General features: G+C 65.0%; 54 protein-coding genes and 1 pseudogene (2 of these 55 only partly in view). 51 read left to right on the top strand and 4 right to left on the bottom strand.

Annotated features, from left to right (window positions below; translation table 11 throughout):
* The 16 genes and pseudogenes from spoVE to ACYQ0Z_RS09325 all read left to right on the top strand — a co-directional run.
* A protein-coding gene (gene spoVE, locus ACYQ0Z_RS09400) for a stage V sporulation protein E (protein WP_459867203.1) crosses the window boundary here: on the top strand, nt 1–904 show its 3' portion. Its footprint begins 191 nt before the window's first position; 904 of the gene's 1,095 nt are visible here — the last part of the coding sequence; the start codon falls outside the window, past its left edge; the stop codon is at nt 902–904.
* A gap of 40 nt (nt 905–944) precedes the next feature.
* Entirely contained in the window at nt 945–2,057 is a 1,113-nt protein-coding gene (gene murG, locus ACYQ0Z_RS09395) for an undecaprenyldiphospho-muramoylpentapeptide beta-N-acetylglucosaminyltransferase (RefSeq protein WP_459867200.1), read from the top strand.
* 98 nt (nt 2,058–2,155) lie between these two features.
* On the top strand, nt 2,156–3,055 hold the full coding sequence (murB, locus tag ACYQ0Z_RS09390; RefSeq protein ID WP_459868852.1) for a UDP-N-acetylmuramate dehydrogenase: 900 nt from the start codon (nt 2,156–2,158) through the stop codon (nt 3,053–3,055).
* A gap of 116 nt (nt 3,056–3,171) precedes the next feature.
* Nucleotides 3,172–3,915: a cell division protein FtsQ/DivIB gene (locus ACYQ0Z_RS09385; RefSeq protein WP_459867197.1), complete on the top strand. Its 744-nt coding sequence runs from the start codon at nt 3,172–3,174 to the stop codon at nt 3,913–3,915.
* Between the two features lie 142 nt (nt 3,916–4,057).
* Nucleotides 4,058–5,293, top strand: coding sequence for a cell division protein FtsA (ftsA, locus tag ACYQ0Z_RS09380; RefSeq protein ID WP_459867194.1), 1,236 nt, complete (start codon nt 4,058–4,060; stop codon nt 5,291–5,293).
* Nucleotides 5,294–5,305: 12 nt separating this feature from the next.
* Complete coding sequence (ftsZ, locus tag ACYQ0Z_RS09375; RefSeq protein ID WP_459867191.1) at nt 5,306–6,388, top strand: cell division protein FtsZ; 1,083 nt, start codon at nt 5,306–5,308, stop codon at nt 6,386–6,388.
* Nucleotides 6,389–6,546: 158 nt separating this feature from the next.
* Nucleotides 6,547–7,467, top strand: a pseudogene (gene spoIIGA, locus ACYQ0Z_RS09370) (sigma-E processing peptidase SpoIIGA); the annotation flags it as partial.
* The gene (gene sigE / locus ACYQ0Z_RS09365; RefSeq protein WP_459867188.1) at nt 7,446–8,168 is read left to right on the top strand and encodes an RNA polymerase sporulation sigma factor SigE; all 723 of its coding nucleotides are present in this window, start codon (nt 7,446–7,448) and stop codon (nt 8,166–8,168) included. The pseudogene spoIIGA and the gene sigE, both read left to right, overlap by 22 nt.
* A gap of 68 nt (nt 8,169–8,236) precedes the next feature.
* Nucleotides 8,237–9,013: an RNA polymerase sporulation sigma factor SigG gene (gene sigG, locus ACYQ0Z_RS09360; RefSeq protein ID WP_459867185.1), complete on the top strand. Its 777-nt coding sequence runs from the start codon at nt 8,237–8,239 to the stop codon at nt 9,011–9,013.
* A gap of 133 nt (nt 9,014–9,146) precedes the next feature.
* Nucleotides 9,147–9,431 carry a PRC-barrel domain-containing protein gene (locus tag ACYQ0Z_RS09355; protein WP_459867182.1) on the top strand — a complete coding sequence of 95 codons (285 nt, stop codon included), beginning with the start codon at nt 9,147–9,149 and terminating at the stop codon, nt 9,429–9,431.
* Nucleotides 9,432–9,544: 113 nt separating this feature from the next.
* On the top strand, nt 9,545–10,357 hold the full coding sequence (gene pgeF / locus ACYQ0Z_RS09350; protein ID WP_459867179.1) for a peptidoglycan editing factor PgeF: 813 nt from the start codon (nt 9,545–9,547) through the stop codon (nt 10,355–10,357).
* A gap of 62 nt (nt 10,358–10,419) precedes the next feature.
* Complete coding sequence (locus ACYQ0Z_RS09345; protein WP_459867176.1) at nt 10,420–11,145, top strand: YggS family pyridoxal phosphate-dependent enzyme; 726 nt, start codon at nt 10,420–10,422, stop codon at nt 11,143–11,145.
* 6 nt (nt 11,146–11,151) lie between these two features.
* On the top strand, nt 11,152–11,592 hold the full coding sequence (locus tag ACYQ0Z_RS09340) for a cell division protein SepF (RefSeq protein WP_459867173.1): 441 nt from the start codon (nt 11,152–11,154) through the stop codon (nt 11,590–11,592).
* 24 nt (nt 11,593–11,616) lie between these two features.
* Complete coding sequence (locus ACYQ0Z_RS09335) at nt 11,617–11,895, top strand: YggT family protein (protein ID WP_459867170.1); 279 nt, start codon at nt 11,617–11,619, stop codon at nt 11,893–11,895.
* On the top strand, nt 11,892–12,668 hold the full coding sequence (locus ACYQ0Z_RS09330) for a YlmH family RNA-binding protein (protein ID WP_459867167.1): 777 nt from the start codon (nt 11,892–11,894) through the stop codon (nt 12,666–12,668). Before ACYQ0Z_RS09335 ends, ACYQ0Z_RS09330 begins: the two co-directional genes overlap by 4 nt.
* Before the next feature lie 76 nt (nt 12,669–12,744).
* Nucleotides 12,745–13,221 (top strand): DivIVA domain-containing protein, encoded by a 477-nt coding sequence (locus ACYQ0Z_RS09325; protein ID WP_459867164.1) that lies wholly within the window; start codon nt 12,745–12,747, stop codon nt 13,219–13,221.
* Nucleotides 13,222–13,345: 124 nt separating this feature from the next.
* On the opposite strand, the gene ACYQ0Z_RS09320 is transcribed toward ACYQ0Z_RS09325, so the two are convergent.
* Nucleotides 13,346–14,515, bottom strand: a complete 1,170-nt coding sequence (locus tag ACYQ0Z_RS09320; protein ID WP_459865126.1) for a DDE-type integrase/transposase/recombinase — start codon at nt 14,513–14,515, stop codon at nt 13,346–13,348.
* Between the two features lie 232 nt (nt 14,516–14,747).
* Between ACYQ0Z_RS09320 and ACYQ0Z_RS09315 the strand changes: the two genes are divergently transcribed.
* The 3 genes from ACYQ0Z_RS09315 (at nt 14,748) to ACYQ0Z_RS09305 (ending at nt 18,432) form a co-directional block, all read left to right on the top strand.
* The gene (locus tag ACYQ0Z_RS09315) at nt 14,748–14,897 is read left to right on the top strand and encodes a hypothetical protein (protein ID WP_459867161.1); all 150 of its coding nucleotides are present in this window, start codon (nt 14,748–14,750) and stop codon (nt 14,895–14,897) included.
* A gap of 178 nt (nt 14,898–15,075) precedes the next feature.
* Entirely contained in the window at nt 15,076–17,862 is a 2,787-nt protein-coding gene (ileS, locus tag ACYQ0Z_RS09310; protein ID WP_459867158.1) for an isoleucine--tRNA ligase, read from the top strand.
* A 192-nt stretch (nt 17,863–18,054) separates the two neighbouring features.
* Nucleotides 18,055–18,432, top strand: a complete 378-nt coding sequence (locus tag ACYQ0Z_RS09305) for a PH domain-containing protein (RefSeq protein ID WP_459867155.1) — start codon at nt 18,055–18,057, stop codon at nt 18,430–18,432.
* A 5-nt stretch (nt 18,433–18,437) separates the two neighbouring features.
* Here ACYQ0Z_RS09305 and ACYQ0Z_RS09300 read toward each other — a convergent pair whose 3' ends face one another.
* A complete protein-coding gene (locus ACYQ0Z_RS09300) occupies nt 18,438–19,283 on the bottom strand; it encodes an alpha/beta hydrolase family protein (protein ID WP_459867152.1) in 846 nt (281 codons plus the stop codon).
* A 156-nt stretch (nt 19,284–19,439) separates the two neighbouring features.
* On the opposite strand from ACYQ0Z_RS09300, the gene ACYQ0Z_RS09295 reads away from it, so the two are divergent.
* From ACYQ0Z_RS09295 to pyrE, 11 genes are all read left to right on the top strand, one after another.
* Entirely contained in the window at nt 19,440–20,195 is a 756-nt protein-coding gene (locus ACYQ0Z_RS09295) for a yteA family sporulation protein (protein ID WP_459867149.1), read from the top strand.
* A 70-nt stretch (nt 20,196–20,265) separates the two neighbouring features.
* The gene (gene lspA / locus ACYQ0Z_RS09290; RefSeq protein WP_459867146.1) at nt 20,266–20,718 is read left to right on the top strand and encodes a signal peptidase II; all 453 of its coding nucleotides are present in this window, start codon (nt 20,266–20,268) and stop codon (nt 20,716–20,718) included.
* A 56-nt stretch (nt 20,719–20,774) separates the two neighbouring features.
* Nucleotides 20,775–21,695, top strand: a complete 921-nt coding sequence (locus ACYQ0Z_RS09285) for an RluA family pseudouridine synthase (RefSeq protein ID WP_459867143.1) — start codon at nt 20,775–20,777, stop codon at nt 21,693–21,695.
* A gap of 233 nt (nt 21,696–21,928) precedes the next feature.
* Nucleotides 21,929–22,480: a bifunctional pyr operon transcriptional regulator/uracil phosphoribosyltransferase PyrR gene (gene pyrR, locus ACYQ0Z_RS09280; RefSeq protein WP_459868850.1), complete on the top strand. Its 552-nt coding sequence runs from the start codon at nt 21,929–21,931 to the stop codon at nt 22,478–22,480.
* A 302-nt stretch (nt 22,481–22,782) separates the two neighbouring features.
* The gene (locus ACYQ0Z_RS09275) at nt 22,783–24,117 is read left to right on the top strand and encodes a solute carrier family 23 protein (protein ID WP_459867140.1); all 1,335 of its coding nucleotides are present in this window, start codon (nt 22,783–22,785) and stop codon (nt 24,115–24,117) included.
* 26 nt (nt 24,118–24,143) lie between these two features.
* A complete protein-coding gene (locus tag ACYQ0Z_RS09270) occupies nt 24,144–25,163 on the top strand; it encodes an aspartate carbamoyltransferase catalytic subunit (protein ID WP_459867137.1) in 1,020 nt (339 codons plus the stop codon).
* Nucleotides 25,151–26,455, top strand: a complete 1,305-nt coding sequence (locus tag ACYQ0Z_RS09265; RefSeq protein ID WP_459867134.1) for a dihydroorotase — start codon at nt 25,151–25,153, stop codon at nt 26,453–26,455. The genes ACYQ0Z_RS09270 and ACYQ0Z_RS09265 overlap by 13 nt, the downstream gene beginning before the upstream one ends.
* Before the next feature lie 120 nt (nt 26,456–26,575).
* Nucleotides 26,576–26,989 carry a carbamoyl-phosphate synthase domain-containing protein gene (locus ACYQ0Z_RS09260; RefSeq protein WP_459867131.1) on the top strand — a complete coding sequence of 138 codons (414 nt, stop codon included), beginning with the start codon at nt 26,576–26,578 and terminating at the stop codon, nt 26,987–26,989.
* Nucleotides 26,973–30,197, top strand: a complete 3,225-nt coding sequence (carB, locus tag ACYQ0Z_RS09255; RefSeq protein ID WP_459867128.1) for a carbamoyl-phosphate synthase large subunit — start codon at nt 26,973–26,975, stop codon at nt 30,195–30,197. Before ACYQ0Z_RS09260 ends, carB begins: the two co-directional genes overlap by 17 nt.
* Nucleotides 30,197–31,066: an orotidine-5'-phosphate decarboxylase gene (gene pyrF / locus ACYQ0Z_RS09250; protein WP_459867125.1), complete on the top strand. Its 870-nt coding sequence runs from the start codon at nt 30,197–30,199 to the stop codon at nt 31,064–31,066. The genes carB and pyrF overlap by 1 nt, the downstream gene beginning before the upstream one ends.
* A gap of 56 nt (nt 31,067–31,122) precedes the next feature.
* Complete coding sequence (gene pyrE / locus ACYQ0Z_RS09245) at nt 31,123–31,788, top strand: orotate phosphoribosyltransferase (RefSeq protein ID WP_459867122.1); 666 nt, start codon at nt 31,123–31,125, stop codon at nt 31,786–31,788.
* A 99-nt stretch (nt 31,789–31,887) separates the two neighbouring features.
* Here the strand turns inward: pyrE and ACYQ0Z_RS09240 are convergent, their stop codons facing one another.
* Entirely contained in the window at nt 31,888–33,666 is a 1,779-nt protein-coding gene (locus tag ACYQ0Z_RS09240) for a B12-binding domain-containing radical SAM protein (protein ID WP_459867119.1), read from the bottom strand.
* Nucleotides 33,667–33,833: 167 nt separating this feature from the next.
* On the opposite strand from ACYQ0Z_RS09240, the gene ACYQ0Z_RS09235 reads away from it, so the two are divergent.
* The 7 genes from ACYQ0Z_RS09235 to ACYQ0Z_RS09205 all read left to right on the top strand — a co-directional run bounded on the left by ACYQ0Z_RS09235 (nt 33,834) and on the right by ACYQ0Z_RS09205 (nt 41,438).
* Nucleotides 33,834–35,165: a protoglobin domain-containing protein gene (locus tag ACYQ0Z_RS09235; protein ID WP_459867116.1), complete on the top strand. Its 1,332-nt coding sequence runs from the start codon at nt 33,834–33,836 to the stop codon at nt 35,163–35,165.
* Nucleotides 35,166–35,382: 217 nt separating this feature from the next.
* Nucleotides 35,383–36,204 (top strand): HlyD family secretion protein, encoded by an 822-nt coding sequence (locus ACYQ0Z_RS09230; RefSeq protein ID WP_459867113.1) that lies wholly within the window; start codon nt 35,383–35,385, stop codon nt 36,202–36,204.
* A gap of 29 nt (nt 36,205–36,233) precedes the next feature.
* Complete coding sequence (locus ACYQ0Z_RS09225; RefSeq protein WP_459867110.1) at nt 36,234–36,980, top strand: ABC transporter ATP-binding protein; 747 nt, start codon at nt 36,234–36,236, stop codon at nt 36,978–36,980.
* Nucleotides 36,977–38,122 carry an ABC transporter permease gene (locus tag ACYQ0Z_RS09220; RefSeq protein WP_459867107.1) on the top strand — a complete coding sequence of 382 codons (1,146 nt, stop codon included), beginning with the start codon at nt 36,977–36,979 and terminating at the stop codon, nt 38,120–38,122. Before ACYQ0Z_RS09225 ends, ACYQ0Z_RS09220 begins: the two co-directional genes overlap by 4 nt.
* 15 nt (nt 38,123–38,137) lie before the next feature.
* Nucleotides 38,138–38,821, top strand: a complete 684-nt coding sequence (locus ACYQ0Z_RS09215) for a TetR/AcrR family transcriptional regulator (protein ID WP_459867104.1) — start codon at nt 38,138–38,140, stop codon at nt 38,819–38,821.
* Between the two features lie 293 nt (nt 38,822–39,114).
* The gene (locus tag ACYQ0Z_RS09210; RefSeq protein WP_459867101.1) at nt 39,115–39,579 is read left to right on the top strand and encodes a MarR family winged helix-turn-helix transcriptional regulator; all 465 of its coding nucleotides are present in this window, start codon (nt 39,115–39,117) and stop codon (nt 39,577–39,579) included.
* Nucleotides 39,580–39,836: 257 nt separating this feature from the next.
* Nucleotides 39,837–41,438 carry an MDR family MFS transporter gene (locus ACYQ0Z_RS09205; RefSeq protein ID WP_459867098.1) on the top strand — a complete coding sequence of 534 codons (1,602 nt, stop codon included), beginning with the start codon at nt 39,837–39,839 and terminating at the stop codon, nt 41,436–41,438.
* Here the strand turns inward: ACYQ0Z_RS09205 and ACYQ0Z_RS09200 are convergent.
* Complete coding sequence (locus ACYQ0Z_RS09200; protein WP_459867095.1) at nt 41,435–43,174, bottom strand: Rqc2 family fibronectin-binding protein; 1,740 nt, start codon at nt 43,172–43,174, stop codon at nt 41,435–41,437. The genes ACYQ0Z_RS09205 and ACYQ0Z_RS09200 overlap by 4 nt on opposite strands.
* A gap of 111 nt (nt 43,175–43,285) precedes the next feature.
* Here ACYQ0Z_RS09200 and ACYQ0Z_RS09195 point away from each other — a divergent pair, with 111 nt between their 5' ends.
* The 14 genes from ACYQ0Z_RS09195 to pknB all read left to right on the top strand — a co-directional run.
* The gene (locus tag ACYQ0Z_RS09195) at nt 43,286–43,732 is read left to right on the top strand and encodes a DMT family transporter (RefSeq protein ID WP_459867092.1); all 447 of its coding nucleotides are present in this window, start codon (nt 43,286–43,288) and stop codon (nt 43,730–43,732) included.
* 89 nt (nt 43,733–43,821) lie between these two features.
* Complete coding sequence (gene dapF, locus ACYQ0Z_RS09190; protein ID WP_459867088.1) at nt 43,822–44,679, top strand: diaminopimelate epimerase; 858 nt, start codon at nt 43,822–43,824, stop codon at nt 44,677–44,679.
* Between the two features lie 96 nt (nt 44,680–44,775).
* Nucleotides 44,776–45,660 (top strand): YicC/YloC family endoribonuclease, encoded by an 885-nt coding sequence (locus ACYQ0Z_RS09185; protein WP_459867085.1) that lies wholly within the window; start codon nt 44,776–44,778, stop codon nt 45,658–45,660.
* 18 nt (nt 45,661–45,678) lie between these two features.
* Nucleotides 45,679–45,951 carry an extracellular matrix/biofilm regulator RemA gene (remA, locus tag ACYQ0Z_RS09180; protein WP_459867082.1) on the top strand — a complete coding sequence of 91 codons (273 nt, stop codon included), beginning with the start codon at nt 45,679–45,681 and terminating at the stop codon, nt 45,949–45,951.
* Nucleotides 45,952–46,009: 58 nt separating this feature from the next.
* Entirely contained in the window at nt 46,010–46,627 is a 618-nt protein-coding gene (gene gmk / locus ACYQ0Z_RS09175) for a guanylate kinase (RefSeq protein WP_459867079.1), read from the top strand.
* 2 nt (nt 46,628–46,629) lie between these two features.
* Complete coding sequence (gene rpoZ / locus ACYQ0Z_RS09170; protein ID WP_459867076.1) at nt 46,630–46,836, top strand: DNA-directed RNA polymerase subunit omega; 207 nt, start codon at nt 46,630–46,632, stop codon at nt 46,834–46,836.
* Nucleotides 46,837–46,884: 48 nt separating this feature from the next.
* On the top strand, nt 46,885–48,084 hold the full coding sequence (gene coaBC / locus ACYQ0Z_RS09165; protein WP_459867073.1) for a bifunctional phosphopantothenoylcysteine decarboxylase/phosphopantothenate--cysteine ligase CoaBC: 1,200 nt from the start codon (nt 46,885–46,887) through the stop codon (nt 48,082–48,084).
* Nucleotides 48,081–50,525, top strand: a complete 2,445-nt coding sequence (gene priA / locus ACYQ0Z_RS09160; RefSeq protein ID WP_459867070.1) for a primosomal protein N' — start codon at nt 48,081–48,083, stop codon at nt 50,523–50,525. The genes coaBC and priA overlap by 4 nt, the downstream gene beginning before the upstream one ends.
* 25 nt (nt 50,526–50,550) lie before the next feature.
* Nucleotides 50,551–51,048 carry a peptide deformylase gene (def, locus tag ACYQ0Z_RS09155; RefSeq protein WP_459867067.1) on the top strand — a complete coding sequence of 166 codons (498 nt, stop codon included), beginning with the start codon at nt 50,551–50,553 and terminating at the stop codon, nt 51,046–51,048.
* A 24-nt stretch (nt 51,049–51,072) separates the two neighbouring features.
* A complete protein-coding gene (gene fmt / locus ACYQ0Z_RS09150) occupies nt 51,073–52,008 on the top strand; it encodes a methionyl-tRNA formyltransferase (RefSeq protein WP_459868847.1) in 936 nt (311 codons plus the stop codon).
* 68 nt (nt 52,009–52,076) lie between these two features.
* Nucleotides 52,077–53,459, top strand: a complete 1,383-nt coding sequence (rsmB, locus tag ACYQ0Z_RS09145) for a 16S rRNA (cytosine(967)-C(5))-methyltransferase RsmB (RefSeq protein WP_459867064.1) — start codon at nt 52,077–52,079, stop codon at nt 53,457–53,459.
* An 8-nt stretch (nt 53,460–53,467) separates the two neighbouring features.
* Nucleotides 53,468–54,526: a dual-specificity RNA methyltransferase RlmN gene (gene rlmN / locus ACYQ0Z_RS09140; protein ID WP_459868844.1), complete on the top strand. Its 1,059-nt coding sequence runs from the start codon at nt 53,468–53,470 to the stop codon at nt 54,524–54,526.
* 6 nt (nt 54,527–54,532) lie between these two features.
* Complete coding sequence (locus tag ACYQ0Z_RS09135) at nt 54,533–55,288, top strand: Stp1/IreP family PP2C-type Ser/Thr phosphatase (RefSeq protein ID WP_459867061.1); 756 nt, start codon at nt 54,533–54,535, stop codon at nt 55,286–55,288.
* On the top strand, nt 55,285–56,837 hold the 5' portion of the coding sequence (gene pknB, locus ACYQ0Z_RS09130; RefSeq protein ID WP_459867058.1) for a Stk1 family PASTA domain-containing Ser/Thr kinase. 427 nt of this gene lie beyond the right edge of the window; the window shows 1,553 of its 1,980 coding nt (coding positions 1–1,553); the start codon lies at nt 55,285–55,287; its stop codon lies beyond the right edge, outside the window. The genes ACYQ0Z_RS09135 and pknB overlap by 4 nt, the downstream gene beginning before the upstream one ends.

Raw genomic sequence — 56,837 nt, 5'->3', positions numbered from 1 at the left:
CATCGACTACTGGACCTGGCGGCGCTACGCCAAGGTTGGCCTGCTGGCCTGTTTTCTGCTCCTCATCATCGTGCTCATTCCCGGGATTGGGCTGGTCCGCGGCGGTGCGCGGAGCTGGATCGGCGTCGGGGCCTTCTCTCTGCAGCCGTCGGAGTTTACCAAGCTCGCGATGATTCTCTTCTTGGCCCGGTACCTGTCGGAGCGACAGAAGCGCATCACTTCCTTCTGGCGCGGGCTTTTGCCGCCCCTCCTCCTTGTCGGGGCGGCCTTCGGGTTGATCATGTTGCAACCGGACCTGGGGACGGGGACCGTGCTGCTGGGCACCTGCGTCGTCATGCTGTTTGCCGCCGGGGCGCGCCTCGCCCACCTGTTCGGGCTGGCGCTGGTCGGCGCGTGCGGATTTGCTGCCCTCATCCTCGCCGCGCCGTACCGCATCAAGCGGATCACCGCCTTTCTCGATCCGTGGCAGGACCCGCTGGGGGCGGGCTATCACCTGATCCAGTCCCTCTATGCCATTGGTCCCGGCGGCCTCTTGGGCCTTGGGCTCGGGGCAAGCCGGCAGAAGTTCTACTACTTGCCCGAACCGCAGACGGATTTCATTTTCGCCATTTTGGCCGAAGAACTGGGTTTTCTCGGCGGTGCCCTCGTGCTTGTGCTCTTTATGTTGCTCCTGTGGCGGGGGATGCGCACGGCGATCACGGCGCCTGACCTGTTCGGCAGCCTGGTGGCGACGGGTATCGTGGGCATGATCGCCCTGCAGGTGGTGATCAACATCGGTGTCGTCACCGGCATGTTCCCGGTCACGGGCATCACGCTGCCGTTTCTCAGTTATGGGGGATCGTCGCTGACCCTGGTGCTGACCGCCGTCGGGGTGCTGCTGAACATTTCGCGGTACGCCCGGTAAGCAGGAGGGCGGCGCCCCTGATGAAAGCGGGGTGAAATCCATGCGTTTGGTGGTAACCGGAGGCGGAACGGGAGGGCACATCTTCCCCGCTTTGGCTTTCGCCCGCGAAGCGCAGCGCCGCATCCCGGGAACCGAGGTGCTGTACATCGGTTCGGCGCGCGGGCTGGAGAACGGCCTTGTCGAGAAGGCGGGGTTTCCATTTGTGGCCATTGAGATCAGCGGCTTTCGCCGGCGGCTGTCCTGGGAGAACGTAAAAACGGTGTGGCGATTTCTCAAAGGGGTCCACGCGGCCAAGCGGACCCTTCGTGCATTTTCACCGGATGTGGTGTTGGGGACGGGCGGATACGTGGCCGGTCCGGTGGTGTTCGCCGCCAGTCGGCTCGGCATTCCCACGGTCATTCATGAACAGAACGTCGTACCGGGGCTGACGAATCGCTTTCTGGCGCGCGTGTCCGACCTGGTTGCCGTCTCGTTTCCCGGCACGGAACAGGCGTTTCCCCGCGCGCGCAACGTGGTGGTGACGGGCAATCCGCGGGCGACGGAAGTGGCCAGCGCCGACGGGGAAGAGGGCCGTCGCGCCCTCGGCGTGCCGGCGGACAAGCGGCTGGTCCTGGTCGTCGGCGGCAGCCGCGGGGCGCGGCCGATCAACGATGCCATGCTGGGGGCGCTGGACCGCTTGGGCCGCTGCGGCGACCTGCACGTTGTCTACGTCACCGGTGAAGCCCACTACGATACGGTGCGGGCGGCGGCCGGCGGCAGGATTCCGCCGAACGTGACACTTGTCCCCTTTCTCTACGATATGCCCGCTGTGCTGGCCGGGGCGGACCTCTTCGTGGGGCGGGCCGGGGCCACGACGCTGGCGGAGATTACCGCTCTTGGCGTGCCCAGTGTGCTGATCCCGTCGCCCTACGTGACCAATAACCACCAGGAGAAAAACGCGCGGCGGCTGGAGGCGGAAGGGGCGGCCGTCGTGTTGCGGGAAGCGGAACTGACGCCCCAGCGGCTGGCGGAGACGGTGCTGGCCCTGTGCGCAAACCCCGAGGGCTTGAAGGCCATGCGTGCGGCGGCGCGGCGCCTCGGCATTCCCGACGCGGCGGCGCGGCTATGGGCGGCAGTGGAGACCCTGCTGGCCGAGCGCCGCCGGATCCGCTGACGTGAACGAATCGGCTGCGGCCACATACGATGATTCCAAACCGCGTGGGGGAGGACGCGTGCGGTACGGCGAGGAGGGATGGCGCGGTGTACGAGCAGATGATACGGGAACTCAAGGAAGCGGATGTCGGCCGGGTGACGCTGGCTGAGCCCCTGGCCCTCCATACGACGTGGAAGATTGGTGGGCCCGCCGACGTGTGGGTGGAGCCGAAAGATGTCGCGGCGCTCCAGCGCGTGCTGGCCATTGTGAGCGCGCACGGCGTCCCGTGGACGGTGATTGGGCGGGGATCCAACCTCCTCGTCCGCGACGGAGGCATTCGCGGGGTCGTGCTGAAATTGGACAAGGGGTTTGACTACATGTACGTGGAGGGCGACCGGGTGCGGGCCGGAGCGGCCTTTTCGGTCATCCGCCTGGCCGTGCTCGCCGGAAAAGAGGGGCTGACGGGGCTCGAGTTTGCCGGCGGGATTCCCGGGTCCGTCGGCGGGGCAGTGTACATGAACGCCGGGGCGCACGGGTCCGATGTCTCGCGCGTGCTGAAGGAGGCGACGGTGCTCTTTCCCGATGGCACGGTGCGCACGCTGACCAACCGGGAGCTGGCGTTCCGGTACCGCACGTCGCTTCTGCAGCAGCAGCCGGGCATCGTCTTGGAAGCCACGTTCCAGCTGGCCGCCGGCGACCGCAGGGAGATCGCCCGCGTGATGGCCGAGTACAAGGACCGGCGCCGGCGTACGCAGCCCCTCAAGCAGCCCTGCGCGGGGAGCGTTTTTCGCAATCCGCCCGGCGACTATGCCGGCCGGCTGATCGAATCGGCGGGCCTCAAGGGGTATCGCATCGGCGACGCGCAAATCTCTCCCATTCACGCCAACTTTATCGTCAACCTGGGACAGGCCACCGCGCGCGACGTTCTCGCCCTGATCGAGCACGCGCAGGAAACGGTGGACAAGCGCTTCGGGGTGCTCCTGCAGCCGGAAGTGCTCATCATCGGGGAACCGGCGTAGCGCGTCCCGTGACGCAGGTCCGGTGGCAGAACGGGAAAAAGGGCTCCTTGCGTGCCGCCCAGGCGTTGCTATAATGAAACTAGCGCGCGTTGCCTGGCTCCCAAAGGGTGGTGCACATGGAACGGATTCCTCAGGTAAAACCCGTACGCCGTCGCAAGGTGAACCGGAGGGCGCTTATCTTCGTGGCCCTCTTTTTTCTTTCCATTTCCACCTTCCTGTTTGTCCGCTCGCCGTATAGCAAGGTTCATGCCGTGCACGTAACGGGGACGCGGTTTCTTTCGTCGGAAGAAGTGATCCGCCAATCGGGGCTGGTGCCGGGCCATACGCTGATCTTCTTCTCGCCGGATCGCGTGCGCGAGCGCCTTGCCCGGCTTCCGGAGGTGAAGGAGGCCGCGGTGGCGTGGCGTTGGCCCAACGAGGTGGAGATCGCCGTAACGGAGCGGACCGTGCTGGCCTATGTGGTGCAGGACGGCCGGCATGTCCCTCTGCTCGAAGGCGGCGTGCTCCTTCCCTCCCGCGCCGGAGAGGGGCCGTATGAGGACCTGCCCCTGGTCACCCGTTGGGAGGACCCGCGGCGTCTTCCGCAGCTTGCCGCGGGGCTGGCCCGGCTTCCCCAAGCGGTGCGGGAACGACTGTCGGAGATCCAGCTGGTCCCGACGGCAGCCTACCCGGATCGCGTGCGCCTCTTTACGCGCGAGGGGTTTGTGGTCTACACGTCGCTGGCGCACATGGCGGACAAGCTGACGGTGCTGCCCCGGCTCCTCGACGACCGCCTGCGGGAAAATCCGCAGGAGCGCGGCACGTTTTACCTGTTTGACGCCATGTGGTACGAAGGAACGGCTTCGACGGCAGACGAGTAAGCGATCCAACCATAGGGCTCCGAACGGAACGCGAATGTGATCACCTTCGAGCCATTTGCGATTTTTATGGGAAAAAAGAGGGGAAAGGCCCGCTCCTGTTGAATGGTACTAGTAATGCAGGTTGGGTAGGAGGTGCCACCGATTGCGCTACGGCAACTATCTGGTCAGCTTGGACATCGGGACCTCACGGATTCGCGTGATCATCGGAGAAGTCAAAAACGGCTCGATTCACATCATCGGGGTGGGCACGGCGATTTCCGAAGGGTTGAAAAAAGGGGCCATTGTTGACATAGATCAAACGGTGCAGGCCATTCGTACCGCCGTCGAACATGCGGAGCAGATGACCGAGGTTCCCATACACGAGGTGTTTGTCGGCATCTCCGGCGACCATGTCCAACTCGTCTCCACGCAGGGTGTCGTGGCCGTTTCCGGAGAAGACCGGGAGATTCGCGACGAGGACGTGCTCCGTGTGATGCAGGCGGCCAAGGTGGTGGCCATTCCTCCCGAACGGGAGATTGTCGATGTCGTCCCTCGAGAGTTCATCGTCGACGGTCTGCGCGGGGTAAGCGATCCCCGGGGGATGATTGGTGTCCGCTTGGAAATGGATGGGTATCTCATTACCGGCGCCAAGACGGTGATCCACAATCTCATCCGCTGCGTTGAACGCGCCGGCCTCTCGCTTGCCGGCCTCTTTTTGGAACCGCTGGCCGTGGCCGAAATCGCCCTCACGAAGGATGACCGCCATTTGGGTGTGGCGCTTGTTGACGTGGGCGCCGGCGAGACGCAGGTGGCCCTGTTCCAGCACGGCGACCTGGTGAAGATGGGCACGGTGCCCCTCGGCGGCGACCACGTGACCAACGACATCGCTTATGGCCTGCGTACGACCACTGAAGAGGCCGAGCGGGTCAAGTTGAAGCATGGATGCGCGCTGATCGACGAGGCGTCGGAGACCGAAACGTTTCGCGTTACCAGCATCGGTTCCGATCACGAGGTGGAGTACAACCAGGTGTACCTGGCGGAAATTATCGAGCCGCGCATGGAGGAGATCTTCCTTCACGTGCGCAAAACGGTACTGGACATGGCCGGAAAAGACCCCGCCGGCGGCTACGTGTTGACGGGCGGCTCGATGGCAATGCCCGGCGTGTTGCGGCTGGCCCGTGAGACGCTGGGCGCGGCGGTGCGCGTTGCCATCCCCGACTACATAGGCGTGCGCGACCCCGCCTTCACCACGGGGGTTGGCCTGATCCAGTTTGCGGCAAGGCAAATGGCCCGCCTCGGGGCGTACGAGGCGGCGGCCACCAAGCCAAAGAAGCGCGCGGCCAAAGGATCGTCCGGTGTGTTTGAACGCGTGAAGAATTGGTTGAGCGAGTTTATTTAAGGGGGAACCGTTATGTTCGAGCTCGATTTCGAAATGGATCAGCTTGCGCAGATCAAGGTCATCGGCGTTGGGGGCGGGGGATCCAACGCTGTGAACCGCATGATCGAAGTGGGTGTTCAGGGTGTTGAATTCATTGCCGTCAACACAGACGCGCAGGCCCTGAAGCTATCCAAAGCGCCCGTGCGCCTGCAGATCGGGGAAAAGCTGACACGCGGGCTTGGCGCGGGTGCCAATCCGGAGATTGGAAAAAAGGCGGCCGAGGAGAGCCGCGAGATGATCGAAAACGCGCTGCGTGGCGCCGACATGGTGTTCGTGACGGCGGGCATGGGCGGCGGCACGGGAACGGGAGCGGCACCGGTGATCGCCGAGATCGCCCGCGAGCTGGGCGCCCTGACCGTCGGCGTGGTGACGCGTCCCTTCACCTTTGAGGGGCGCAAGCGGGCGGCCCAGGCGGAAAGCGGCATTGCCGCGCTGAAGGAAAAGGTGGACACGCTGATCGTCATCCCCAACGACCGGCTGCTGGAGATTGTCGACCGCAACACGCCGATGCTTGAGGCGTTCAAAGAGGCGGACAACGTGTTGCGCCAGGGCGTGCAGGGGATTTCCGACCTCATCGCCGTTCCGGGTCTGATCAACCTCGACTTTGCCGACGTGAAGGCGATCATGAAGGAGCGCGGCTCGGCGCTTATGGGCATCGGCATCGCGTCGGGTGAAAACCGCGCCGCCGAAGCGGCGAAAAAGGCCATTTGCAGCCCGCTTCTCGAGACGTCGATCGACGGGGCGAAGGGGGTGCTGATGAACATTACCGGTGGCACCAACCTCAGCCTGTACGAGGTGAACGAGGCGGCCGACATCGTTTCCTCCGCCGCCGACCCGGACGTGAACATGATCTTCGGGGCGGTCATCAACGAGGACCTGAAGGACGAGATCATCGTCACCGTCATCGCTACCGGCTTCGACGAGGCCAAGAAACCGGCTGCACCGGTCCGCACGCCGCTGTCGGAGCCGGAGCGCGGCGATTTCCGCCACCTGTCGTCGGCGACCGACAACCTCGACGTGCCGACGTTCCTGCGCAACCGCAACCGGCGCAAATGAGGTTGCGGGTTTGCACAGGGAAATTGGCGTCGAGTCCTGCCATCAGGACTCGATTTTTTTTTGTCCCGGCTCGACGCGTTTTCCCTCCGTGCCCCAGGGACGCTGTGCTACGCTGAGGGTACGCGCATAGGGGGTGACGGCGTGGGGTCGTTTACCTCGACCTGGTGTTTTTGCTGAATGTGGTGGCCGATTGGCTGCTCCTGTACCTCACGGCGCTATTTCGCAAGCGAACGGTCCGCCTGTGGCGCTTAACGGCGGCGGCGACGGTGGGCGCCGCCTATGCCTTTGTGGTGCTGCTCCCACCCCTGCCGGCCATGGCCCTGGTGTTGTTGAAAGTGCTGTTTTCCGCCACCCTCGTCGCGCTGGCCTTTGGCCGGGGCAGCCTGCCGACGTTTTTTGCCGATCTGGGGGTTTTCTACATGGTCTCCTTCATGGCCGGTGGCGCGGTGTACGGATTGCGCTTTTTGTTCGATTCGCCCGTTGCCGTCAAAAACGGTGCCCTGGTGACGGGCGGGCATCCGGCCGTGCAGTGGGGCTGGATTGTGGGCGGCCTGGCTGTGATCGGATACTTGGCCCGCAAAGGATACGGAGCGATCGAGACAGGCCGCCTCCAGGCGGCGTCGCGCGTCCGGGTCACGATATGGATCGACGGAAAAGCGGTCACCTGTCCCGGACTGGTCGATACGGGCAACCGGCTGCAGGATCCCCTGTCCGGCCGCCCCGTTCTGATCGCCGAAGCGGAAGTTCTGGCGCCCCTCTTTCCGGCCCAATGCCCGCCGCCTTTGGAAAGCGAAAGGGGGGACACCTGGTGGGAACGCCTGCCCGACGCCTGGAAGGCGCGGGTGCGCCCTGTTTGGTTCCGGACGCTCTCCGGCGGTGGGGGGATCTTGTGGACGGTTCGTCCCGACCGGGTGGTCATAGCCCAGGGCGACCAAGCATATCATTCCACTGACGTGCTTGTCGGTTGGCAATCGGCTCCTCTTTCCAGCGACGGACAGTTTCGTGCCATTGTCCACCCGCACCTGCTGCGCCAGTCCCTTGCGAAAGGAGGACAACCATGTTCGCCCGATTCCGCTTGAGCCTCCGGCTGTGGTGGCTCCGTCTGCTGTTCCGGTTCGGTTTGCGATCCGACGAGGTGTACTACATCGGGGGACACGATGTCCTGCCGCCTCCGCTGACAAGGGAGGAAGAGGAGGCCCTGCTGCAGCGCCTGCCGAGCGGCGATCCCGCCGTGCGGTCTATGCTCATCGAGCGCAACCTGCGCCTGGTGGTGTACATCGCCCGCAAGTTTGAAAACACGGGCATCCATATCGAGGACCTGATCAGCATCGGCACGATCGGCCTGATCAAAGCGGTCAACACCTTTGATCCGGAGAAGCGGATCAAATTGGCGACCTACGCGTCGCGGTGCATTGAGAACGAGATCCTGATGTTCCTCCGCCGCAACAACAAGGTGCGCTACGAGGTGTCCATCGACGAGCCTCTCAACGTCGACTGGGACGGCAACGAACTTCTCCTGTCCGATGTACTCGGCACCGACAGCGACGCCATCTACCGCAACGTTGAGGAAAAGGTGGACCGCACCCTGCTCAAAAAGGCCCTCGAGAAGCTCAGCGAGCGGGAGCGGCTGATCATGGAACTGCGATTCGGGCTGCGCGGCGGCGAAGAGATGACGCAAAAGGATGTCGCCGACCTGCTCGGAATTTCGCAGTCGTACATCTCGCGCCTGGAGAAGCGCATCCTGAAGCGGCTGCGCAAGGAGTTCAACAAGATGATGTGAGGACGCATAGTTTCCCTCCCCGCGGGGATACTGTCCAGTAACGCTCCGCTTTGGGAGGGAAACGCACATTGAGTCGAAACAAGGTGGAAATCTGCGGTGTGGAAACCTCGACGTTGCCGGTCCTGACGAACGAGGAGATGCGCAAGCTGTTTCGCGAGCTGCAAAGCGGAGACGAGTCGGCGCGGGAAAAGCTGATCAACGGCAACCTGCGGCTGGTTCTCAGCGTGATCCAACGGTTCAACAACCGCGGCGAATGTGTGGACGACCTGTTTCAGGTCGGGTGCATCGGGTTGATGAAAGCGATTGACAACTTCGACCTTTCCCAAAACGTCAAGTTTTCCACCTACGCCGTGCCGATGATTGTCGGTGAGATCCGCCGCTACCTCCGCGACAACACCCCGATCCGGGTCTCACGCTCGCTGCGCGACATTGCCTACAAGGCGCTGCAGGTGCGCGACCAGCTGACGAACAAGCACTCCCGCGAACCGTCGATCCAGGAAATTGCCGATGTGCTTGGCGTGCCGCCGGAGGAAGTGCTCTACGCCCTGGACGCCATTCAGGATCCCGTTTCCCTCTTCGAACCCATCTACCAGGATGGGGGCGATCCCATCTACGTGATGGACCAGATCCGCGACGAACGGCACAGGGAAGTCCACTGGGTCGAGGAGATCGCCCTCCACGAAGCGATGAGCCGACTGAGCAAACGGGAACAGCTGATCGTGTCGATGCGCTTTTTCGAAGGCAAGACCCAGATGGAGGTGGCCGAAGAGATCGGCATCTCCCAGGCCCAGGTGTCACGCCTGGAGAAAGCGGCCATCGCCCAAATGCAAAAATACGTGAACTGATAATGCCTCCTACCGCACCGCCTCCGGGTGCGGATTTTGTTTTTTGCAGGAGTGCACGCGCGATTTCCGCGATCAATTCCGGCGCCTCCGCCACATATACTGAAGGGACAGCGTGGGAGAAGGGGGGCCTACCGTGCTCAAGGCGTCGGAATTTCAGACCAAGGACGTGGTCAACGTCAGCGACGGCCGGCGCCTCGGCCAGGTCCACGATCTAGAGCTGGATGTGGTCAGCGGGCGGGTGCAGGCGATTATCGTACCGAGCGGGGGCAGGCGATTTGGCCTCTGGGGGGGAGGTGGTAACGAGTACGTCATCCCCTGGCGAAACATTGTGAAGATCGGCAAGGACGTCATCTTGGTGCGCCTGGACAGCGGGTATGAGGAGAAACCGATTCGCCGTTCCCCCGAGGAAGAGGGGTAGCGGCCATGTCCCCCGCCCCGGAGGATCCGCGACGCGGGGGTGTCGGCGTGCGTGCAACCGCTTCCCGCGCCGTGCCATGCGGGTGTGGTAAAATGAAGGGGGGTGGCGGGACCATGGAACCCTTTGTGTGGCAGGAAAACGGACTCTTTCGCCTTGCAGCATGGGAACAGGCCTATCCCGTTGTGGCCGGCATGACGTCGCGCGTGGGTCCGGACGGCGGGCCGGAACCCTTCAACCTCGCCCTGCACGTAGACGACGACCCGCAACGCGTGGTGGCCCGGCGGGAGGCCCTGTGCCGGGTGCTCGGCTTGCCGCCGGAGGCGTTTACCTGTGCCGAGCAGGTGCACGGCAATCGCATCGTCCGCGTCACGGCGCAGGATCGGGGGCGCGGACGCCTGGCACGCGAGACGGCGTTCTCCGCCACCGACGGAATGCACACCGACGTCCCGAATGTCCTGCTGGCCGCGTTTTTTGCGGACTGCGTGCCGCTTTTCTTCCTGGATCCGGTCCGGCGGGTGATTGGTATTGCCCATGCCGGATGGCGCGGCACGGTGCTGGACGTGGCCGGGGAAATGGTGCGCAGCCTGGCCGTCCACTACGACACGCGGCCCCGGGATCTCCGCGTGGCCATCGGACCATCGATCGGTCCGTGTTGCTACGAAGTGGACGAGCGGGTGGCCGCTGCGCTGCGGACAACCTTTGGCGACGATGTCCCCGCCGGGGTGCTCACCGCCAAAGGCGGGGGCCGTTACTGGCTCGATTTGCGCCGGGCGAACCAAAAGTTGTGCGAACGAGCAGGAATTTTGCCGGAAAACATCGAAGTCACGTCTGTGTGCACGTCGTGTGCGACAGGCCGCTTCTTTTCCCATCGTGCGGAAAAGGGGCGCGCCGGGCGCATGGCCGCGTTTGTGGCATGGACCGGATAACCGCCTCTGAACGGTTCACGGAAGAGATTCCATCGCGCGAAATCCCGTGCGAGGTGAACGGTGTGACCCTAGCCGAACGGCTTGCGGCCGTCAAGCGCCGCATCCAGGAGGCATGCCGGCGCAGCGGTCGCCGCGAGGACGAGGTTACCCTGGTGGCCGTCACGAAATACGTCGACGCCGAAACGGTGCGCGCGCTGCTCGATGCCGGGGTGACCGATGTCGGCGAAAACCGCGTTCAGGACGCGGTGCCGAAATGGGAAGCCCTCGGTGGGCGCGGCGTGTGGCACTTTATTGGCCGCCTGCAGACGAACAAGGTCAAGGACGTCGTTGGACGTTTCGCCTATATCCACTCCCTCGACCGCATGACGCTTGCGGAAGAATTGGAGAAACGGGCGCGGCAAAAGGATACCGTCGTGCGCTGCTTTTTGCAGGTGAACGTGTCGGGTGAGGCCACCAAGGCCGGCGTTCACCCCGACGAGCTGGTCGAGTTTGCCCGCGAGGTGGCCAAGCTGTCGCGCCTGCGCGTGGTCGGCCTGATGACGATGGCGCCGATCGTTGACGATCCGGAAGAGACCCGTCCGGTGTTCCGTGCGCTGCGCGAGTTGCGGGACGCCCTGCGCGACCAGGGCATCCCGGGCGTTGACCCGGTGCACCTGTCGATGGGCATGTCCGGCGATTTTGAGGTGGCGGTGGAAGAAGGGGCTACCTTTGTACGCATCGGCTCGCTTTTGTACAAGCCGGATCCGGGGACGCCCGCGGGCGAACCGGGGCAGAAGGAGGAGGGGTGACGAACGATGGGTATGATGAACCGGTTGATGGGATTTTTTGGGCTGCAGGACGAGGTGACCGAGGAACGCGTCCTGATCACCCAGGAGGAAGCGGAGGAAGAGGAAACGCCCGCCGTGGTGTCGCGGCCGGTTCGGGGCCGGGGGAATGTGGTAAACCTGCACGCCGTGCGCTCGGCCGGCGCGCAGGTGATCCTTTGCGAGCCGCGTTCCTATGAGGAAACCCAGGAGATTGCCGATCATCTGCGCAACCGCCGCACGGTGGTGGTCAACCTGCACCGGGTGACGCCGGAGATGGCCAAGCGGATCATCGATTTCCTCAGCGGAACGGTATACGCGATTGACGGGCTGATCCAGAAGGTCGGGCCGCAAATCTTCCTGTGCGCCCCGGACAATGTGGAGGTGCACGGGACGATCACCCTCCCCGACACGCACAAGTTGGAACGATAACCGACGCATGCTGTGAGGTGGCTTATGGCTGACGTCATTCGCCAGATCGTCGACATCGCCTTTGAGGTGTACATGTTCCTCATTTTTGCCTATGTGCTGATGTCGTGGCTGCCGCAGCTCCGGGAGACACCCCTCGGCGAGCTGCTGGGCCGGTTGGTAGAACCGTACCTCCGCCCCTTCCGGCAGATGATCCCGCCGATCGGCCTGTTTGACCTGTCGCCGATTGTGGCCGTCTTTGCCCTGTACTTTGCGCGCATCGGCGTGCATACCGTGCTCAACCTGCTGCTGGGCGGTGCGGTATGAGCGACCGGCTTTCCCATTTTCGCCCCGAAGAACGCCCCTTCGCCGAACGGTGCCTGGAATGGGCAGAGACGGTCGCCGCGCGGCGCACGCCCAAGCTGACGCTGTTTCTCGACCCCCGCGAAAAGTGGATCCTGCGGACCCTCATCGGCGGACGGACTCCGGTGTCCGTCTCGTTTTTTGGCGGGTACGACGGAGCGGAGCGCGAACGGGCCTTGATCCATCCCGATTTCTGGTGGCCGGAGCCGAGCGACTTTCGCGTCGCCGCTCTCGCGGTAGAAGCCGATCGGCGGTTTGTCCGCCTGACGCATCGCGACGTGTTGGGATCGCTCGTGTCCCTTGGCCTCAAGCGCGACGTGTTCGGCGACATCCTCCTCACCGAGGCTACCTGCCACGTGCTGGTGGCGGAAGACGTTGCCCCCTACGTGACCCAGCACCTGACGCGGATTCACCAGACGCGCGTCCGCGTGGAACCGATCCCCCTCGAGGCCCTGCGCGTCCCCGAGCCCGAAACGGAGGAGGAGACCCATACCGTCGCCTCGCTGCGCCTGGATGCCCTCGTCGCCGCCGTGTGGCGGCTTTCCCGGGGCAAGGCCGTCGAACGCATCCGTGCCGGCGACGTGAAGGTGAACTGGCGCATCGCCGACGACCCCGACGAGACGTTGGGCGAGGGGGATGTCGTGTCGGTGCGCGGGTTCGGCCGTTTTCGCGTCGCCGAGGTAGGCGGCCCGACGCGAAAAGGCCGCCTCGTGGTGCGGATTTCCAAGTATTGCTAAACCGGCAGGACAGCAGGAGTTTTTCAAAACCTGTCGAATACTCTCCGTCGAACGTTCGCGATGGAGGTGTCGAGCGTTGCCCCTAACGCCGCTGGACATTCACAACAAGGAATTCAGTCGCGTCTTCCGCGGGTACGACTGCGACGAAGTGGACGAGTTCCTCGACCAGGTGATCAAGGATTACGAGGCCCTGATCCGCGAGAACAAGGAACTCGAAGCCAGGGTGCGTGAGTTGGAGGAGAAGCTCGCGCATTTCACGAACATCGAGGAGAGCCTGGGCAAGTCCCTCCTGGTGGCCCAGGAGACGGCCGAGGAAGTGAAGATGAACGCGCGTAAGGAAGCGGAGCTCATCGTCAAGGAAGCGGAGAAGAACGCCGACCGGATCATCAGCGAGGCCCTGGCCAAATCGCGGCAGATCGCCATGGAGATCGAGGAGCTGAAAAAGCGTGCCGCGGTGTACCGGACGCGCTTCCGCAACCTCCTGCAGGCGCAGCTCGACCTGCTCGAAAGCGACGAGTGGGATCAGCTCATTTTGAACGAAGACGCCTCGTGACGCGCCCAAATCCCGTGTCAACTCACATAAAAACCTAACCGAAGTGAAACCGATCCCTCACGTAAAAACCTAACCGAATACTCTTGGCAAGAGGCTCCCTCAGGTAGGAAAATGGAGTTGAGGTCTACCCGACCTCAAGAGGTTCTTGGTTAGGTGGCTCGGGGGAGGGAGCCCAAGGACCCCGAGCCACGATTTTTTCGAGCTGATCATGAAGATCGAGCGGGTTGAGCGTTTCAAACTGAGCCTTGAGCACGTGTTCCATCTCCGGTTTTAAGGCGCCGCTTTCGATCAGGCGTTGGAAAGGCGTGCGGGCTTGGTCGAAGCGTTTGCGAATGCGCTTGCCTTCGTAGGATTTTTCGACGACCTTGCGGGTGGGCAAAAAGAGATTGGCGTAGGGGTCGAGGAGGGCATAGACGGCGTTGAGCCACTCCACAGCCTCTGGGGTGTCGTAGCGGGCATAGCCCACGATCTCGCGAACGAACTGGCGGTTTTTCTGTTCGACATGGGGGTTGTCGTTTTTGCGGTAGGGACGGCTGCGCATAAACGCAATTCCTTTTTGCCTGCAGAAACGGAGGAGATGATGGTTCAAGAACTCGGAACCGTTATCGCTGTGGAGGGTATGGACAGCTGTAGGCCACTGCGAGAGGATGGATTCCAAGGCAGCGAAGACGGCTTTTTGGCTTTTGCCGAGGATGGCCTGGCGGCGGCTGTAGCCGGTGACCATGTCGGTAACCGACAAGGTGCAGGCGAACTGGCCGGACGAGTCGCCGCCATTGTGTTCGACGAGATCGATTTCCAGGGCGCCGGGGCGGGATTCGTTCCAAGGGAGCCGGCCTGCAGGGATGTCCCTTTTCAAGCGATTGGTGGGTTTGGGGCGCATAAAGCGTCTGGGTTTGGGCGAATCGAATTCCTTCAGGCGCCGAGCGAGCGTAGATCGGCTGATTTGGGCGAGTTGCTGGCGGATGAGCGAGGTTAAGCGAAGTTTTCCATGGCGTTCTAAATGCTCGGCAGTCGGCAGGAGGACCGGATGGAGGCGTTCGGCACAAGGGTAGTCAAGGGCTTCCCAAACGGTTCGGATGACAGGGAGCGCTTCTTGATACCGCTTGGGCCGTTTGCGCCGGATCTGTTTGGGTTTCCACTCCGGGCCGTTGAGAACCTGGATAGCGTACTTGCGGTGATACCCCAGCACGCGCGTGACTTCATCGAGAATGCGCGACTTTTCTTTTCGGGACGAGGCTTTGGCATACCATTTCCGGATTTGCGTAAGGTATTCGCGACGGCTTTGGAGAGACATGGTCACGTCACATCCCCCTCGGTAAGATTTCGATGTGAGTGATCCAGTCTCCCTTCGGTTAGATTTTAGCTGAGCGATTGCGAATCCTTGACCGAACGGCCGGATTTCCGTATAGTATAGGAGAAACTCGGCAATCCTGAAGATTGTCTCTTTAACTCAACCACCTGCATTGGCCAACGACGATGAGTGGGACGAGTAGCCGCTGTGGCCAACCCCAAGCGAGCCGGGGAGGGTGGGAGCCCGGCGGTGGCAGGCGGTGAACATCCCCCACGAGTCGCCTCCCGAACGGCGCGTGCGTCCATCGTCCGAGGCAACGGCCACGTTTGGTGCCGGAAACGGCGGCCGCTGGATCGGACGATGCCCGCAGTTTGTCGCCCAGTAGGGAGAGCCGGGTGATGCCCGTTACGCATCGCGGAGGGGGAAGCGGCCCGTCGCATTCCGAAGGGCCGTTTCCAACTAGGGTGGTACCGCGGGAAGCCTTCTCGCCCCTAGGGCGCGAAGGCTTTTTGTTTTTCCGTTGACGGTGGTTCCATCACCATTTGCAGGACGGAGGGACGGCTATGGACTACAGCAAGACGCTCAATCTGCCGCAGACGGACTTCCCGATGCGCGCCAATCTGCCGAAACGCGAGCCGGAGATCCAGCGCTGGTGGGATGAGATTGACATCTACGAAAAGGTGCAGGCGCGCACGAAAGGGCGGCCGAAGTTCATTCTCCACGACGGCCCTCCGTATGCCAACGGGGACATCCACATCGGCCACGCCCTGAACAAGATCCTCAAGGACATCATTGTCCGCTACAAGTCGATGAGCGGGTATGACGCCCCCTACGTGCCGGGCTGGGACACCCACGGGCTACCCATTGAGCATGCGGTTGTGACGAAGGAGGGCGTCGACCGCAAGGCGATCCCCATTCCCGAGTTCCGCAAGAAGTGCGCCGAGTACGCCCTCTCCTACGTGGAGCGGCAGAAAGCCCAGTTCAAGCGCCTCGGCGTGCGCGGCGACTGGAAGAACCCCTATATTACCCTCAAGCCGGAGTACGAAGCGCGACAGATCCGCGTTTTCGGCGAAATGGCCAAGAAGGGGTACATCTACAAGGGGCTGAAGGCCGTTTACTGGTCGCCGTCGTCGGAGACAGCCCTGGCTGAGGCGGAGATCGAGTACCGCGACAAGCGCTCGCCGTCGCTGTACGCCCTGTTCCCGGTGGCCGACGGCAAGGGCAAGGTGCCGGAAGACGCCTTTGTCGTCATCTGGACGACAACGCCGTGGACGATTCCGGCGAACCTCGGCATCGCCGTGCACCCGGAGTACGATTATGTGCTCGTGCGCGCGGACGGCAAGCGGGTCGTCCTGGCCAAGGAGCTCCTGGAGAATGTGGCCCAAACGGTCGGCTGGCGCGATCCGGAGGTGGAGGCCACGTGGAAGGGGAAGGAGCTGGAGGGGGTCGTTTGCCGCCATCCCTTCTATGACCGGCCGTCGCCCGTCGTGCTGGGCGAACATGTTACCCTCGATGCGGGGACCGGCTGCGTGCACACGGCGCCGGGTCACGGCGAGGAGGACTTCGAGCTCGGCAAGAAGTACAACCTCGGCGTGCTGTGTCCGGTGGACGAGAAGGGGTACATGACGGAAGAGGCCCCGGGCTTTGAGGGGCTCTTCTACGACGACGCCAACAAGGTGGTTACGCAGAAGCTGGAGGAAGTGGGCTGCCTCCTGCACCTCGGCTTCATCACCCACCAGTACCCCCACGACTGGCGGACGAAGAAACCGGTCATCTTCCGCGCCACCGAGCAGTGGTTCGCCTCCATCGACGGTTTCCGCCAGGAGCTGCTCCGCGCCATCCAGGATGTCAAGTGGATCCCCAAGTGGGGGGAGACGCGCTTGTACAACATGGTGGCCGAGCGCGGCGACTGGTGCATCTCCCGACAGCGGGTGTGGGGTGTGCCCATCCCCATCTTCTACTGCCAGGCCTGCGGCGAGGCGATCATCACCGACGAGACGATCGACCACGTGGCCGAGCTTGTGCGGCAGCACGGCTCCTCGGTGTGGTTTGAGCGCGAGGAGAAGGACCTCCTGCCACCGGGCTTTGTCTGCCCGCACTGCGGCGGCAGCACCTTCCGCAAAGAGACGGATACGATGGACGTCTGGTTTGACTCCGGCTCCAGCCACGAGGCGGTGCTGCGCGAGCGCGAGGACCTCACCTGGCCGGCGGACCTGTACCTCGAAGGGTCGGACCAGTACCGCGGGTGGTTCAACTCCTCCCTCACCACGGCGGTGGCTGTCTACGGCCGGGCTCCGTACAAGGCGGTGCTCAGTCACGGTTTCACCCTGGACGGCGAGGGGCGGAAGATGTCCAAGTCCCTGGGCAACGTCATCGCCCCGCAGGATGTGATGGATAAACTGGGCGCCGACATCCTGCGCCTGTGGGTAGCCTCGGTGGACTACCAGGCCGACGTGCGCATCTCCGACGCCATCCTGGCCCAGATCGCCGAGGTGTACCGGAAGATCCGCAACACCTTCCGCTTCCTCCTCGGCAACCTGAAGGACTTCGACCCGGTCGCCGACCGCGTGCCGGACAACCAGCTTGAGGAGCTTGACCGCTTCATCCTGGCGCGCAACGAGCGCGTCAAGGCACGGGTGCGGAAGGCTTACGACGCCTACGAGTTCCACACCGTCTTCCACGCCGTGCACAACTTCTGCGCCGTCGACCTGTCTGCCTTCTACCTTGACGTGTGCAAGGATCGGCTGTATGTTGAGGCGGCATCCAGCCCGCGGCGCCGCGCGGCCCAGACGGTGCTCTACAACATCCTGCTCGACCAGGTGAAGCTGATCGCGCCGATCATCCCGCATACGGCCGACGAGGTGTGGCGGCACATCCCCGGTGTGGAGGAAATCAGCGTGCAGCTGACCGACATGCCGGAAGTGCGCGCCGAGCGGCTCGACGAGGCGCTGGAGAAGAAGTGGGAACGCTTCCTCGAACTGCGCCACGAGGTGATGAAGGCTCTCGAGGAAGCGCGTCGCCAGAAGGTCTTCGGGCATTCCCTTGGCGCGGCGGTGGACCTGTATCCCGAGCCCCACGTGCACGACTTCCTGGGGCAGTTTGACAACCTGGCCGAGCTGTTCATCGTGGCCAGGGTGACGCTGCACGCGCCGGACGAGGTGGCACCCGCCGACGCCCTGAAGCTGGAGGGCCTTGCCGCGAAGGTGACGCCGGCCCCGGGCGAAAAGTGTGAGCGCTGCTGGACGGTGACGCCCGACGTGGGGCAGGACGCCGACCACCCGACCCTCTGCCCGCGGTGCGCCACCATTGTAAAGACGCACTACGCCCACGTGCTGCAGGAACAACAATAATTGGCAAGAATCGGCGGCAGCCGGACACGGGCCGGAACGCCATTTTCCCGTTCCGGCGCTGCGATCTTCGCGATCGATGGCACAACGCGCCCACCGTTCCGGGAAAACCCGGTCGGTGGGCGCGTGATTTGTCAGGGCGTAGGATGTAGGATAAGGGGAGAAGCCATCCTACGGGGAAAGGAGCGAGTAAGAATGGGGCTGTTTAACGGGTTGATGGGCAACGCCCAGGAGATCGACCCCGCGGTGGCGCAGAAGGAGCTGGCGCCGGTCCTCGCCGATGACGAGCGGATCGAGAAGGCGTACAAGGTGCTGCGCGACGCCTTCGTCTTCACGAACAAGCGGCTGATCCTGATTGACAAGCAGGGCCTGACGGGGAAGAAAACGGCTTACCACTCCATACCCTACCGCAGCATCACCCGCTTTACCGTGGAAACGGCCGGGTTGTTTGACGCCGACGCCGAACTCAAGATCTGGGTTTCTGGCCAGGCCGAACCGATTACCAAGGAATTCAAGAGCAGCACGAACATGCACGCCCTGCAGAAAACGCTGGCGAAATACGTGGCGAAATAAGCCGCTTAGGCTAGCGCGCGGCGGAGGAAGCCAGCCGTCAGCCGCAAAGCCTCCTCCAGATGGGGCGTGGGTCCGGCGAAGGGGTGGACAGCGCCAAAGGTGTGGTCCGCCCCTTCGATGACGCGGAAGGTGTGGTGCGGAGCGGCCGCCTGCAGGGTGCGGAAGCCCTCCACCAGGCGAGGGTGGTCGCGATCTCCCTGGATGAGCAGCACGGGAATGGTCAGGGCGGCCAGCTTGCGGGGGATGTCGAAGCGCGCGCGATTCTGGCGGATGTCGTCCAGCACAACGGACCGGATCGGCATCAGCTGGCCCGTGCGCGCGTTGCGAATGTAGGCGATGCCGTCGCGCGCGAGGGCCGCCTTCGTTGTTTCGTCGAAAATGTCGACATCGGCGATGCCGTTCCAGGTCACAACGGCCCTGACCCCGGGACAGCCGGCCGCGAAAAGGATGCTGTTGCCGCCCCCGCGGCTGTGGCCGAGGAGGGCGATCCGCTCGGGATCAAAGTGGGAGGCCAGGGGAAGCCGGCCGCTCGTGACGCGGGCAAAGAGGGCGGCCAGGTCGGCCTGCTCGCGGGAATAGGTGTTGATGGCAAACTTGTCGAGTTCGTCAAAATCGACGCGGTTGACGCCGTTGCAGGAGAAGTTGAAGGTGATGGCGACAAACCCGCATCGGGCCAGTTCCTCACCGACGTACGGAAAGAAACCCCAATCCTTAAATCCCTTGAAACCGTGACAGAGGATGACGATCGGCTTCCGCTGCCCGTCGTCAACGGCCCGCACCTCGCCTCGGAGGGTGAGGTTGTCGCCGACGGCGAAGGCGAAGGGGGCTTGGGTCACCGCCCGTTTGGTCATGCAACCGCCTCCTTGTTGGGAAGGTTTGCCGCGCCTGGCGCGGTAACGCCATTGTACCACGCGGATGCGGAGCGGAAAGGGGGGCATGCGGTCGGTCCGGTTGGTGCCGGCGAAAACGGCGCATACTAGGGTCATCCTGATACGAGGAGGACGACCATGGATCGGGCACAGCTGGCCCATTTTCGCAAGCAGCTGGAACAGGAACGCGACGCCATTCGCCGGCGGCTTTCGGAAAACGACCACTACGGCCTAGCCAGCCCCCTGGCCATGACCACCGGTGAGCTAGCGGCCTACGACAACCACCCGGCCGATCTGGGGTCAGAGGTGTTTGAGCGGGAGAAGGACATCGCGTTGCTCGAGCATGACGAACGGCAGCTCGAAGCCATCGAGCAGGCGCTGGCGCGCATCGAAAAGGGCACATACGGGATCTGTGATGTGTGCGGCAAGCCCATTCCCCTCGAGCGGCTCGCGGCCGTTCCCACGGCGCGTACCTGTGTGGGCTGCGCCGCCGACGGCCACGTATCCGAGCGCCGGCCGGTGGAGGAAGAGGTGCTGGCGCCGCCCTTTGCCCAAACCTTTGACGTAGGCAACGAAAGCGTGGTGTATGACGGCGAGGATGCGTGGCAGGAAGTGGCCCGCTACGGGACGTCGGAGCCCCCGGACGTTTTCCGAGACGGACACGATTACGACCACCTCTACCTGAATGCCGATGAGCCCGTGGGCTATGTGGATCCGGTGGAAGGGTTTGCCTTCGTCGACGAGGAGAGGGGCGACGTCGACTTCGTGCGCAACGAGGTATACGACGCCTATGTCGCGGCCGGCGAGGGCGACGGGACCAACATGGTTGGAGCCGAGGAGGCACGCATCCGCCACCTGATCGAGCGCGTCGAGGAGATGGACGACGGGCGGTAGCGCGTTGTCCCGCCTCCCCTGTTGTGCTACAATGGCAACGTCACCTTGTCCACGACGGGGAGGAAGGGCATTGTGGCCGTACGTTGTCGCCGCATCGGTCTTGGCTGTTGACCAGCTCACCAAATGGGCCGTGATCCGCTTTATGGAGATCGGCGAGAGCATCCCGATCTGGGACGGCGTGTTCCACCTGACGAGCCACCGCAACCGCGGCGCCGCCTTTGGCATCTTGCAGGGCCAGCGGTGGCTGTTTGTCTTGATCGCCGCGTTGGTGGTGATCGCATTGGCGGCCTATCTGCCCCGGGTGCGACGCGATCGCCCCCTCGGGACGGTGGCCTTGGCGCTCCTCTTGGGCGGAGCCTTGGGCAATCTGGTGGACCGCATCCGGTTCGGCGAAGTGGTCGATTTCCTTGACGTACGCCTCATCAATTACCCGATTTTCAATGTGGCGGATTCGGCCATTGTCATCGCGGGGACGCTGCTCTTGTGGGACATGTGGAGAACCAGTCGCAAGGCAACCGGGTGAGGCCACCCGGCTTTTTTCGTTCCGAACCTTGTCACGAGCAAGGAGTCGTGAGCAGGATGGAAAGAGAGCTGGTGTACGAGTGGACGGCGGAGGAACCGGACGCCGGGGAGCGCATCGATCGCTTTTTGGCTGCCCAGGAGGAGGACTGGTCGCGCTCGCAGGTGCAGAAATGGCTGAAGGAGGGGCGGGTGACGGTCAACGGGGAGCCGGTAAAGGCCAGCTACCGCCTCGAACCGGACGACGAGATCGTCCTGCGCGTGCCGCCTCCGAAGGACCTGGCCGTTGAGCCGGAGCCGATGGATCTGGACATCGTGTACGAGGACGGCGACGTGGTGGTGGTGAACAAGCCCCGGGGCCTCGTGGTGCATCCGGCACCGGGCCACCTGTCCGGGACGCTGGTCAACGGCCTCCTGTACCACTGCCGCGACCTGTCGGGCATTGGCGGTGTGTTGCGCCCCGGCATTGTCCACCGCATCGACAAGGACACGTCGGGCCTCCTCGTGGTGGCCAAAAACGACCGCGCCCACTTGTCGTTGGCCAAGCAGTTCAAGGACCATACCGTCACCCGCCGGTACGTGGCCTTGGTACACGGGGAGGTGGCCCACGACCGCGGGACGATCGACGCGCCGATCGGCCGTGACCCACAAAACCGCCAGCGCATGGCGGTGCTGCCGAAATCGGGGAAGCGCGCCGTCACGCACTTTGCAGTACTGGAACGGTTTCCCGCGTACACGCTCCTGGAGCTGAAGCTGGAGACGGGGCGCACGCACCAGATCCGCGTGCACATGAAGTTTATCGGTCACCCGGTGGTCGGTGACCCGAAGTACGGGCCGCGCCGGACGCTGCCCATCGACGGCCAGGCCCTGCACGCCGGGGTGTTGGGGTTTGTCCATCCGCGCACGGGAGCGTACCTGGAGTTCAATGCCCCCCTGCCGGAGGACATGGCACGGCTCATCGACCAGCTGCGTCACGCTTGACAGCTGCCGGGGCGCGTGCGATAATACAGGAGAACGTGCAGCGCCTTTAAGTTCAGTCCCGTGAGGCTGAAAAGGCGGCGATTCCCACAAGCGATTCGCACGGCAAAGCAGGATCCGGGTGGATGCCATCCGGCGTGCCGGCTGTCAAGCGGCGTGCGCCGGCGATGGAACAGCGTGGGACGCGCTTTCTGCCTCGCGGCGGAAAGCGCTGTTTTTGTGCCCGCAAGAGGGAGGTGACAACCGTGACGGTGCTCCTCGACGAGGCGGCCATCCGCCGCGCCTTGACGCGCATTGCCCACGAGATCCTGGAGCGCAACAAGGGTGTCGACGGCTGCGTGCTGGTGGGCATCCGCACGCGCGGGATCTACCTTGCCCGGCGGCTGGCCGAGCGGATCGCGGCCATTGAGGGCGTGCAGGTACCGGTAGGGGAGCTGGACATCACCCTTTACCGCGACGACCTGTCGCTCAAGAACGGGGACCAGCCCGAGGTGCGCGGTTCACACATCCCGGTTGACGTGACGGGAAAGACGATCATCCTGGTTGATGACGTGCTGTACACCGGGCGCACCGCCCGCGCTGCCCTCGACGCCATCATTGACTATGGGCGCCCGCGCATGATCCAGCTTGCCGTGCTGATTGATCGCGGCCACCGCGAGCTGCCCATCCGCCCCGACTACGTGGGCAAAAACGTGCCCACGGCGCGCAACGAAATCGTCGCTGTTCAGCTCGTGGAGGTGGACGGCCAGGACCAGGTAGTGCTGCACAAGCGGGAGACAACCGCATAAGGACAGCAGCAGCGGTATCGAAGGTTCGGACGTGGACCTTCAGGATGGAAAGAACCCTTTTAATTCAGTCCCGTGAGGCTGAGAAGGGGTTCGACGGAGCCGGCGGCCACCGTTTGCGTCTCGCATGCCCACTGGCGGCATGCCCCGTCGCAACCTCTTTGCGCCTCGCGCAAAGAGGTTTTTTTCGTGCCCAAGGCGCCCTCGGCCGCGGGACGGCAAACCCGCACCGTGCGCGGCGCACACGGACTCCGGCGTGAAGGGCGCGGGGCGCAGGGATGCAACACCAGAAGGAGGATGTGCGTATGGACGGCAAAGGCTATGTCGATGTCCATGAACGACCGGCCCTCGGCCGGCTGATTCCCCTGAGTGTGCAGCACCTGTTTGCCATGTTCGGGGCGACGGTGCTCGTGCCGATTATTACCGGCCTCGACGTTAGCGTGGCGCTGATGACCAGCGGCCTCGGGACGCTGCTGTTCCTGGCGCTGACGAACGGGAAGGTGCCCAATTACCTCGGTTCGTCCTTCGCATTCATCGGGCCGATCCTGACGGTGTCGGCGCAGCACGGCAAGGGTGCAGCGCTCCTCGGCAGCCTGTTGGCAGGTCTCGTCTACGTGGCTGTGGCGGTAGTGGTGGCCAAAACGGGCGTGCGCTGGCTGAACCGCCTGCTCCCGCCGGTGGTCATCGGCGCGGTGGTCACGGTCATCGGGCTCAGCCTGGCCACCGTGGCGGTCAACTGGGCCGTGCACGATCCGGTCGATCCGGAACGGTATTCGTTGGCGGCCGTCGAGGTGGCCCTCGTCACCCTGGGGGTGACCCTCGCCGCGATGACCGTCTTTCGCGGTTTCCTGTCCCTGATTCCGGTCCTCGTGGGCATCGTCGGGGGGTATGCCTACGCCGCACTGCGCCACCCCGGGATGATCGATGCGGCGGCCATCGCCAAGTCCCGGTGGTTCCTTAACCCGGTCACCTTCGTGCAGCAGAAGCTCCTCGTCGGCGAGGTGCTGGCGGCGATGGCCGATCCGGCCGCGTGGCTTGCTGCCCTGGTGATTGTGCCTGTGGCGTTTGTTACCCTGGCCGAGCATATTGGCCACCTGCTGGTGACAGGGAAGGTAATGGAGCGCAACCTGATGAAGGATCCCGGCCTGCATCGCACGCTGATGGGTGACGGACTGGCCACCGCGCTGGCTGCCTTCCTCGGGGGTCCGCCCAACACCACCTACGGTGAAAACATTGGCGTGCTGGCCATCACCCGCGTCTTCAGCCGTCACGTCATCGCCCTGGCGGCGCTCTTCGCCCTCGTCCTCGCCTTCTGCGAGAAGCTAAGCACGATGCTGCAGCAGACGCCCAAGCCGGTCCTGGGCGGGGTGATGATCTTGCTCTTCGGCATCATCGCCGTGCAGGGGCTGCGCATGTTCGTCGAGCACCGCACCGACTTTGCCGACCGGCGCACCATGGCCATTGCCGCGGTGGTGCTGGTGACGGGCATCGGAGGCTTTAAGCTGGAGCTGCCGGGCCTGGCCATCGACAACATCGCCATGGCCACCTTCCTCGGCATGCTGCTGCAGGCCGTCCTGCCGGGGAAGCGGCCGGCGGAACGCAGCGCGGAAACGCCGCCGGCGAAAGCGCACGCGTCATAACGAAACGGGCGAAAGGAGGAGCACCCATGCACAGGGCAAGCATAACCCGGTGGTCGGAGATGACCAACACGGACGGGACGATCCGGGAACGGGCGGCTGCCGCGGGGCGGGGAGACCATGCGTCTGCCACGGCGGCCGGATACGGCCTGATCGGGCTCAAGAGCCTGTCCAAGGACACCATCGCAGCCCTCCTGGATCGCGCCCAATGGTGGGCGGAGCGGCCGAACGAGTGGTGCGATCTTCTCCGCGGCCGGACGGTGGCCAACCTGTTCTTCGAGCCGAGCACGCGCACGCGCTTCTCCTTTGAGGTGGCGGCCAAGCGCCTCGGGGCCGACGTGCTCAACTTCAGCGCGGCGACGAGCAGCGTGCAGAAGGGGGAAAGCCTCTACGACACGCTGCGGACCCTGGAGGCGATGGGCGTGGCGGCGGCGGTGGTGCGCCTGGCGGAGACCGGTGCGCTGGAAAAGCTGGCCCCGCGCCTGACGATGCGCCTCGTCAATGCCGGGGACGGGACGGGTGAGCACCCGACGCAGGCGCTCCTCGATCTCCTGACCATTCGCCAGCACTTCGGACGCCTGGAGGGGCTGACGGTGGCCATCATCGGTGACATTCGGCACAGCCGCGTGGCGCGCTCCAACCTCTACGCCCTCACGAAGTTTGGTGCCCGCGTGCTCTTTGCCGGACCCGAGCACCTCATGTGGCACGGCCACGGCGGATTGGCCGAGGTGGTGTCCGTCGACGAGGCGGTGGAAACGGCCGACGTGGTGATGATGCTCCGCGTGCAGCGGGAGCGCCACGCCGACTCGGCGGGGGTGCCGGAGGACTACCTGGCGCGCTACGGGTTGACGGTGGAGCGGGCGCGGCGGATGAAGCCCCATGCGGTGATCCTGCACCCGGCGCCGGTTAACCGCGGGGTGGAGATCGCCGACGAGCTGGTGGAAGACCCGCGCTCGCTCATCTTCCGCCAGGTGACCAATGGCGTGGCCGTGCGCATGGCCGTTCTCGAGCGGGCCGTGCGGGGAGGGGATGCCGGGTGGGTCTCCTGATCCGCGGCGGCTGGGTGCTGGACGAACACGGGAATCCGACGCGCCAGGACGTGCTTGTGGCGAACGGGCGGATTGCTGCCCTCGGGCTGGCGCTGCCGGACGCCGGATGCACCGTGGTCGACGCGGAGGGCCTGCTCGTCCTGCCCGGCCTTGTGGACCTGCACGTGCACCTGCGCGAACCGGGCTTCGAGGCGAAGGAGACGATCGCCACCGGCACGCGGGCGGCGGCGTGCGGCGGCTTCACCACCGTGGCCTGCATGCCGAACACGCGCCCGCCCCTCGACCGGCCGGAGCTTGTCCGCTGGGTGCGCGCGAAGGCGGAGCGGGAGGGCGCCGCGCGCGTGCTCCCCTTCGCCTGCATTACGCGCGGGCAGGCCGGGCGGGCGCTTGCGGACTTCCGCGCCCTGCGCGATGCCGGCGCCCTGGCCATCACCGATGACGGCCGCGGCGTGCAGGACGCCGCCGTGATGCGCGCGGCCATGCGGGAAGCGGCCCGGCTGGGACTCGTCGTGGCCGCCCACTGCGAGGACGAGGCCCTGGCCGGGGCGGGGGTGGTGCACGACGGCGCCTTCGCCCGCCGCTGGGGCCTGCCGGGCATCCCCGCCTCGGCGGAGGCGGTGCACGTGGCGCGGGACATCGCCCTGGCCATGGAGACGGGATGCCGCTACCACGCGCTGCACCTCAGCGCGAAGGAATCGGTGGCCCTCGTGCGGCAGGCCAAGGCGCTGGGCGTGCCGGTGACGGCCGAGGTGACGCCGCACCATCTCCTCCTGTGCGACGCGGACATCCCCGCGCCGGATGCCAACTGGAAGATGAACCCGCCGCTCCGATCGCGGGAGGATCGGGAGGCACTGATCGAAGGGTTGCTCGACGGCACGATCGACTTCATCGCTACCGATCACGCCCCGCACACGGCGGAGGAGAAGGCGCGGGACCTGGCGGCGGCGCCCTTTGGCATCGTCGGGCTGGAGACGGCCTTCCCCCTCCTGTACACGCACCTGGTGGAAACGGGGATCTGCACGCTCAAGCAGCTCGTCGACTGGCTGACGGTCAAGCCGGCGCGGGCCTACGGATTGCCGTACGGACGGCTGGCTGTTGGCGCGGCGGCCGACCTGACGCTGGTCGACCGGGAGGCGGAGCGGGCAGTGGATCCTGCCGCCTTTGCCAGCAAGGGACGCAACACCCCCTTTGCCGGCTGGCGGCTGAAGGGCTGGCCGGTGCTGACGATGCTGGAAGGACGTGTGACGTGGCAGGATCCGGCGCGGTTCGCCCTGCCGGCGATGCGGTTCTAGGCCAAGGGGGCCGGAACGGGACATCCGGAAGCGGACCCGGTACGGAACGGCCAGGAAACTCGTCGGAAGAACACGACAAGGCAAAACCTTCGTCCTTTTCATATGGAAAGGGTGATCCCCATGCGCGCGCGATTGGTGCTGGAAGACGGTACGGTTTTGGAAGGCATGGCGTTCGGCGCGAAGGTCGAGCGGATCGGGGAGGTGGTGTTCAACACGGGGATGACCGGCTACCAAGAAGTGCTCTCCGATCCGTCGTACTGCGGGCAGATCGTCGTGATGACCTATCCGCTCATCGGCAACTACGGGGTGAACCGCGACGACTTTGAATCGGTTCATCCGGCAGTGTTTGGCTTCGTCGTGCGGGAACATTGCAAGGTGGAGGGGCTCCGGCACAAGACGCTGCCCGCCTTCTCCGTGCAGTTCCACCCGGAGGCCGCCCCGGGTCCGCACGACACGCGCGATTTCTTCGACCGGTTCCTCGCCCTCATCGCCCAAAGCCGGAAGGGAGGCGTGTGCCATGCCGCGCAGGGCTGATCTGAAAAAGGTGCTCGTCATCGGTTCGGGGCCGATTGTGATCGGCCAGGCCGCGGAGTTCGACTACGCCGGGACGCAGGCGTGCCAGGCCCTGAAGGAAGAGGGGCTGGAGGTGGTGCTGATCAACAGCAACCCGGCGACGATCATGACTGACACGAACATGGCCGATCGGGTGTACATCGAGCCGCTGACGGCGGAGTTCGTGACGAAGGTGATCCGCCAGGAGCGGCCCGACGGGCTTCTCGCCACCCTCGGTGGGCAGACTGGCCTCAACCTGGCCGTGGAGCTGGCCGAGGCGGGCGTGCTGGCGCGCGAAGGGGTGGAGCTCCTCGGCACCGACCTCGACGCCATCCAGAAGGCCGAGGACCGCGAGAAGTTCCGTGCCCTGATGCGGGAGCTGGGCGAGCCGGTTCCGGACAGCGCCATTGTGCACACGGTGGAGGAAGCCGTCGCGTTCGCCGAGGACGTCGGCTATCCGGTGATCGTCCGCCCGGCGTACACCCTCGGCGGAACGGGCGGCGGCATCGCCGGCGACGAGGACTCCCTGCGTGCCATTGTGGCCGTGGGGCTGCGCGCCAGCCCGATCCGCCAGTGCCTGATCGAACAGTCGATTGCCGGGTACAAGGAGATCGAGTACGAGGTGATGCGCGACGGTGCGGGGAACGGCATCGTCGTCTGCACCATGGAGAACTTCGACCCTGTCGGCATCCACACCGGTGACAGCATTGTCGTCGCACCGTGCCAGACCCTTACCGACGGCGAAGTCCAGATGCTGCGCGACGCCGCGCTGCGCATCATCGAGGCCCTCGACATCCGCGGTGGGTGCAACGTGCAGTTCGCCCTCGACCCGCACAGCGCGCGCTATTACGTGATCGAGGTCAACCCGCGGGTGAGCCGCTCGAGCGCCCTGGCCTCAAAGGCGACGGGCTACCCGATCGCCAAGATGGCGGCCAAGATCGCCATTGGCTACACGCTGGATGAGCTCCGCAACCCGGTGACCGGCCGCACCTACGCCGCCTTCGAGCCGGCCCTCGACTACGTGGTGACGAAGATCCCGCGCTGGCCCTTCGACAAGTTCACCGACGCCAGCCGCACCCTCGGCCCGCAGATGAAGGCCACCGGCGAGGTGATGGCCATCGGGCGGACCTTTGAGGAGTCGCTGCTGAAGGCGGTGCGGTCGCTGGAGATCGGCGCCTGCCACCTCGAGCTGCCCCATTTGCGGGCGGTTTCCGACGCGGAGATGGACCGCCGGCTCGAGGCGGCCGACGACGAGCGCCTCTTCCTCATCGCCGAGGCCTTCCGCCGCGGGTGGAGCGTCGACGACGTGCACGCGCGGACGAAGATCGACCGCTTTTTCCTGCATAAGATCGAAGGCATTGTGCGGTTCGAGGAGACGCTCCGCAACGCCCCGCTCGACCGCGAGACGCTGCGCCGGGCCAAGCGCCTCGGCTTCACCGACCGGAAGATCGGCGAGCTGACGGGGCGTACCGAGGGTGAGGTGCGCGCGCTGCGCAAGGCCTGGGGCATCCGCCCGGTGTACAAGATGGTCGACACCTGCGCCGCCGAGTTTGAGGCGGCCACGCCGTACTACTACAGCACCTACGAAGAGGAGAACGAGCGCGTGGAGACGGGCCGCAAGCGCGTCGTCGTCCTCGGCTCCGGCCCCATCCGCATCGGCCAGGGCATCGAGTTCGACTACGCCACCGTCCACGCCGTGTGGGCCATCCAGGAAGCGGGCTACGAGGCGGTGATCGTCAACAACAACCCGGAGACGGTCTCCACCGATTTCAACACCGCTGATCGCCTCTACTTCGAACCGCTGTACCTCGAGGACGTGCTCAACGTCATCGAGGAGGAAAACCCCGAGGGTGTCATCGTCCAGTTTGGCGGGCAGACGGCGATCAACCTGGCTGCCCCGCTCCATGCCGCCGGAGTGAGGATCCTCGGCACCGATCTCGCCCACATCGACGAGGCGGAAGATCGCGAGCGCTTTGAGCGCTTCCTGGGCCGCCTCGGCATCCCGCATCCGCCGGGGCGCACGGCCACCTCGCTGGAGGAAGCGCGCAAGGCGGCGCGGGAGCTCGGCTTCCCCGTCCTCGTGCGGCCGTCTTACGTCCTCGGCGGGCGGGCGATGGAGATCGTCTACAGCGAGGCGGAGCTCGAAGCGTACATGCGCGAGGCGGTGCGCACGAGCCCGGACAAGCCGGTGCTCATCGACCGCTACCTGCAGGGCAAGGAGCTGGAGGTGGACGCCATCTGCGACGGGGAAGAGGTGCTCATCCCCGGCGTGATGGAGCACATCGAGCGCGCCGGCGTCCATTCCGGCGACTCCATCGCCGTCTACCCGACGCAGACGGTGCCGGCGGAGGTGAAGGCGCGCGTCGTTGACATCACCACGCGCATCGCCAAGGAACTGCGCATCGTCGGCCTGGTCAACATCCAGTTCGTTGCCTGCGGCGGCGAGGTGTACGTGCTGGAGGTCAATCCGCGCGCCTCGAGGACGGTGCCCTTCCTGAGCAAGGTGACGGGCGTGCCGATGGCCAACGTGGCGACGAAGGCGATCCTTGGCCGCACCCTGCGCGACCAGGGCTACGCGGGCGGCCTCTGGCCGGAAGACCGCGCCGTGTCGGTCAAGGTGCCGGTTTTCTCCTTCGCCAAGCTGCGCCGCGTCGACGTGACGCTCGGGCCGGAGATGAAGTCGACCGGCGAGGTGATGGGCCGCGACGTGACGCTGGAGAAGGCCCTGTACAAGGGGCTCGTCGCCTCGGGCGTGCGCGTTCCCGCCACCGGCACGGTGCTTCTCACCGTGGCCGACAAAGACAAGGAAGAGGCCCTCGACATCGCCCGCCGCTTCCGCGCCCTGGGCTTCCGCCTGCTGGCCACGCGGGGCACAGCGGCCTTTCTTGCCGCCCATGGCCTGTGCGTCGAACGGGTGAACAAGCTGGAAGAAGGGGAACCCACCCTCCTCGACGTGATCCGCAATGGCGAGGCGGACCTCGTCATCAACACGCTGACGAAGGGCAAGACGCCGGCGCGCGACGGCTTCCGCATCCGCCGCGAAGCGGTGGAACGCGGCGTGCCCTGCCTCACCTCCCTCGACACGGCGCGAGCCCTCCTGCAGGTGATCGAGGCCATGACGCTGTCGGTTGTGGCCCTGCCGACGGTTGAGACGCCCCAGACGCGGGTGCTTGCGGAGGTTCGCCGGTGATGGCGGCGGAACGTCGGATTTTCGGCGATGCCGCGGCGGCGTCGGCGCGCGCGGCGGCCGAGCGCGTCATTGTCGCCCTCGACGTCCCGACGGCGGAGGAGGCCGACGCCCTGTTGGCGCGTTTGGATGGGGCCGTCCGCACCGTGAAGGTGGGCATGCAGCTTTTTTACGCCGCCGGTCCGGCCTACATCGCGTCGCTGAAGGCGCGGGGCCTGGCCGTCTTCCTTGACGTGAAGGGACACGACATCCCCAACACGGTGAAGGGGGCTATGGAAAGCCTCACCCGTCTCGGCGTGGAGATGGTCACCGTCCACGCCGCCGGTGGCCGGGCGATGCTGGAGGCGGCCCGCGACGGCGTGGAGCGGGCCCTAGCGCCGGGACAGCGCCGCCCGCTGCTCCTCGCCGTTACCGTGCTCACCAGCATCGACGCGCGGACGCTGAATGAGGAGCTCGGCGTGGCGGGCAGCGTGGAGGAAGCCGTCCTGCGTTACGCTCTCCTGGCGTGCGACGCCGGGTGCGACGGCGTCGTCGCCTCGGCGCGGGAGGTGCTGGCGGTGAAGGCGGCGTGCGGCCCCGCCTTTGTTGCGGTGACGCCGGGCATTCGTCCGGCCGGCACGGCGCGGGGCGATCAGGCGCGTACGGTGACGCCGGCCGATGCCATTCAGCGCGGGGCCGACTACCTCGTCGTCGGCCGCCCGGTGACGGAATCGCCCGATCCGCGCGCGGCGTTTGTGCAGGTGGTGGCCGAGGTGGCCGAAGCACTGGTGAACCGGGAGGGAATGAAAGCGGCGCAGGGCGATGAACGGGCCGATGGAGGAGAAAGCCAGGGCAGGGCGGGTCGGTGCCATGCGCGGAGCAACGGCGCATGACTCCAGAACCGTCGGGTTCATTTCCAGCATCTTGCACGACAAAGGAGGCGGTGGACATGGCAACCGAACGAGTGGTGCAAGGGGCGAACGCCCTTCTCACCGAGCGGGAGATCGCCCGGGCCCTGCTCGCCATCGGTGCGGTGATGCTCCGCCCCGACGCGCCCTTCACCTGGTCGTCGGGGCTGCGCGCGCCGATCTACTGCGACAACCGGCTGCTGCTGGCGTACCCCGACCTGCGGGCCAGGGTGGCGACGGCGCTGGCCGCGGCTATCCGCGATGGGAACGGCGATGTCGACGTGATCGCCGGCACGGCCACCGCCGGCATTCCCCACGCCGCGTGGGTGGCCGAGGAGCTAAAGCTGCCTATGGTCTACGTGCGGGCCCAGGCCAAGGACCACGGCAGGCAAAACCGCATCGAGGGGCGCCTGGTCCCGGGGCAGCGGGTGGCGGTCATCGAGGACCTCGTCTCCACCGGCGGAAGCAGCCTCGCCGCGGCGGCCGCCCTGCGCGAGGCGGGCGCCCACGTGGTGGGCGTGTTCGCCATCTTCACCTACGAATTGCCGGCGGCGAAACAAAACTTTGCCGCCGCAACCGTACCGCTGGTGGTCCTCTGCCGCTATTCGACCCTCCTTGATGTGGCCCGCGCCGAGGGATATGTTTCCGATGATCAGCTGGCCGTGCTTCGCGCCTGGCGCGAGAACCCGGAGCGGTGGGGGCGATAGGGGCGGGGAAGGGCGATGGTCGGCAAGCAAAATGGAACCCGGTTGCCCTCGAGGGCAACCGGGTTTTCGCGTTCGCGGGCGCTGTCCGGTCGCGCAGCGTCATGGCGCGGCGGTGGGGGAAAGGGGAAGGCCCAAACGCGCGAGGGGAGCGGCGAAAGGTTTGCCCTTCCCCTTTTCCGGATCATAGTAAACGATCAGGCAGCTCGGCTCGTGGCGGATGCCCTCCGTCTCCAGGTAATGGGCAAGGTCAAAGGGCAGCACCTCCACGTGGCAGCGTTTGGCCAACTCCGTTTCCGACAGCTGGAGGGCGGCAAATTCCGCCGAGACCGCCTCGGGCGCCTCGGCCAGGCGGCGGAGGAGGGGCTGACGCTCCTCCTTGCCCATCGCCGTCCACCAGACGGCCCGCGGCTTGTGCCGGTAATGGGTCAGGTAATCGTATTTCATGAGTCCCTCGATGACCGGCAGGTTGGGGGTGCCCCGCGCCTCCAGGAATTCGCGCAGGCGCAGGAACAGGTCTTCCAGCTGGTGGCCGATGCGGCTCCACTCCCGTTCGGCCCAGTAGTCGCCAAATTCCTGGAAGAAATCGAAGGGCGTCTCGAACGCGTGGCGCGTCAGAAATTTTACCGTCTCATCGAGGTAATGGCTATTCCAGTATTTTTCCAAGATGTCCTCGACCCGCTTGATGCTGATGACGTCGTCGAAGGAAAGGACGCGGCTGGCCAGCACCTCATAGGGGGCGTGCTCGGTGTACACGTACCCGTACTTGTCCGCGTCGCGGCGCAGGCCCGTGCCGCGCAGGAGCTTCAAGAAGCCCAGCTGCAGCTCTTCCGGTTCGAGGGCGAACACGTCGTTGAACGTTTTTTTGAAGGAAGCGTAATCTTCTTCCGGCAGCCCGGCGATGAGGTCGAGGTGTTGGACGATCTTGCCGCCTTCCTTGATCTTGCGCACGGTGCGGGAGAGCTTCTCGAAGTTCTGCTTCCGCTGGATCAGGGCGTTGGTGAGCGCGTTCGTCGACTGTACCCCGATCTCAAAGCGGAAGATGCCCGGGGGCGCGTACGCGTTCAGAAACTCGACGATCTCCGGGCGCAGGATGTCGGCGGTGATTTCGAACTGGAACACGCATCCGCCGTGGTGATCGATCAGGAAGCGAAACAGCTCCATGGCGTAGGTGCGGTGGATGTTGAAGGTGCGGTCGACGAACTTGATCGTCCTGGCCCCGTTCTGGACGAGGTAGAGGATGTCTTCCTTGATCCGGTCGAGGTCGAAGTAGCGCACCCCGTTTTCGACGGACGACAGGCAGAACTGGCAGCGGAAGGGACAGCCGCGGCTCGTTTCCATGTAGACGATGCGATTGGGGAGGTGCGGGCGGTCTTCGGGGAAGCGGTACGGCGAGGGGATACGGCGCAGGTCCAGTTTGGGCCGCGGTGGGTTGACCACCACGGTGCCGTCCGCGTCGCGGTAGGCGAGGCCCAGCACGCGCTGAAAGTTCCGCCCGCCCGCAAGTTCCGCGAGCAGTTCCTTGAACGTCTCTTCCCCCTCACCGTAGACGATGAAGTCCGCCTCAGGGATGCGCCGGAACCAGTAGTCCAGATCATACGACACTTCGGGGCCGCCGAGGACGATCTTCACGCTGGGCTTTACTTTCTTCAGGATGTGGAGGACGGGAATCGTCTGCTCGATGTTCCAGATGTAGCAGCTGAAGCCGATGACATCGGGGTCTTCCTTGTACAGGTCCATGGCGATGTTCATCGCCGGGTCCTTGATGGTGTATTCCTTCATCGTAACCGGAAACTCCGGCTCGGCGAAGCTCTTCAGGTAGCGCAAGGCCAAACAGGTGTGGATGTATTTGGCGTTCAGCGTCGTCACGATCACCTTCATCCCGACTCACCCGTTCCAAGGGATATGGGGTCTGTCCTCATCCTAGCCCAAACGCCGGCGAAGAAAAAGGGGCTGGTGCGGGCCGAATGTGCTTCACAAAGGAGCGGCATCTGCCGATAACCGTAAGAGAAGGATTGCCTTCACCCTGGCATACCGGAGGGACGACGATGGGACGTTTGCTTTCCAGCCTCTTTGCGGTTTTGGAGAAAAAGGCACCCGCGCCCGGGAGCGAAACGAAGCGTGCGCCCGAGGGTGGCGAAAAGGGAACCCTCTCCGTTGATCCTGGGACCGACCTGGCGAAACAGCTCGCCCTCATTGGGCTGACGGAAGAGGATCTGGCGGTAGCCAAGCGCTTACGGCCGATCGTCCTGCGGCACCTGGACGCCATTGTTGACCGCTTTTATGCCACCATCCTCCAGGAACCCGTACTCCGGCACATCATCCACAACCACAGCACGGTGGACCGGCTCAAGCAGACCATGCGCCGGCACATCGAGGAGCTGTTTGCCGGGAACATCGACGACGCCTTCGTGGCCAAGCGCGTCCGCATTGCCCAGGCCCACGTGAAGATTGGCCTGCCGACCAAGTGGTACATCGCGTCGTACCAGATCTTGTTCGACGCCCTCTTGGCGGTGCTTGATCAAGAGCTGGACGACCGGGACACCTTCGTCCGCGCCGCGCATGTCACGAGCAAGCTCCTGAACGTGGAACAGCAGCTGGTGCTGAACGCGTATGAGGAAGAGAACGCGCGCCTTCGCGCCGAGCAGGAAGAGGCGAAGCGGGACGTGGAACGCAAAGTTCACGAAACGGTGGAGGTGCTCGCCGGCATCGCTGAGGAGACGAGCGCATCGATCGAGGCGCTGACGGCGCAGGTGGCCCGCATGGTCGAGCTGGCCAGGCAGGGAGCGGAACGGGCAGAAGCGGCGGAACGCCATTCGCAAAGCGGCAAGCAAAAGATGGAACACCACCGGGATACCCTCAAAAGCGTGCAGGAGAAGATGGCAACGATCGTCCACCTGTCGGAAGAGATGAACAACATCTCCACACAAATCGGCGAAATCGTCCACCTCATCGAGTCCGTCGCCGACCAGACCAACCTGCTGGCGCTCAACGCGGCGATTGAGGCGGCACGGGCTGGCGAACACGGGCGCGGATTTGCCGTGGTGGCCGACGAGGTCCGGAAGCTGGCCGACCAGGCCAAACGCTCGTCGGCGGACATCGCCGACCTCATCGAGCGGACGAAGCACCAGATCCACTCCTTGTCCCAGTCGGTCGACGAGGCCAGTCAGATGATGAACGACGGCAATGCCAGCATGGCCGAAACGGAACGGTATTTTGAGGAAATCCTGCGGGCGATGGGCGAAAGCCGTGTTCAGACGGACAAACTGGAGGCCGAGCTGGCGTCGTGCCATCGCGTGATCACCGACATCTCCACGGCTGCCGGTCAGGTGGCCCAACTGGCAGACAACTTGAGCCAAACGGCGAAGGTGCTGGCGTAGCGTGGCTGCCTCGAGCGGCTTGACGTGTGTGCGACCCTTCCCGCCTGCTGTCCCTGCCGCACGTGTCCAGGCTTGGTGCGTGAGGCAGGGATCGTTTTTTTATCGTCGCCGTGTGGATTTCTCCTTGACCGGTCTTACCATGCGGACGTATGTTGAACTTGAAAGCGAGTGATTACTCACTTGCATCATCGATGCCAATCGGCAAAGGGGGAGGGCCATGAACGATCACAGCACGAGGCGGGTACGCACGTGGCGGAAAACCGGAGGGACTTGGCGTCGCGCGGGCTGGGCGGCGCTTCTCCTGGCCGTGATGGGGCTGGCCGGGTGCAGCGAGAACCCTTCCGACATTTTTTCCGGCACGATCGAAGGGCGCGAGGTGCCGGTGATGGCCCAGGTGGCGGGCACGGTGGTTGCGCTGCAGAAGGGCGAAGGGGATGCCGTCACGCCCAACGACGTCCTGGCCAAGCTGGACGACGCCCTCTTGGCGTGGCAATTGAAAGAGGCCGAGGCCGCCCGCGACGCGGCGGTGGCGCAGTGGGAAGCGGCGAAGGATCGCCATGCGGCATCCCATGTGCTGCGCCAGCTTCGGGCCCAGAAAGACCAAGCCCAGGCGCGCATGGAACAGATCAAGGTACAGTTGGCACGAACGACCGTTCGTTCGCCGATTTCCGGTATCATCGTCCATCGCCATGTCGAGGTGGGTGAGGTGGTGCAGCCGGGGGCGCTCCTCTTCACCGTCCTCGATCCCACGGATCTGGAGGTGACGGTCTACGTGCCGGAGCCGGAGCTGCACCGCGTGCGGGTGGGCAAGCCGGTGACCGTTCGTGTCGACGCCTATCCGAACCGGACATTCGCCGGGAAGATCGTGCGCGTTAGCAACCGTGCCGCGTTCACGCCCGATAACGTGCAGACGCCCGACGAGCGGGCCAAAACGGTGGTTGCCGTCACCGTGGCCTTGACCGAAGGGGAGAAGGAACTGAAACCGGGCATGCCGGCCGACGTGATCATCCCCGCCGACGAGCCGTCCACAGCCTCGTGATGCGCCGGTGTGGAAAGGGGGAGGATCCGATGGAGGCGGCCATCTCGTGCCAGAGGCTGACCAAGGTGTTCGGGAAACGGCGGGCCGTTGAGGACATTACCTTGTCCATCCCGGCGGGGAGCATCTACGGGTTCCTCGGCCCCAACGGCGCGGGGAAATCGACGACGATCCGCATGCTGTGCGGATTGCTCACCCCCACGTCGGGAACGGGGCAGGTGCTGGGCTACCGTATTCCCGATCAGGCCGAGGCGGTGAAACCGCTCATCGGCTACATGTCGCAAAAATTCAGCTTGTACGAGGATTTAACGGTCGAGGAAAACCTCGACTTCTATGCCGGCATCTACGGGCTTTCGGCCCGGAACGCCCGCCGGCGCAAGAAGGAGCTCATTGCGCTGGCCGGTTTGCGCGGTCGGGAGCGCCAGCTGGCCGGCCAGCTGTCTGGCGGTTGGAAACAGCGCCTAGCCCTCTGCTGCGCACTGCTGCACCGGCCGCGGGTGCTCATCCTCGATGAACCGACGGCGGGGGTTGACCCCGTCTCCCGCCGCATGTTTTGGGACATCATCCGGTCCTTGGCCCGGGACGGGATTACCGTCCTCGTCAGCACCCATTACATGGACGAGGCCGAAATGTGCGACCGGGTGGCGTTTTTCCTCAACGGCCGCCTGCTGGTGGAAGGAACACCGCAGGCGCTGAAGGAGCAGATGGGCAAGTCGCGCCTCGACGATGTCTTTTGGGAACTGATGCAGACGGCGGAACGAAGGGAGGCGGAAGCGTGAGGGGCCGGGGGTTGTCCTGGCGCCGCTTTTGGGCCATTGTGAAAAAGGAACTGCTGCACATCCGCCGGGACCGGGCCAGCCTGGGCATTGCCCTCGTCATGCCCTTGGGGCTGCTTCTGTTGTTCGGCTACGCCATCAACACCGACGTCGAACGGCTTCCCACGGCAGTGTGGGACCAGAGCCAATCAAAGGCGTCGCGCGAGCTGATTGCCGCCTTCCAGGCAAGTCGTGCCTTTGACATCCGGTATACCGCCGCGAGCTACCGCGACATCCAGGCGCTCCTCGACGCCGGGGCGGTCAAGGCCGCGCTGGTCGTTCCTCCCGACTACGCGGCACGTCTGGCGGAAGGCCACCCGGCGAAGGTGCAAGTGCTCCTCGACGGATCGGATCCAACCGCCGCGCGCACGGCTTTTTCCGCGGCGCAACTGATCGTTCAACACCACGCGCGTGCCGTGCAAGAGGCGCGAATGGCCAAGGAGGGGCTTGGTCGGCTGGCGGTGCCGATTGAGGCGGAAACGCGGGTGTTCTACAACCCCGATATGGACAGTGCGGTGTTCAACATCCCCGGGCTGATCGGGTTGATCCTGCAGAATGTCACCGCACTGCTCACGGCCTTTTCCCTCGTGCGGGAAAAGGAGAGGGGCACGATGGAGCAGCTCATCGTGACGCCGGTGCGACCGGTGGAGCTTATTGTCGGGAAGTTGACCCCGTACGTGGCGATTGGCCTTTTTTCCTTCATCGTGGTGGTGGCCACCGGCGTGCTGTGGTTCGGCGTGCCGGTGAAGGGGAGCGTGTCGCTCCTGATCGGCTTGGGGATGCTGTACCTCGTTGCCATCCTGGCTGTCGGCATGCTCATTTCCACCGTGGCCAAAACCCAGCTGCAGGCGATGCAGATGACCTTTGTGTTCATCCTACCGAGCATTTTGTTGTCCGGGTTCATCTTTCCGCGGGAAACGATGCCGTGGCCCATTTACGCCTTTGGTGAGCTGATCCCCCTCACCCACTTCCTCGTCATCCTGCGCGGCATTTTCCTGAAGGGCGTCGGCCTTGATGTCCTGTGGCCCGAAACCCTCGTCCTGTGTGCCTTTACGCTGCTGTTCTGCGGGCTGGCCGTGCTGCGGTTCCGCAAACGACTGGGGTAACGGAGGGAACGCGGGGTGGACCGTTGGGAAGACACGATGGCCAAATGGTTGGCGGAGCTGGAACACGAGGAAGAGATGACCGACAAGCAGCGCGCCATCCTGCGGGCGGCGGTGAAACTCTTTTCGGAAAAGGGATTTCACGCCAGCTCCACCAGCGAAATTGCCAAGGAGGCCGGCGTGGCGGAGGGGACGATCTTTCGCCACTACAAGACGAAAAAGGACATCTTGCTGGCCGTTGTTGTTCCGCTGCTGGTGAAGTTTCTGTCGCCGCGGATGCTGCGCGACGTGCAGGCGATTTTCGGCGATCCGTCGTTGTCCACGGAGGAAACCCTGCGGCGGGTGTACAAAAATCGGCTCGAGCTGGTGGAGCAGAACTGGGACCGGTTCCGCATCCTCCTGCAGGAAGCCGCCTTCCATCCGGAGATTCGCGAGGCGATCATCGAACATATTGCCAAGCGCGCCCGGGCCCTCATGACGGCGTTCGTGGAGAAGAAGATCCGCGACGGCGAGTTTCGCAACCTGCCGCCGGCGGTCATTGTCCGCGTGGGCTTCTCCCTCCTGGCCGGCTATGTGTTCTTCAAGCACATCGCCTTTCCGGACGAGGGGATCAAGCTGGACGACGAGGAGGAGATTGCGCTCATGGTGGACATCCTTCTGCATGGCGTCCGCAATCCGCACCGACGGGACGAGGAAGAGTAGGGGCCCTTGGTGGCGAGGTCAGACGATGGAGCCCCATCCAAGATGGCTCAGCAGGTCCACGTCACGCGATGCCTCCAGTGGAGGTTCCCTCCGCGCGTGCGCGGGATGGGCCTCGTTTACACGGCACGGCTGTCGCGCGCGTGTGCCCACTTGGGCGATGCGAGGGCGACGCGTTCTCTCTTGCACGTGCGGAGCCCGTCGTTGACGGGATCGGTGAAGGGGACGTACCATGGAAACAGGCAAACCGTCGTCGGGAGGATGCCCGGTAGTTTTCGCATGAAAGGGCGATGACCGTGAACCGTGTGCCAGACCATGGGCAGGCGCTCCATGCGCTGGGCCATGGCATTCGCCGTTTGAATCTGCAGATGAAACGAGTGTTCCTGGCGGTAGCCCAGGAAGGGGCGTTGACGCCGGGCCAAATCAGGCTGTTGTTTCATCTGGCCCAGGACGGGACAGGCAAGGTTTCCGACCTTTCCGACCGCTTGGGCATTACGCCGGGTGCGGTGACGGGGATGGTGGACAAGCTGGAGGAGCAGGGGCTGGTTGAGCGGGTGCGCAGCCGGAATGACCGGCGGGTGGTCCACGTGCGGCTGACCGACGCCGGGCAGCGGCATGTCGAGCAGGTGCGGGCGCGCTTCACGCACATTTTGAGCGAAGCCTTCAAAGAGGTTCCGACTGCTCGCGTGGCCGAGATGAGCGCGGTGATCCACGCGGTCGCCGATGCGCTTGAGCGCCATTTTGAGCAAAAGGCAAACTGATGGCACAGCAAGGTGTACGCTGCCGTTGCTGTCGAGTGGCAGGCACACCAAAAGGATACCGTGCGCTGGAAACGGGGATGCGGAAGGCATCCCTCTTTTTCTTGCTTTCTTGCGCGCGGCCTGTGCCGCTGAAAAATCCGGTTGACGGCGACGGCCGCTTCGTCGTATGCTTTACGGAGACAAAATCTTAGTCACTAAATTATTTGGTAACCTAACAAAGCGGGGAGAAACCCGGAAAAGAGAAAGGAAGGGAGACGATGGAACACAGCAAGGAACAGGGACGGGGAGACACCATGACCCTTTTGGCGCGTACCCGCACGCCACGGCACGGCGAGGCCGTCTCGAGCGCCGAGCCGCGCGTGCGATGGGTGCTGGCCGCCCTGATGCTCGGCATGCTGCTGGCCGCTCTCGATTCGACCATTGTGTCTACGGCCATGCCCCGTATCGTCGCGGAGTTGGGCGGGCTGACGTACTACAGCTGGGTGTTCTCGGCGTACATGTTGACGTCTACGGTGTGTGTCCCGATCTTTGGGAAGTTTTCGGATTTGTACGGTCGACGGCGCATGTACCAGTTGGGGTTGGCGCTGTTTGTGACCGGATCGGCCCTGTGCGGCTTTGCCTCCACCATGATGGAGCTCATCTTGTTCCGCGCGCTGCAGGGCGTGGGCGCGGCGGCGCTGATGCCCGTTGCCCTGACCATCATCGGCGACCTGTTCCCTCCGGACCAGCGCGGGAAGGTCCAGGGGCTGTTTGGCAGCGTGTTTGGGATCGCCAGCATCGCCGGGCCGGCGATCGGCGGGATCCTCACCGATCATTTCTCGTGGCCCTGGGTATTCTGGGTGAACCTTCCGTTGGGCGTGGCGGCGATGGTCGTGATCGCCTACGGGCTTCCGGAAACGAAGGGAGGCCGAAACCAGCCCGTCGACTATCTCGGCGCGGTGCTGCTGATGGGCGGGCTGTCGGCGCTCCTACTCGCGCTCGTGATGGGGGGGACTGAATGGCCGTGGGGCTCGGTCCAGATCGTTTCGCTGTTTGTGGCCAGCGCTGTCCTGTTGGCGTTCTTCGGGTATGTGGAGACGAAAGCCGCGGACCCGCTGCTGCCGCTTTCCCTGTTGGGCAACCGGGTGATTGGCGTTTCGTTGGCGCTCGGCTTTTTGGTTGGCGCGGCGATGTTCGGGGCCATCAGCTACATCCCGCTGTTTGTCCAGGGGGTCATCGGTGTGAGCGCCTCCCTGGCCGGATACGTGTTGACGCCGCTCATGCTGGCGACGATCGTCAGCAGCATCGTCTCCGGGCGCCTGGTGACCAAGGTCACCTACCGGGGGTTTGCCGTGTTCAGCTCGGTGGTCATCGCAGCCGGGTTTCTGCTGCTCGCCACCATGGGGGTTGAGACCCCCTTGTGGGTGGCGATGATGTATATGATCCTTGTCGGGTTGGGCATGGGGCCGTTGAACCCGGTGTTGACCATTGCTGTTCAGAACGCCACGGATGCCACCCAGCGCGGTTTGGCGACGTCGAGTTTGCAGCTCTTCCGCTCTGTCGGGGGTACGGTCGGGGTGACGGTGATGGGCGTCTTTCTCAACCACCAGCTGGAGGCGCAGCTACAGCGCCTCGCTTCCCACGTTCCGCCGGGAATGGCCGATCAGGTCGGACACGTTACCAGTCCGCAAGCGCTCCTTTCGCCTGAGGTGCGCGCGGCGCTACCGGTCGACCTGCTGAAGTTGCTGCAGGATGCCCTCGCGCACGCCTTGGATCGCGTGTTTCTGCTGTCGGCCCTGATCACGGCATTCGTGTTTGCCGTGGGCCTATTGTACGGTCGGGCGAAGGCCGTGGGACAGGCCGCGCTGCGGCGCCGTTAACGGGTTTCCTCCGCAGCGCTGTCCCCTTCGCGGATGGAAAGCCGGCGCACGAGGGACTCATCGGGCGTCACGTAGAGGGTTTTCTGCCGCTCGTAGATCACGAAGCCGGGCTTGGCGCCGGAAGGCTTGCGCACGTGGCGCACCTCCGTGTAGTCGACGGGCACCCGGCTTGAGTGGCGGGCCTTGCTGAAGTAGGCGGCCAGCACGGCCGCTTCCAGCAGTGTCGCCTCGCCGTAGCCGGTGCCGCGAATGATGACGTGGGCGCCGGGGATGTCCTTGGCGTGCAGCCACGTGTCCGTCGGTGCGGCCTGCCGGCGCAACCGCTCGTTCTGGCTGTTGTTTTTGCCGACGAGGATGGTGTACCCTTCTGTGGAGCGGAACATGGCCGGCCTGGATGCGATGGGTTGCGATTTGCGACGCACGCCCTTGTCCGGCTTCAGGTAGCCCTGCTCGATGAGTTCCTCGCGGATTTCCTCGGCGTCGGCCAGCGTGGCGTCTTCCAGTTGCTGGGCAACGGTTTCCAGGTAGCGCAGCTCCGCTTCCGTTTGCGCAAGTTGCGCGGCGGCCGCTTCTGCGGCCCCTTTTGCTTTGTTGTATTTTTTGAAGTAGGCCTGGGCGTTTTCGGCGGCACTCTTGGCGGGATCGAGGGGGATCGTCACCATCGGTAGGCCCTCTTCGTAGTAGTTGGGCAATTGGATTTCGCTGGCCCCCCGCGGGATCTGGTGCAGGTGGGCCGTGAGCAGCTCGCCGAAGAGGCGGAAGCGTTCGGCGTCGCGGGCTTCGGCCAACGCGTCAAGGAGGAGCTGCCGCTTGCGCTCGCCCTTTTTGATCTCGTTTTTCACCACGCGGGCCAGGTCCCCCAGACGCTGCCGGATCGCCTCCCGCTCGGTCCGCTCCCGAAAGACGTCGTCCAGCAGGCGGCTGATCGAGTCGTAAGTGATCGCCTCCCCGGCCATACAGGAGAGCGGAACAGCGGCGAAGGCGTCTTTTCCGGTTTCGGTGCGCACGCGCATGGGACGGTAGCGGTGGGCGCGGACGTCGTCCATGAGACGGGAAAAGGCTTCCCACAGCGCCTCCCGTGTCGGCAGCCCGGCGCGGTGGACGATTTCCCGTGCCAGTAGCGGGCCGATGCCGAGGAAACGGTTGACGAGCTGCTGGTCAAGCTTGCCGGCGTTGAAGTCGAGGGCGGCGAAAAAGGCATCGCGGCTCACTTCGAGCGGGTTGAGCTTGTCCTGCGCCGGTGGGGCGACGTAGGGGCGACCGGGCAGCACCACGCGATACTGGCTGATGGCCGGCGTCACGTGGCGGATGCCGTCGAGGATGGTGCCCGTGGCCGGGTCGATGAGGATGATGTTGCTGTGGCGGCCCATGATTTCCACCACCAGCCGGCGGATGGCCGGGTCGCCCAGCTCGTCGCGGGTCAGTACATCGAGGTGGACGATCCGCTCCAACGCCACCTGGGAGATGGCCTGGATGACGCCCCCTTCGAGGTGCTTGCGCAGAAGCATGCAGAACATGGGCGGTTCCGTCGGATTGGCAAAGGACTGTTCCGTCAGGTGCAGGCGCGGCGCGCTGGGGTTGGCCGACAAGAGGAGGCGCCGGGTGCCGCCGCGAGCGCGCACGGTGAGGACGAGGTCGAAGGGCGTGGGCTGGTGGATCTTGACGATGCGTCCGGTGGTGCAGGCGGCGTCCAGTTCGTGAACAAGGCTGCGAATGACGATGCCGTCGATGGACATGGCAAATCCTCCTTGTTGCCCCATAAACCGCGTCTGTTCCAGTATAGCATAAAGAGGAAGACAGAGCGGCGGCCTGCCGACGGACATTGCCTGGACAAGGAGGAGGGGAAAATGGGGGGCTTCTTCACCACCCTGCTCATGCTGCTGGCCGGAATGTGCCTCAGCGTGCAGGCGGCGATCAACGGCACGTTGGGCAAGAAAATCGGGGCCCTGGAGGGTGCGTTGGTCAACTTTTTTGTCGGCACCCTCGTTCTAATGCTGGCGGTTCTCTTCGCCGGGGGCGGGCAGCTGGGCGACGTGCTGCGGGTCCCGAAGTGGCAGCTTTTGGGTGGCCTCATCGGCGCCGTGTACGTGGCAGCGATGGTGTTTGCCGTGCCGCGGATCGGCGTGGGGGTCGCTGTGATGGCGGTGATCGTCGGCCAACTGGCAATGAGCATGGTCATCGACCACTTCGGCCTGCTTGGCTTGCGGCGGATTCCGTTTAACGGGTACCGGCTCGCCGGGGCCTTGCTCCTTGCGGTGGCCCTGTTTCTCATTTACCGAGGGAGCGGGCGGTAGGCACGGGGATCGGCACGCAGGCGTTTGACAGGCGGATTCGTTGCTCCCTATAATGGTGTTCGATCTTGGCGATGGGCAGGCGAAACGGGATGGACTTTCATAAAATGCACGGCTTGGGGAATGACTTTGTCGTTGTTGCGGCCGACCGCCTTCCCGCCGACCCTCGGGCCCTGGCCCAGGCCGTCTGTGATCGCCATTTCGGCGTCGGGGCCGACGGGCTGGTGTTTGTCCTGCCGTCCGAGCGGGCCGACGTGGCCATGCGCATTTTCAACGCCGACGGCAGCGAGGCAGAGCAATGCGGCAACGCCGTCCGCTGCGTGGGCAAGTTTGCCTTCGAGCAGGGGCTGGCCCGGGGAACGGAGCTGACCGTGGAAACGCGCGCCGGCGTGCAGCGGATCTGGCTGGATGTGGCGGAGGGGCGCGTGTCCGCGGTGAAGGTTGACATGGGCCCGCCGGTGCTGGAGGGGCGGAGGATTCCCATCGCCGTCGACCGCGCGCCGGTGGTGGATCACCCGGTGGTGGTGGAAGGGCGGACCTTTGCCGTGACCGCGGTGTCGATGGGCAATCCCCACGCCGTCATCTTCGTCGACGACGCCCCGGCCTTTCCCGTGAACGAGTGGGGCCCGAAGCTGGAGGCGCACCCGCTCTTTCCCCAGCGCACCAACGTGGAGTTTGTCTCGGTGCGCCGGCCGGACGAGGTGGACATGCGCGTGTGGGAGCGGGGTGTCGGTCCTACGCTGGCCTGCGGCACAGGGGCCTGCGCCACGGTGGTAGCGGGCGTGCTGACCGGTCGAACGACCCGGGCGGTGCGGGTGCACCTGGCCGGCGGGACATTGGACATTGAGTGGGATGAACGAACCGGTCACGTGTTCATGACCGGACCCGCCCAAACCGTTTTTACGGGCACGTGGATGGGAGAAAATGGTATGAACGCAATTCGCCGTTAAGTTTGACTACGACCGTGTTTTCTCGCTCTTTCTCACGATTGCACGCTTCTCCTTGTGCTTCGCGCCCGTTTTGTCTACAATAAGGACGTGGAAGGGATGACCATGATCCGCAGCATGACGGGATACGGGCGCGGTCAAGGGCGCGCCGAGGGTTTTGCCTTTTCCGTTGAAATCCGCACAGTCAACCATCGATTTTGCGAGATCGCCGTGCGCATGCCCCGCGAGTTCCTTTTTGCCGAAGAGGCGATCAAGCGCGCCGTGCAGCGCCATGTGGCGCGCGGCCGTGTCGATGTCTATGTTTCCGTGACGACGGACGGGACGGTTCCGCGCACCGTGTCGGTGGACTGGGGCCTCTTGCACGGTTTCCGTGCCGCCATCGACGCCGTGCGGGACGCCTTGGGGCTTGAGGAGCGGTTGACGCTGCGCGACGTGCTGGCGCTGTCCGACGTGTTCGTCATCGGGGAGAGCGCCCTCGACGGCGAGCGCGTGCTTCCGGCGCTGTTGGCGGCGGTGGATGAGGCCGCGCGCGCCGTGCGGGCAATGCGCGAAGCGGAAGGGGCGCAGCTGGCCGCAGACCTGGAGCGGCGCGTGGCCCGCGTGGAATCGCGGATCGACGCCATTGCGGCGCGGGCGCCGGAAGCGATTGCGAACTACCGCCATCGCTTGGAAAACCGCGTGCGCGAGTTGCTGGCCGATGCTGCAGTGGACGAGGGACGGCTCCTGACCGAAGTGGCCCTCTTTGCGGAACGGACCAACGTGGAAGAGGAGATCACCCGTCTCCGTAGCCACTGCCGGCAGTTTCGCGAGTTGATGAGACGGGACGAGCCGATCGGGCGTCAGCTCGATTTTCTCGTGCAGGAGATGAACCGCGAGATCAACACCATCGGCGCCAAGGCCAACGACTTGGCAATCAGCCAGCTCGTGGTGGACACGAAAAGCGAGCTGGAGAAGATCCGCGAACAGGTACAGAACATCGAGTAAGCGGACGGGGGATTTAGGATGGGCATTCGTTTGGTCAACATCGGATTTGGGAACATCGTTAACGCCAACCGCATCGTCTCGATTGTCAGTCCGGAGTCGGCACCCATCAAGCGCATCATCCAGGAGGCGCGCGACAAGGGGATGCTGATTGACGCCACCTACGGTCGCCGCACCCGGGCGGTGATTATTACCGACAGCGAACATGTGATCCTGTCGGCGGTGCAGCCCGAAACCGTTGCCCAGCGCCTCCTCGGAGGGCAGCAGAACAAGGACGAGGAGGGGGTTGAGTGAACCGCTGACAGAAACGAGGTTGCGAGCGAAGGAACCCGACGGAGAAGGAGAGCGCGACATGAACGCGGAGAAAGGTTTGCTCATTGTCTTGTCTGGCCCTTCGGGCGTTGGCAAGGGAACCGTGTGTGCGGCACTGCGGAAGCTTTGCCCGGATCTCGTCTATTCCGTGTCGGCTACCACTCGCCCGCCCCGCCCCGGGGAACAGGAGGGGGTCAACTATTTTTTTAAGACGAGGGAAGAGTTTGAGCGCATGATCGAGCAGGGTGAGCTGCTCGAGTGGGCGGAGTACGTCGGCAACTATTATGGCACGCCGCGCCGCTTTGTCGAAGAGATGTTGGCGCAAGGAAAGGACGTGCTCCTGGAAATCGAGGTCCAGGGCGCCATGCAGGTGAAACGCCAGTTTCCCGACGGCGTGTTCATTTTCCTGGTGCCGCCGTCGATGGAGGAGTTGCGGCGACGCATCCACGGTCGCGGAACGGAAGGAAGCGGGGCCATCACCGAGCGTTTGGAGACGGCGCGCGCCGAGCTGGCCATGATGGCCGAATACGACTACGTGGTCGTCAACGACAGCGTCGAGCATGCCTGCGAGCGCATTCGGGCCATCGTGACGGCGGAACATTGCCGCCGTGACCGCTTGATGCCACTCTACCAGAAGTTGCTTGCGGAGGGGAACTAGCCGTGCTGTACCCGTCGATTGACAAGCTCATGGAGCGGATCAACAGCAAGTACACGCTGGTGACGGTTGCGGCCAAGCGGGCACGCCAGCTGAAGGAGCGGGAAAAGCCGCTCGTGGAAGAGCCGTATTCGGCGAAACCGGTGGGCGTGGCCCTCGAGGAAATTGAGGCTGGCCGCGTCACCGTCGCCGATGACACCAACGGCGCGTGACAACCTGGTTGGGCAGGTTGTCTTTTTTTGCAAAAGGAGCGGGATACGGTGAAGGGAAAGACGATCCTTCTTGGGGTGACGGGGGGCATTGCGGCGTACAAAGCGGCGGCCCTCACCAGCCGCCTCGTGCAGCGGGGGGCCGACGTCCACGTTGTATTGACAGAAGCGGCCTCGCGCTTTGTCACGCCGCTCACCTTTCAGGCCCTGTCGCGCAACGCGGTGCACACCGACGTTCTGGACGAAAAAGACCCGCATGTCATTGCCCACATCGACCTGGCTGACCGCGCGGACCTCGTCATCGTCGCTCCGGCGACGGCCAATTTTTTGGCCAAGGCGGCCTGCGGGCTGGCCAACGATATGCTGACGGCCGTCCTCTTGGCCACGCGCGCTCCGGTTCTCATTGCCCCGTCGATGAACGTGAACATGTACCATCATCCGGCGGTGCAGGCCAATCTCGCGCGCCTGCGCGCATGGGGGTGGCACATGGTGGAGCCGGGCGATGGGTATTTGGCCTGTGGCTGGACGGGCAAGGGACGCATGGCCGAGCCGGAGGCGATTGTCGCTGCGGCCGAGGCGATCCTGTCGCGCCAGCGCGACCTGGCCGGCCTGCGCATTCTCGTGACGGCGGGAGCGACGCAGGAATCCCTCGACCCGGTGCGGTACCTTACCAACCGTTCGACGGGCAAGATGGGGTACGCCATTGCCGAGGAGGCGGCCCGTCGAGGCGCCGAGGTGGTCCTCGTTACCGGGCCGGTGGCACTGGAGCCGCCCGCGGGCGTGCAGGTGGTGCGCGTGACCACGGCCCAGGAGATGTATGAGGCCGTGCTAGACGCGTATCCGCAGGTCGACGTGGTGATCAAGGCGGCAGCCGTGGCCGACTACCGCCCGAGGACGGTCCACGCGCAGAAATTGAAAAAGGGCGCCGAGACCCTCGTGCTGGAGCTGGAGCGCACGCCGGACATCCTCCAGGCCCTTGGGGAGCGGAAGGCCCACCAGTTTCTCGTGGGGTTTGCCGCCGAGACGGATCGCGTAGCCGAGTATGCCCGGGAGAAGCTGCGGCGCAAAAACCTCGACATGGTCGTGGCCAACGACGTGACGCAGGAGGGAGCCGGCTTCGGGACGGACACGAACATCGTGACCATTTTCGAACGGGATGGAAGGGTCACCGAACTGCCCAAGCTCCCCAAACGCGAGGTGGCCGCACGGCTGCTCACCCTCATCGCCCAGCGCGTGCGGCGCAGCTCATGATCGCCCGTGTCGTCGTCGATGTGCCCGTAGCGGCGGTGGATCGTCCGTTCGACTATACCGTTCCGCCGGCGCTCCATCCCCTGGTGCGCGTCGGCACCCGCGTACTGGTTCCTTTTGGTCCGCGACAGGTAACGGGGATTGTCGTCGATGTGGACGAGGGGCCTGGGGAGCCGGACGGGGTCGGCAAGAGGCTGAAAGCCCTTTCTGCCGTACTGGATCCCGAGCCGCCGCTGACAGAAGAGCTAGTGGCCCTGGGGGAATGGATGGCCGACACCTACCTGTGCCCGCGGAGTGCCGCCTACCAGGCGATGCTTCCGACGGCGCTAAAAGCGCGTGCCGAAAAGCGCCTCCGCCTGCGCGGGGAGCCGCCGCCGCTTCTGGCACCATCGGCTGAGGAAGCGGCCTTCGTGGAGGCCCTCCGACGCAGGGGAGACCTTTCCTTCGATGAGGCCGTGAAGCGCTTTCCCGGCGCGGCCGGCCTCGTGCGGCGGTGGGTGGAGGACGGCATTCTCGACGTGTTCTACACCGCCGTCGACCGCGCGGGTGCGAAGACGGTGACGCGCGTCGTGCCGGCCGTGGACCCAGAGGTGCTCCGACAGGCGCGCGACGCCCTCAATCCGCGGGCGGTGCGCCAGCGCGCCGTACTCGACGCCCTCCTGGCTTCCCCCCACCCGCCGACGCTGGCCGATCTGCTCGCCGCCACGGGAGCGCCGCGCAGTGCGGTGACGACCCTGGCGGAAAGGGGGCTGCTGCGCCTGGTGAAAACAGAGGTCTACCGCGATCCCTACGCGGCGGCGTCATTTGCCCCCTCTCCGCCGCCTCCCCTCACGGCGGAGCAAGAGGCGGCCGTCGGGCGCATCGCCGAAGCCCTGGCCTCCGGACAGCCGCACACGCTGCTCGTGCACGGCGTGACGGGCAGCGGCAAGACGGAAGTCTATCTCCAGGCCATCGCGCGTACGCTGGAAAGCGGGCGGCAGGCCATCGTCCTCGTGCCGGAGATCGCCCTCACCCCGCAGGTGGTGGAGCGCTTCAAGGGGCGCTTCGGCGCGCGGGTGGCCGTGTTGCACAGCCGCCTATCCGTCGGCGAGCGCTACGACGAGTGGCGCAAGATTCGCCGCGGGGAAGTGGACGTGGCCGTGGGGGCCCGCTCGGCCGTGTTTGCCCCCTTTACGCGGTTGGGCCTTCTCGTCATCGATGAAGAGCACGAGACGAGCTACAAGCAGGAAGAACACCCCAAGTACCACGCCCGCGCGGTGGCCCAGTGGCGGGCCGAGCACCACGGCGCCGTCCTCGTGCTGGGGAGTGCCACGCCGTCGCTGGAAAGCTACGCCGCCAGCCGGAGCGGCCGCATCGAGCGCATTGTGCTGACCCAGCGCCCCGGCGGCGGCCGGCTGCCGGCGGTGACGGTGGTGGACATGCGCGAGGAGTTGCGCGCGGGCAACCGCTCCATGTTTAGCCGCGCGCTGCGGGCGGCGATCGAGCGGCGACTGGCCGCCGGGGAGCAGGTGGTGCTCTTTTTGAACCGCCGCGGGTACGCCACCTTTGTCCTCTGCCGTGCCTGCGGGTACGTGGCCCAGTGCCCGCACTGCGACCTGGCCCTTACCTACCATTTGGCCAATCAAACGCTGCGCTGCCACACCTGTGGCCACGCCGAACCGGAGCCGCAACGCTGTCCGAGCTGCGGAAGCCCCCACGTGCGCTACTTTGGCGTGGGGACGCAGCGCGTTGAGGAGGCGCTCGCCCGCACCTTTCCCGGCATCCGCGTCATCCGCATGGATGTCGACACCACGCGGGCCAAGGGGGCCCACGAGGCGCTCCTGGGCCGCTTTCGGCGCGGCGAGGCCGACGTGCTTTTGGGCACGCAGATGATCGCCAAGGGGCTCGATTTTCCCAATGTGACGCTTGTGGGCGTCATTACCGCCGATACCCTGCTGCGTCTGCCCGACTTCCGCGCCGCGGAGCGGACGTTCCAGCTGCTGACCCAAGTGGCCGGGCGGGCCGGGCGGGGCGGGCGGCCGGGCGAGGTGATCGTGCAAACCTATGCCCCGGACCACTACAGCATCCAACTGGCCCAGCGCCACGATTACGTCGCCTTTGCCGAACGGGAGCTGGCGGTGCGGCGCAAGGGGGAGTACCCGCCCTTTTCCCGGTTGATCCTGCTCACCCTGGTCGGGCGAGATGTCCGGGTGGTGCACAGAGCGGCCGGAGAGGTGGCCGCACGCCTTCGCCGGGCCGTGGGCGACGCGGCCCAGGTCTTGGGACCGAGCCCGTCGCCGGTGCTGCGCGTCAACGATAGCTACCGGTTCCAGTGCATGCTAAAATATAAGAATGAGTCTCTGGTAAAGCCAGCCGTCAAAGCGGTGCTGGCGGAAGTGGAGCGCGCGCTGCTTGCGCAGGGCGTCGGGATGTCGGTGGACGTTGACCCGTACGTCCTGTGGTGACGGGCGCGTGAGGGGAGGACTGTGCATGGCTATTCGCATGATCGTGAAGCATCCCGATCCGCTGCTTCGCCAGGTGTCCAAACCGGTCACCAAAATTACCCCCAACGTGCTCAAGCTCCTGGACGACATGGCGGAGACGATGTACGACGCGGACGGGGTAGGGCTGGCCGCCCCCCAAGTGGGCGTGCTCAAGCGCATCATCGTCGTCGACGTGGGCGATGGACTCATCGAACTGATCAATCCGGAAATCGTGGAGACCCGCGGTGAACAGGTGGGGCCGGAAGGGTGTCTCAGCATTCCCGGCCTGTACGGTGAGGTGCGGCGGGCGAAGTACTGCAAGGTGAAGGGCCTCAACCGTCACGGTCAGGAGATCGTCGTGGAAGGGGAAGATCTCTTGGCCCGCGCCCTCCAGCACGAGGTCGACCACCTCAACGGCCGGCTGTTCATCGACATCGCCGAGCGGCTGTACGACAAGGACGAGCTCGCCGAGCGGGACGGCGATACGGCCGACGAGGAGGCGTGAGCCGTGGGCGCGCGCATCGTGTTCATGGGCACACCCGACTTTGCCGTGCCCAGCCTCGAGGGCCTCTTGGCCGCCGGCTACGATGTGGTGGCGGTGGTGACACAGCCCGACCGGCCGAAGGGGCGCAAGCAGATCCTCACGCCGCCGCCGGTGAAGGTGCGGGCGCAGGCGGCAGGCATCCCTGTCTTGCAACCGCAAAAGCTGCGCGATCCGTCCGCCCTCGACGCGGTGCTCGCCTTTCGGCCTGACGTGGTGGTGACAGCAGCCTACGGGCAGATCCTGCCCAAGGCGCTCCTCGAGGCACCCCCGTGGGGCTGCCTGAACGTGCACGCTTCGCTTCTCCCCAAGTACCGCGGCGGGGCGCCGATCCACCGCGCCATCTTGAACGGGGAGACGGAGACGGGCGTGACGATCATGACCATGGTGGAGGCCCTCGACGCCGGCGACATCCTCAGTCAGGTGCGCGTGCCGATCGAGCGCACCGACACGGCCGGCACGCTGCATGACAAGTTGGCCCGCGCGGGGGCCGAGCTGCTCGTGGATACGCTGCCCCGGTGGCTGCGCGGGGAGATCCAGCCAATACCCCAGGACCACGCCCAGGCCACCTACGCCCCCAACCTGACGCGGGATGACGAGCGCATCGACTGGACGGCGTCGGCGGAAGGGGTGTACAACCGCGTGCGCGGGCTCCATCCGCACCCGGGGGCGTACACAACGGTGGCCGGCCAGGTGCTGAAGGTGTGGTGGGGCACGCCCCGGCCCGGTCGCGCCGAGGCGCCGCCGGGGACGGTGGTGGCCGTGGAGGAGCGGGCGGTGGTCGTGGCCACGGGGGACGGTCTCTTTGCCCTGGAAGAAGTGCAGCCGGCCGGTAAGACGCGCATGGCGGTGGAACACTATTTGCGCGGGGCCGGCCGCGGCGTGCTCATGGTCGGTACACGGCTGGGCGCCGAAACAGAATGAGCATTGCCGACCGTACGCCCTGCGTCTGTGCGCCCGGACGCCTGAGATCGACCACGAGATAAGGGACGATGGATGTCATGCAAACGAACCGGCGAGTTCTCACCGCCCGCGAAGCGGCGCTGGACGCCCTTGTGGCTGTGGAAGCCCAGGGGGCCTACAGCAATCTGGCCCTTCACCGCGTGCTTCCGCGGACATCTCCGCGCGACAAGGCGCTGGTCACCGAGCTGGTGTACGGCACGCTCAAGCGGCAAAACACCCTGGACTGGTTCCTCGCCCGGCTGCTCACGCGGCCGCTGGCCGAACTGGCCCTGTGGGTGAAGGTTCTGCTGCGCCTCAGCTTGTATCAGCTGTACTACCTGACCCGCGTCCCCAGCCATGCGGTGGTGTACGAGGCGGTGGAGATCGCCAAGCGGCGCGGGCACAAGGGGATTGCCGCCCTGGTCAACGGCGTGCTGCGCCGCGCGGTGCGTGAAGGAAAGCAGCCGCTTGTTTCACCGGATTTGCCCGCGCTGGCGCGAAAAGCCCTCGAACTGTCTCACCCGGAGGCGCTGATTGCCCGCTGGGAGGACGTGTACGGGCCGGAGGAAACCCGGGCCATGTGCGAGGCGAACAATGCTCCGGCGCCGGTGGCCGTCCGTGTCAATCCCTTGAAGGGCTCGCGTGAGGAGGTGGCTGCACATCTGGCTGCTGAGGGCTGGGCATCGGTTCCGTCGCCCCTCGCGCCGGACGGCTTGCGCATCACCGGTGGACCGGACAACATTGTCCGCTCCGTGAGCTACCGCGCGGGGTATGTGACGGTGCAGGACGAGAGCTCGATGCTGGCGGCCCGCCTCCTTGACCCCTTGCCGGGGGCGCGCGTCCTCGACCTGTGCGCCGCGCCCGGTGGGAAGGCGACGCACCTGGCCGAGCGCATGGGCAACCGGGGCGAAGTGGTGGCCGTCGATGACCACGCCCACAAGATCCCGCTCATCGCCGAGAACGCGGCGCGTCTGGGGCTGACCATCGTGCGCCCGGTGTGCGCCGACGGACGCGAAGCGGGAGAGCGCTGGCCCGAGGCCTTCGACGCCGTGCTGCTCGACGCCCCGTGCAGCGGCTATGGCGTCATCCGCCGTCGTCCCGAAATCAAGTGGCGCAAGACGGACGTCGATGTCGAGGCCCTCGTGCCCCTCCAGCGCGAGCTGCTGGAAGCCGCCGCACGGGCGCTCAAGCCGGGCGGCGTCCTCGTCTACAGCACATGTACCGTTGAGCCGCGCGAAAACGGCGAGCAGATCCGCGCGTTCCTCGCCGACCACCCCGAGATGGAACCGGATCCTTCGGGGGTGGCCGCGCGCCTGGCCGCTGTGGCTGACCGGGTTGACCCCGAGACTGGCAGCGTGCAACTCCTGCCCCACCATTTCGGCAGCGACGGATTCTTTTTGGCCCGCTTGCGAAAACGAGGTGAACGGCGTTGAACCCCCTGATGTACGACTTTCCGTATGATGCGTTGCGCCAGCGCTTGGTGGACATGGGCGAACCGGCTTTCCGCGCCACGCAGCTCTACCAGTGGCTCTATGGCCACCGTGTCACGTCCTTCGAGGCCATGACCAACTTGCCGAAGGCGCTGCGCAGGAAACTGGCCGAGGCCTTCGATCTGGCAGCGTTGCGCGAAGTGACGCGCCAGGTGTCGAAGGACGGGACGGTGAAGTTCCTCTTCGGCCTGCGTGACGGAAACGCCATCGAGACGGTGATCATGCGCCACCGCTACGGCAACAGCGTGTGCGTGACAACGCAGGTAGGATGCCGTATCGGCTGTACGTTCTGCGCGTCAACCATCGGGGGGAAGGTGCGCGATCTCACGGCGGGGGAAATTGTGGCCCAGGTGGTGGAGGCGCAGCGTTTTCTCGACCGCGAAGGGGAGCGGGCCAGCCACGTCGTCGTGATGGGCATCGGCGAGCCCTTCGAAAACTACGAGGCGCTCATGGCCTTTTTATCCATCATCAATCACGACAAGGGGTTGAACATCGGCCAGCGGCACATCACCGTGTCCACGAGCGGAATCGTGCCCCGCATCTACGATTTCGCCGACGCCAAGCTGCAGGTCAAGCTGGCCGTTTCCCTGCACGCGCCGAACGACGAGCTTCGTTCCCGCATCATGCCGATCAACCGCCGCTATCCCCTGTCGGAACTGATGGAGGCGTGCCGCTACTACGTCGATACGACAGGGCGGCGCATTACCTTTGAGTATGCCCTCCTCGGCGGCGTGAATGACCGGCCGGAGCACGCCGAGGAACTGGCCCGGCTGGTGGGCGACCTGCTTTGCCATGTCAACTTGATCCCGGTCAACTACGTCCCGGAGCGCAGGTACGTCCGCACCCCGCGCGACGAGATCTTCCGCTTCCAGCACATCCTGCAGCGCCACGGGATCCCGACAACCGTTCGCCGCGAGCACGGCAGTGACATCGCCGCGGCGTGCGGTCAGTTGCGCGCCCAGCACAACCGGCAGAAACGGCGCGAGACCTTGGTGGAACGGGCGAGGTGACAAGGGGTGATCGACGCCGCGTGGAAGAGCGACATCGGCCAAGTTCGCCGCGTCAACGAAGACCGTGCGGCCTTGGTCGTGGACGAAGGGGGAACGGTGTTGGCGGTGGTGGCGGACGGCATGGGCGGGCATCAGGCGGGTGAGGTGGCCAGCCAGATCGCCGTCGAGACGGTGGTGCGCGAGATGCGTGCATTGCTAAGCGCCTCCCTGGATGAACTCGGGGAGGCGTTGCGCGAAGCGGTGCTGCGCGCCAACGACGCCGTGTTCGCCCATGCGCGAGCCCACCCGGCGTGTGAGGGCATGGGCACGACGGTTGTGGCGGCCATCGCCCGGGTCGAAGGCGGCGTGGTGGCCCATGTCGGCGACAGCCGGGCCTACCAGTTGACTGGTGGTCGCATGGTCTGCCTGACGGAGGACCACTCGCTGGTTAACGAACTGGTCAAGCACGGCCACCTGTCTCCCGAGGAGGCGGAGCATCACCCCCAGCGCCATGTGCTCACCCAGGCGTTGGGCACGGATTCGGGGGTGCGCGTGGACGTGGCGCGCTTCACCTGGCAAGGGGGCGATGCCCTCCTGCTCTGTTCCGACGGCCTCTCCTCGCTGGTGGCCGAAGACGATCTCTCGGCCATTCTGGCTTCCGCGGCGACGGCTTCCGAAGCCGTCGACCGCCTCGTGTCACGGGCCAACGAAGCGGGGGGAGACGACAACATCACGGTCGTGGTGTTGCGCAACAAGGGGGAGAATCGAGGTGAGGCGCGATGATCGGCAAGTGCTTGGGCGGGCGGTACGAGATTCTCTCCCGCTTGGGCGGCGGGGGGATGGCCGTCGTTTATCGGGCCAAAGACCATTTGCTCGGCCGCATCGTGGCCATCAAGGTGCTGCGGGAGCAGGACGACCAGGATGACGACTTCGTCAGCCGCTTTCATCGCGAGGCACGGGCGGTGGCCAGCCTGAGCCACCCCAACGTGGTCAACATTTACGATGTCGGCCAGGACGGCGACATTCACTACCTCGTGATGGAATGTGTGCACGGCGAAACGCTGAAGGAATACATCCAGCGCCGCGGTCCCCTTCCGCCCGAGGAGGTCGTGGCTATCGGTGTGCAGATCTTGTCGGCCCTGGTCCACGCGCACGAAAGCGGTATCGTTCACCGTGACATCAAGCCGCAAAACATCCTTATCGGCAAGTACGGAGAGGTGAAGGTGACTGACTTCGGCATCGCCCGGGCCAAGACGGCCAACACGATCACCCATACCGGGTCGATGATCGGGTCTGTCCACTACCTGTCGCCCGAGCAGGCCCGCGGCGGCATCGCGGATGAAAAGTCCGACCTGTATTCCGTTGGGGTTGTCTTGTATGAGATGTTGACGGGTCAGGTGCCCTTCACCGGGGACTCGCCGATCAGCGTGGCGCTCAAACACCTGCAGGCCGATTTTGTGCCCCCGCGTCGCCTCCGTCCCGAGATCCCGCAGAGCCTGGAGAATGTTGTTCGGCGGGCCCTGGCCAAGGATCCGCGCCACCGGTACGCGTCGGCCGAGGCGATGCTCGAGGACCTGAAGACGGCCTTGTCGCCGGAGCGGCAGAACGAGCCGGTGTGGGAACCGCCGATCGACGAAGAGGACCTGGAGAAAACGAAGGTGCTTCCCGCCGTAGGGGTCGCCGCGGAGGAGGAACCGCGGCCATCGGATGGAACGGCGGGCGAACCGGGGGAACGGGCGGAAAAATCGAAACCGGCGGCAAGCGGCGAGGCGGCAGGGAAGGCCCGAGGACAGCGGCGGGTTGTGCGCCTCCTGGGCTGGGCGTTGGCCGTTTCGCTTGGATTGGTGTTTGGGCTGCTCGGCTTCAACTACGCGATGGGCCTCTTGATCGTGCCCGACGTGACGGTTCCGCGTGTCGAGGGCATGCACGTGGACCTGGCCAAAAAGAAATTGGAAGAGGCCGGTCTTGTCGCCGACGTGGTCTCGCGTCACAGCAACGAAGTGGAGCGGAACCTGGTGATCCGCCAGGAACCGTCGGCCGGCATGGTGGTGAAAAAGGGGCGTACTGTCACCCTCTACGTCAGCCAGGGCCCCGAGAAAGTGGAGATGCCGGACGTGCGCGGGCTTCCGCGCAGCCAGGCCGAACAACTCCTTTCCGCGTTTTTGAGCCGGACGGTTGACGAAGAATACAGCGATGAGGCGCCGCCGGGCCACGTCATTCGCCAGGAACCGGCCCCGGGGGACCGGGTGGTCCCGCAAGAGACCCGCGTACACCTTGTCGTGAGCAAAGGGCGGGAGACGGTCACCATGCCGTCTCTCGCCGGGCTCAGCTT

The sequence above is a fragment of the Calditerricola yamamurae genome, assembly GCF_054654135.1.
This window is presented reverse-complemented; position numbering and strand designations above follow the sequence as displayed.

What these genes read in the sequence shown, in the direction of transcription:
- ACYQ0Z_RS09195 (WP_459867092.1), top strand. Translation starts at nt 43,286, where the DNA reads ATGGGGGGCTTCTTCACCACCCTGCTCATGCTGCTGGCCGGAATGTGC.
- ACYQ0Z_RS09225 (WP_459867110.1), top strand. Translation starts at nt 36,234, where the DNA reads ATGGAGGCGGCCATCTCGTGCCAGAGGCTGACCAAGGTGTTCGGGAAA.
- ACYQ0Z_RS09205 (WP_459867098.1), top strand. Translation starts at nt 39,837, where the DNA reads ATGGAACACAGCAAGGAACAGGGACGGGGAGACACCATGACCCTTTTG.
- ACYQ0Z_RS09295 (WP_459867149.1), top strand. Translation starts at nt 19,440, where the DNA reads ATGGATCGGGCACAGCTGGCCCATTTTCGCAAGCAGCTGGAACAGGAA.
- gmk (WP_459867079.1), top strand. Translation starts at nt 46,010, where the DNA reads ATGAACGCGGAGAAAGGTTTGCTCATTGTCTTGTCTGGCCCTTCGGGC.
- ACYQ0Z_RS09200 (WP_459867095.1), bottom strand. Translation starts at nt 43,174, where the DNA reads ATGTCCATCGACGGCATCGTCATTCGCAGCCTTGTTCACGAACTGGAC.
- ACYQ0Z_RS09320 (WP_459865126.1), bottom strand. Translation starts at nt 14,515, where the DNA reads ATGTCTCTCCAAAGCCGTCGCGAATACCTTACGCAAATCCGGAAATGG.
- ACYQ0Z_RS09235 (WP_459867116.1), top strand. Translation starts at nt 33,834, where the DNA reads ATGGGACGTTTGCTTTCCAGCCTCTTTGCGGTTTTGGAGAAAAAGGCA.
- def (WP_459867067.1), top strand. Translation starts at nt 50,551, where the DNA reads ATGGCTATTCGCATGATCGTGAAGCATCCCGATCCGCTGCTTCGCCAG.
- ACYQ0Z_RS09385 (WP_459867197.1), top strand. Translation starts at nt 3,172, where the DNA reads ATGGAACGGATTCCTCAGGTAAAACCCGTACGCCGTCGCAAGGTGAAC.
- murG (WP_459867200.1), top strand. Translation starts at nt 945, where the DNA reads ATGCGTTTGGTGGTAACCGGAGGCGGAACGGGAGGGCACATCTTCCCC.
- pgeF (WP_459867179.1), top strand. Translation starts at nt 9,545, where the DNA reads ATGGAACCCTTTGTGTGGCAGGAAAACGGACTCTTTCGCCTTGCAGCA.
- ACYQ0Z_RS09230 (WP_459867113.1), top strand. Translation starts at nt 35,383, where the DNA reads ATGAACGATCACAGCACGAGGCGGGTACGCACGTGGCGGAAAACCGGA.
- priA (WP_459867070.1), top strand. Translation starts at nt 48,081, where the DNA reads ATGATCGCCCGTGTCGTCGTCGATGTGCCCGTAGCGGCGGTGGATCGT.
- ACYQ0Z_RS09285 (WP_459867143.1), top strand. Translation starts at nt 20,775, where the DNA reads ATGGAAAGAGAGCTGGTGTACGAGTGGACGGCGGAGGAACCGGACGCC.
- ileS (WP_459867158.1), top strand. Translation starts at nt 15,076, where the DNA reads ATGGACTACAGCAAGACGCTCAATCTGCCGCAGACGGACTTCCCGATG.
- sigE (WP_459867188.1), top strand. Translation starts at nt 7,446, where the DNA reads ATGTTCGCCCGATTCCGCTTGAGCCTCCGGCTGTGGTGGCTCCGTCTG.
- ACYQ0Z_RS09340 (WP_459867173.1), top strand. Translation starts at nt 11,152, where the DNA reads ATGGGTATGATGAACCGGTTGATGGGATTTTTTGGGCTGCAGGACGAG.
- rsmB (WP_459867064.1), top strand. Translation starts at nt 52,077, where the DNA reads ATGGATGTCATGCAAACGAACCGGCGAGTTCTCACCGCCCGCGAAGCG.
- ACYQ0Z_RS09330 (WP_459867167.1), top strand. Translation starts at nt 11,892, where the DNA reads ATGAGCGACCGGCTTTCCCATTTTCGCCCCGAAGAACGCCCCTTCGCC.
- murB (WP_459868852.1), top strand. Translation starts at nt 2,156, where the DNA reads ATGATACGGGAACTCAAGGAAGCGGATGTCGGCCGGGTGACGCTGGCT.
- ACYQ0Z_RS09260 (WP_459867131.1), top strand. Translation starts at nt 26,576, where the DNA reads ATGCGCGCGCGATTGGTGCTGGAAGACGGTACGGTTTTGGAAGGCATG.
- ACYQ0Z_RS09335 (WP_459867170.1), top strand. Translation starts at nt 11,617, where the DNA reads ATGGCTGACGTCATTCGCCAGATCGTCGACATCGCCTTTGAGGTGTAC.
- carB (WP_459867128.1), top strand. Translation starts at nt 26,973, where the DNA reads ATGCCGCGCAGGGCTGATCTGAAAAAGGTGCTCGTCATCGGTTCGGGG.
- pyrF (WP_459867125.1), top strand. Translation starts at nt 30,197, where the DNA reads ATGGCGGCGGAACGTCGGATTTTCGGCGATGCCGCGGCGGCGTCGGCG.
- remA (WP_459867082.1), top strand. Translation starts at nt 45,679, where the DNA reads ATGGGCATTCGTTTGGTCAACATCGGATTTGGGAACATCGTTAACGCC.
- ACYQ0Z_RS09270 (WP_459867137.1), top strand. Translation starts at nt 24,144, where the DNA reads ATGCACAGGGCAAGCATAACCCGGTGGTCGGAGATGACCAACACGGAC.
- pyrE (WP_459867122.1), top strand. Translation starts at nt 31,123, where the DNA reads ATGGCAACCGAACGAGTGGTGCAAGGGGCGAACGCCCTTCTCACCGAG.
- ftsZ (WP_459867191.1), top strand. Translation starts at nt 5,306, where the DNA reads ATGTTCGAGCTCGATTTCGAAATGGATCAGCTTGCGCAGATCAAGGTC.
- fmt (WP_459868847.1), top strand. Translation starts at nt 51,073, where the DNA reads ATGGGCACACCCGACTTTGCCGTGCCCAGCCTCGAGGGCCTCTTGGCC.
- ACYQ0Z_RS09275 (WP_459867140.1), top strand. Translation starts at nt 22,783, where the DNA reads ATGGACGGCAAAGGCTATGTCGATGTCCATGAACGACCGGCCCTCGGC.
- ACYQ0Z_RS09305 (WP_459867155.1), top strand. Translation starts at nt 18,055, where the DNA reads ATGGGGCTGTTTAACGGGTTGATGGGCAACGCCCAGGAGATCGACCCC.
- ACYQ0Z_RS09240 (WP_459867119.1), bottom strand. Translation starts at nt 33,666, where the DNA reads ATGAAGGTGATCGTGACGACGCTGAACGCCAAATACATCCACACCTGT.
- ACYQ0Z_RS09300 (WP_459867152.1), bottom strand. Translation starts at nt 19,283, where the DNA reads ATGACCAAACGGGCGGTGACCCAAGCCCCCTTCGCCTTCGCCGTCGGC.
- ACYQ0Z_RS09185 (WP_459867085.1), top strand. Translation starts at nt 44,776, where the DNA reads ATGACCATGATCCGCAGCATGACGGGATACGGGCGCGGTCAAGGGCGC.
- rlmN (WP_459868844.1), top strand. Translation starts at nt 53,468, where the DNA reads ATGTACGACTTTCCGTATGATGCGTTGCGCCAGCGCTTGGTGGACATG.
- dapF (WP_459867088.1), top strand. Translation starts at nt 43,822, where the DNA reads ATGGACTTTCATAAAATGCACGGCTTGGGGAATGACTTTGTCGTTGTT.